At 62.0% G+C, this 56,724-nt stretch carries 58 protein-coding genes and 1 tRNA gene (2 of these 59 only partly in view); 24 read left to right on the top strand and 35 right to left on the bottom strand.

The features are described 5' to 3' along the window. The 3 genes from mshC to E3T38_RS10725 form a co-directional block, all read right to left on the bottom strand. Positions 1-904 carry the 5' portion of a cysteine--1-D-myo-inosityl 2-amino-2-deoxy-alpha-D-glucopyranoside ligase gene (gene mshC, locus E3T38_RS10735; RefSeq protein WP_134548194.1) on the bottom strand. The gene continues 389 nt to the left of window position 1, outside the view, so the window shows 904 of its 1,293 coding nt (coding positions 1-904); its start codon is at positions 902-904; the stop codon falls past the left edge of the window. 73 nt (positions 905-977) lie between these two features. After that, a complete protein-coding gene (locus E3T38_RS10730; protein WP_104198020.1) occupies positions 978-1,832 on the bottom strand; it encodes an undecaprenyl-diphosphate phosphatase in 855 nt (284 codons plus the stop codon). 75 nt (positions 1,833-1,907) lie between these two features. Then, positions 1,908-3,275 (bottom strand): M20/M25/M40 family metallo-hydrolase, encoded by a 1,368-nt coding sequence (locus E3T38_RS10725; RefSeq protein WP_134548193.1) that lies wholly within the window; start codon positions 3,273-3,275, stop codon positions 1,908-1,910. A gap of 107 nt (positions 3,276-3,382) precedes the next feature. Between E3T38_RS10725 and E3T38_RS10720 the strand changes: the two genes are divergently transcribed. Then, a tRNA-Leu gene (locus E3T38_RS10720) sits at positions 3,383-3,467 on the top strand. 112 nt (positions 3,468-3,579) lie between these two features. Here the strand turns inward: E3T38_RS10720 and E3T38_RS10715 are convergent. From E3T38_RS10715 to E3T38_RS10700, 4 genes are all read right to left on the bottom strand, one after another. Continuing rightward, on the bottom strand, positions 3,580-4,455 hold the full coding sequence (locus E3T38_RS10715) for an ABC transporter permease (protein WP_134548192.1): 876 nt from the start codon (positions 4,453-4,455) through the stop codon (positions 3,580-3,582). After that, on the bottom strand, positions 4,442-5,410 hold the full coding sequence (locus E3T38_RS10710) for an ABC transporter ATP-binding protein (RefSeq protein ID WP_134548191.1): 969 nt from the start codon (positions 5,408-5,410) through the stop codon (positions 4,442-4,444). Before E3T38_RS10710 ends, E3T38_RS10715 begins: the two co-directional genes overlap by 14 nt. A gap of 58 nt (positions 5,411-5,468) precedes the next feature. Next, positions 5,469-6,635 (bottom strand): DUF2092 domain-containing protein, encoded by a 1,167-nt coding sequence (locus E3T38_RS10705; RefSeq protein WP_134548190.1) that lies wholly within the window; start codon positions 6,633-6,635, stop codon positions 5,469-5,471. 99 nt (positions 6,636-6,734) lie between these two features. Then, the gene (locus tag E3T38_RS10700; protein WP_134548275.1) at positions 6,735-7,115 is read right to left on the bottom strand and encodes a hypothetical protein; all 381 of its coding nucleotides are present in this window, start codon (positions 7,113-7,115) and stop codon (positions 6,735-6,737) included. A 94-nt stretch (positions 7,116-7,209) separates the two neighbouring features. On the opposite strand from E3T38_RS10700, the gene E3T38_RS10695 reads away from it, so the two are divergent. Next, a complete protein-coding gene (locus E3T38_RS10695) occupies positions 7,210-8,088 on the top strand; it encodes a hypothetical protein (RefSeq protein ID WP_174775231.1) in 879 nt (292 codons plus the stop codon). Positions 8,089-8,099: 11 nt separating this feature from the next. Here the strand turns inward: E3T38_RS10695 and E3T38_RS10690 are convergent, their stop codons facing one another. Then, positions 8,100-9,035, bottom strand: a complete 936-nt coding sequence (locus E3T38_RS10690) for a nuclease-related domain-containing protein (RefSeq protein ID WP_134548189.1) — start codon at positions 9,033-9,035, stop codon at positions 8,100-8,102. Between the two features lie 134 nt (positions 9,036-9,169). On the opposite strand from E3T38_RS10690, the gene E3T38_RS10685 reads away from it, so the two are divergent. After that, complete coding sequence (locus E3T38_RS10685; protein ID WP_241984413.1) at positions 9,170-9,817, top strand: DUF1345 domain-containing protein; 648 nt, start codon at positions 9,170-9,172, stop codon at positions 9,815-9,817. Positions 9,818-9,855: 38 nt separating this feature from the next. Here the strand turns inward: E3T38_RS10685 and E3T38_RS16755 are convergent, their stop codons facing one another. Together E3T38_RS16755 and E3T38_RS10680 are read right to left on the bottom strand one after the other, a co-directional pair. Further along, positions 9,856-10,020 carry a hypothetical protein gene (locus E3T38_RS16755; RefSeq protein ID WP_166805496.1) on the bottom strand — a complete coding sequence of 55 codons (165 nt, stop codon included), beginning with the start codon at positions 10,018-10,020 and terminating at the stop codon, positions 9,856-9,858. Between the two features lie 104 nt (positions 10,021-10,124). Continuing rightward, on the bottom strand, positions 10,125-10,835 hold the full coding sequence (locus E3T38_RS10680) for an SOS response-associated peptidase (protein ID WP_134548187.1): 711 nt from the start codon (positions 10,833-10,835) through the stop codon (positions 10,125-10,127). Positions 10,836-10,894: 59 nt separating this feature from the next. Here E3T38_RS10680 and E3T38_RS10675 point away from each other — a divergent pair, with 59 nt between their 5' ends. Further along, positions 10,895-11,731 carry a DUF3097 domain-containing protein gene (locus tag E3T38_RS10675; RefSeq protein ID WP_134548186.1) on the top strand — a complete coding sequence of 279 codons (837 nt, stop codon included), beginning with the start codon at positions 10,895-10,897 and terminating at the stop codon, positions 11,729-11,731. A gap of 311 nt (positions 11,732-12,042) precedes the next feature. Beyond that, positions 12,043-12,246 (top strand): cold-shock protein, encoded by a 204-nt coding sequence (locus tag E3T38_RS10670; RefSeq protein ID WP_035840308.1) that lies wholly within the window; start codon positions 12,043-12,045, stop codon positions 12,244-12,246. A 95-nt stretch (positions 12,247-12,341) separates the two neighbouring features. On the opposite strand, the gene E3T38_RS10665 is transcribed toward E3T38_RS10670, so the two are convergent. Next, positions 12,342-12,821, bottom strand: a complete 480-nt coding sequence (locus tag E3T38_RS10665; RefSeq protein ID WP_092107921.1) for an Lrp/AsnC family transcriptional regulator — start codon at positions 12,819-12,821, stop codon at positions 12,342-12,344. A 173-nt stretch (positions 12,822-12,994) separates the two neighbouring features. After that, positions 12,995-14,812 carry a DEAD/DEAH box helicase gene (locus E3T38_RS10660; protein ID WP_241984412.1) on the bottom strand — a complete coding sequence of 606 codons (1,818 nt, stop codon included), beginning with the start codon at positions 14,810-14,812 and terminating at the stop codon, positions 12,995-12,997. Positions 14,813-14,899: 87 nt separating this feature from the next. Between E3T38_RS10660 and E3T38_RS10655 the strand changes: the two genes are divergently transcribed. Continuing rightward, complete coding sequence (locus E3T38_RS10655; RefSeq protein WP_134548184.1) at positions 14,900-15,688, top strand: SGNH/GDSL hydrolase family protein; 789 nt, start codon at positions 14,900-14,902, stop codon at positions 15,686-15,688. Positions 15,689-15,790: 102 nt separating this feature from the next. On the opposite strand, the gene E3T38_RS10650 is transcribed toward E3T38_RS10655, so the two are convergent. Together E3T38_RS10650 and E3T38_RS10645 are read right to left on the bottom strand one after the other, a co-directional pair. Continuing rightward, positions 15,791-17,032: a D-alanyl-D-alanine carboxypeptidase family protein gene (locus E3T38_RS10650; protein WP_134548183.1), complete on the bottom strand. Its 1,242-nt coding sequence runs from the start codon at positions 17,030-17,032 to the stop codon at positions 15,791-15,793. Positions 17,033-17,077: 45 nt separating this feature from the next. Next, a complete protein-coding gene (locus E3T38_RS10645; RefSeq protein WP_104198009.1) occupies positions 17,078-17,887 on the bottom strand; it encodes an RNA methyltransferase in 810 nt (269 codons plus the stop codon). A gap of 220 nt (positions 17,888-18,107) precedes the next feature. Here E3T38_RS10645 and E3T38_RS10640 point away from each other — a divergent pair, with 220 nt between their 5' ends. Then, positions 18,108-18,950: a Sir2 family NAD-dependent protein deacetylase gene (locus E3T38_RS10640; protein WP_370449024.1), complete on the top strand. Its 843-nt coding sequence runs from the start codon at positions 18,108-18,110 to the stop codon at positions 18,948-18,950. 6 nt (positions 18,951-18,956) lie between these two features. Next, positions 18,957-19,610 (top strand): histidine phosphatase family protein, encoded by a 654-nt coding sequence (locus E3T38_RS10635; RefSeq protein WP_134548181.1) that lies wholly within the window; start codon positions 18,957-18,959, stop codon positions 19,608-19,610. A 92-nt stretch (positions 19,611-19,702) separates the two neighbouring features. On the opposite strand, the gene E3T38_RS10630 is transcribed toward E3T38_RS10635, so the two are convergent. Next, entirely contained in the window at positions 19,703-20,773 is a 1,071-nt protein-coding gene (locus E3T38_RS10630; RefSeq protein WP_134548180.1) for a glycosyltransferase family 1 protein, read from the bottom strand. Beyond that, complete coding sequence (locus E3T38_RS10625) at positions 20,770-21,705, bottom strand: alpha/beta fold hydrolase (RefSeq protein WP_134548179.1); 936 nt, start codon at positions 21,703-21,705, stop codon at positions 20,770-20,772. The genes E3T38_RS10630 and E3T38_RS10625 overlap by 4 nt, the downstream gene beginning before the upstream one ends. A gap of 117 nt (positions 21,706-21,822) precedes the next feature. Here E3T38_RS10625 and treS point away from each other — a divergent pair, with 117 nt between their 5' ends. The 4 genes from treS to E3T38_RS10605 all read left to right on the top strand — a co-directional run bounded on the left by treS (position 21,823) and on the right by E3T38_RS10605 (position 25,927). Then, positions 21,823-23,520 carry a maltose alpha-D-glucosyltransferase gene (gene treS / locus E3T38_RS10620; protein WP_134548178.1) on the top strand — a complete coding sequence of 566 codons (1,698 nt, stop codon included), beginning with the start codon at positions 21,823-21,825 and terminating at the stop codon, positions 23,518-23,520. Between the two features lie 118 nt (positions 23,521-23,638). Next, on the top strand, positions 23,639-24,340 hold the full coding sequence (locus tag E3T38_RS10615) for a GAF and ANTAR domain-containing protein (RefSeq protein ID WP_134548177.1): 702 nt from the start codon (positions 23,639-23,641) through the stop codon (positions 24,338-24,340). 95 nt (positions 24,341-24,435) lie between these two features. Further along, entirely contained in the window at positions 24,436-25,149 is a 714-nt protein-coding gene (locus E3T38_RS10610; RefSeq protein ID WP_134548176.1) for a GAF and ANTAR domain-containing protein, read from the top strand. A gap of 91 nt (positions 25,150-25,240) precedes the next feature. Then, positions 25,241-25,927, top strand: coding sequence for an exonuclease domain-containing protein (locus E3T38_RS10605; RefSeq protein ID WP_134548175.1), 687 nt, complete (start codon positions 25,241-25,243; stop codon positions 25,925-25,927). Positions 25,928-26,104: 177 nt separating this feature from the next. Here the strand turns inward: E3T38_RS10605 and E3T38_RS10600 are convergent, their stop codons facing one another. The 3 genes from E3T38_RS10600 to glgA all read right to left on the bottom strand — a co-directional run bounded on the left by E3T38_RS10600 (position 26,105) and on the right by glgA (position 28,599). Beyond that, positions 26,105-26,356, bottom strand: coding sequence for a type B 50S ribosomal protein L31 (locus tag E3T38_RS10600; protein WP_092107894.1), 252 nt, complete (start codon positions 26,354-26,356; stop codon positions 26,105-26,107). A gap of 195 nt (positions 26,357-26,551) precedes the next feature. Next, a complete protein-coding gene (locus E3T38_RS10595) occupies positions 26,552-27,334 on the bottom strand; it encodes an ABC transporter ATP-binding protein (RefSeq protein ID WP_134548174.1) in 783 nt (260 codons plus the stop codon). Positions 27,335-27,417: 83 nt separating this feature from the next. After that, positions 27,418-28,599, bottom strand: coding sequence for a glycogen synthase (gene glgA / locus E3T38_RS10590; RefSeq protein WP_134548173.1), 1,182 nt, complete (start codon positions 28,597-28,599; stop codon positions 27,418-27,420). Between the two features lie 80 nt (positions 28,600-28,679). On the opposite strand from glgA, the gene E3T38_RS10585 reads away from it, so the two are divergent. Then, positions 28,680-29,924: a glucose-1-phosphate adenylyltransferase gene (locus E3T38_RS10585; protein WP_134548172.1), complete on the top strand. Its 1,245-nt coding sequence runs from the start codon at positions 28,680-28,682 to the stop codon at positions 29,922-29,924. Beyond that, entirely contained in the window at positions 29,921-30,574 is a 654-nt protein-coding gene (gene serB / locus E3T38_RS10580; RefSeq protein ID WP_241984411.1) for a phosphoserine phosphatase SerB, read from the top strand. The genes E3T38_RS10585 and serB overlap by 4 nt, the downstream gene beginning before the upstream one ends. A 27-nt stretch (positions 30,575-30,601) precedes the next feature. On the opposite strand, the gene E3T38_RS10575 is transcribed toward serB, so the two are convergent. Continuing rightward, positions 30,602-31,312 carry a beta-ketoacyl-ACP reductase gene (locus E3T38_RS10575; protein ID WP_134548171.1) on the bottom strand — a complete coding sequence of 237 codons (711 nt, stop codon included), beginning with the start codon at positions 31,310-31,312 and terminating at the stop codon, positions 30,602-30,604. Between the two features lie 168 nt (positions 31,313-31,480). Between E3T38_RS10575 and E3T38_RS10570 the strand changes: the two genes are divergently transcribed. Further along, positions 31,481-31,759: a DUF3099 domain-containing protein gene (locus E3T38_RS10570; RefSeq protein ID WP_134548170.1), complete on the top strand. Its 279-nt coding sequence runs from the start codon at positions 31,481-31,483 to the stop codon at positions 31,757-31,759. Positions 31,760-32,027: 268 nt separating this feature from the next. Next, positions 32,028-32,876, top strand: coding sequence for an SURF1 family protein (locus tag E3T38_RS10560; protein WP_134548168.1), 849 nt, complete (start codon positions 32,028-32,030; stop codon positions 32,874-32,876). A 13-nt stretch (positions 32,877-32,889) separates the two neighbouring features. Here the strand turns inward: E3T38_RS10560 and E3T38_RS10555 are convergent, their stop codons facing one another. The 8 genes from E3T38_RS10555 to sufB all read right to left on the bottom strand — a co-directional run bounded on the left by E3T38_RS10555 (position 32,890) and on the right by sufB (position 40,880). Then, entirely contained in the window at positions 32,890-34,164 is a 1,275-nt protein-coding gene (locus tag E3T38_RS10555; RefSeq protein ID WP_134548167.1) for a glycosyltransferase, read from the bottom strand. Between the two features lie 53 nt (positions 34,165-34,217). Next, on the bottom strand, positions 34,218-35,816 hold the full coding sequence (locus tag E3T38_RS10550) for an ABC-F family ATP-binding cassette domain-containing protein (protein ID WP_134548166.1): 1,599 nt from the start codon (positions 35,814-35,816) through the stop codon (positions 34,218-34,220). 107 nt (positions 35,817-35,923) lie between these two features. Continuing rightward, a complete protein-coding gene (locus E3T38_RS10545) occupies positions 35,924-36,571 on the bottom strand; it encodes a TetR/AcrR family transcriptional regulator (protein WP_134548165.1) in 648 nt (215 codons plus the stop codon). A 148-nt stretch (positions 36,572-36,719) separates the two neighbouring features. Next, positions 36,720-37,049, bottom strand: coding sequence for a metal-sulfur cluster assembly factor (locus tag E3T38_RS10540; RefSeq protein WP_104129099.1), 330 nt, complete (start codon positions 37,047-37,049; stop codon positions 36,720-36,722). Positions 37,050-37,053: 4 nt separating this feature from the next. Continuing rightward, entirely contained in the window at positions 37,054-37,818 is a 765-nt protein-coding gene (sufC, locus tag E3T38_RS10535; protein ID WP_104129098.1) for a Fe-S cluster assembly ATPase SufC, read from the bottom strand. Between the two features lie 66 nt (positions 37,819-37,884). Continuing rightward, positions 37,885-38,211 carry a non-heme iron oxygenase ferredoxin subunit gene (locus tag E3T38_RS10530; protein WP_104129097.1) on the bottom strand — a complete coding sequence of 109 codons (327 nt, stop codon included), beginning with the start codon at positions 38,209-38,211 and terminating at the stop codon, positions 37,885-37,887. A gap of 2 nt (positions 38,212-38,213) precedes the next feature. Continuing rightward, a complete protein-coding gene (gene sufD / locus E3T38_RS10525) occupies positions 38,214-39,461 on the bottom strand; it encodes a Fe-S cluster assembly protein SufD (RefSeq protein ID WP_134548164.1) in 1,248 nt (415 codons plus the stop codon). Further along, positions 39,462-40,880 carry a Fe-S cluster assembly protein SufB gene (gene sufB, locus E3T38_RS10520; protein WP_104197989.1) on the bottom strand — a complete coding sequence of 473 codons (1,419 nt, stop codon included), beginning with the start codon at positions 40,878-40,880 and terminating at the stop codon, positions 39,462-39,464. It abuts the gene before it with no gap. 310 nt (positions 40,881-41,190) lie between these two features. Here sufB and E3T38_RS10515 point away from each other — a divergent pair, with 310 nt between their 5' ends. Together E3T38_RS10515 and E3T38_RS10510 are read left to right on the top strand one after the other, a co-directional pair. Next, a complete protein-coding gene (locus E3T38_RS10515; RefSeq protein ID WP_134548163.1) occupies positions 41,191-42,168 on the top strand; it encodes a heme A synthase in 978 nt (325 codons plus the stop codon). Positions 42,169-42,295: 127 nt separating this feature from the next. Next, positions 42,296-42,883, top strand: coding sequence for a hypothetical protein (locus E3T38_RS10510; RefSeq protein ID WP_134548162.1), 588 nt, complete (start codon positions 42,296-42,298; stop codon positions 42,881-42,883). Between the two features lie 26 nt (positions 42,884-42,909). On the opposite strand, the gene E3T38_RS10505 is transcribed toward E3T38_RS10510, so the two are convergent. Beyond that, on the bottom strand, positions 42,910-43,827 hold the full coding sequence (locus E3T38_RS10505) for a heme o synthase (RefSeq protein WP_134548161.1): 918 nt from the start codon (positions 43,825-43,827) through the stop codon (positions 42,910-42,912). A 324-nt stretch (positions 43,828-44,151) separates the two neighbouring features. On the opposite strand from E3T38_RS10505, the gene tkt reads away from it, so the two are divergent. The 6 genes from tkt to pgl all read left to right on the top strand — a co-directional run bounded on the left by tkt (position 44,152) and on the right by pgl (position 52,503). After that, entirely contained in the window at positions 44,152-46,245 is a 2,094-nt protein-coding gene (gene tkt, locus E3T38_RS10500; RefSeq protein WP_134548160.1) for a transketolase, read from the top strand. Between the two features lie 101 nt (positions 46,246-46,346). Then, a complete protein-coding gene (tal, locus tag E3T38_RS10495) occupies positions 46,347-47,474 on the top strand; it encodes a transaldolase (protein WP_134548159.1) in 1,128 nt (375 codons plus the stop codon). Continuing rightward, entirely contained in the window at positions 47,474-49,075 is a 1,602-nt protein-coding gene (locus E3T38_RS10490) for a glucose-6-phosphate isomerase (RefSeq protein WP_134548158.1), read from the top strand. Before tal ends, E3T38_RS10490 begins: the two co-directional genes overlap by 1 nt. A 145-nt stretch (positions 49,076-49,220) precedes the next feature. Continuing rightward, positions 49,221-50,762: a glucose-6-phosphate dehydrogenase gene (gene zwf / locus E3T38_RS10485; protein ID WP_104197982.1), complete on the top strand. Its 1,542-nt coding sequence runs from the start codon at positions 49,221-49,223 to the stop codon at positions 50,760-50,762. Continuing rightward, complete coding sequence (locus tag E3T38_RS10480; RefSeq protein WP_134548157.1) at positions 50,759-51,703, top strand: glucose-6-phosphate dehydrogenase assembly protein OpcA; 945 nt, start codon at positions 50,759-50,761, stop codon at positions 51,701-51,703. Before zwf ends, E3T38_RS10480 begins: the two co-directional genes overlap by 4 nt. Before the next feature lie 14 nt (positions 51,704-51,717). Beyond that, positions 51,718-52,503, top strand: coding sequence for a 6-phosphogluconolactonase (gene pgl / locus E3T38_RS10475; RefSeq protein WP_104197980.1), 786 nt, complete (start codon positions 51,718-51,720; stop codon positions 52,501-52,503). Positions 52,504-52,603: 100 nt separating this feature from the next. Here pgl and E3T38_RS10470 read toward each other — a convergent pair whose 3' ends face one another. The 6 genes from E3T38_RS10470 to E3T38_RS10445 form a co-directional block, all read right to left on the bottom strand. Continuing rightward, the gene (locus E3T38_RS10470) at positions 52,604-52,972 is read right to left on the bottom strand and encodes an RNA polymerase-binding protein RbpA (protein ID WP_104197979.1); all 369 of its coding nucleotides are present in this window, start codon (positions 52,970-52,972) and stop codon (positions 52,604-52,606) included. Between the two features lie 129 nt (positions 52,973-53,101). Beyond that, a complete protein-coding gene (secG, locus tag E3T38_RS10465) occupies positions 53,102-53,353 on the bottom strand; it encodes a preprotein translocase subunit SecG (protein ID WP_092340102.1) in 252 nt (83 codons plus the stop codon). Positions 53,354-53,482: 129 nt separating this feature from the next. Further along, complete coding sequence (tpiA, locus tag E3T38_RS10460; RefSeq protein ID WP_134548156.1) at positions 53,483-54,277, bottom strand: triose-phosphate isomerase; 795 nt, start codon at positions 54,275-54,277, stop codon at positions 53,483-53,485. After that, positions 54,274-55,488, bottom strand: a complete 1,215-nt coding sequence (gene pgk / locus E3T38_RS10455; protein ID WP_134548155.1) for a phosphoglycerate kinase — start codon at positions 55,486-55,488, stop codon at positions 54,274-54,276. The genes tpiA and pgk overlap by 4 nt, the downstream gene beginning before the upstream one ends. A gap of 10 nt (positions 55,489-55,498) precedes the next feature. After that, positions 55,499-56,506, bottom strand: a complete 1,008-nt coding sequence (gene gap / locus E3T38_RS10450) for a type I glyceraldehyde-3-phosphate dehydrogenase (RefSeq protein ID WP_134548154.1) — start codon at positions 56,504-56,506, stop codon at positions 55,499-55,501. Positions 56,507-56,598: 92 nt separating this feature from the next. Further along, positions 56,599-56,724 carry the 3' end of a superoxide dismutase gene (locus tag E3T38_RS10445; RefSeq protein ID WP_104197976.1) on the bottom strand. 501 nt of this gene lie beyond the right edge of the window, so 126 of the gene's 627 nt are visible here — the last part of the coding sequence; the start codon falls outside the window, past its right edge — the gene reads right to left on this strand; the stop codon is at positions 56,599-56,601.

Here is a 56,724-nt window from a genome sequence, read left to right as displayed (position 1 = left end):
TTTCGCCCTGATAGGCGACCATGCCGGTGTGGCTGTAGACCCCGGCAAGCGGATGTCCGGACAACGCCTGCGCATGCCCAGCGCTCATGTCGTGGTGCGGAAAGATCAGGTCAGATCCGCCCCCCTGTACGGTGAAATCTATGCCCAGTTCTTTGAGGGCGATCACCGAACACTCAATGTGCCAGCCTGGTCGCCCGGCTCCGACCGGAGACTCCCACGCCGGTTCCCCCGAACGGGCAGCCTTCCAGAGTAGCGGATCGAGTGGGTCGCGTTTGCCCGCCCGGTCGGGGTCTCCCCCGCGCTCGGCGAATAGGCGCAGCATGCTGTCGAGGTCGAGGTTGCTCTCGTCACCGAGCGCCCAGCCGGTACTGGCTTCGGCGGCACGAATGTCGAAGTATAGATCGACGGCGTTCGTTCCGTCTGCTTCGGCGATGGCGTCGGCGGTCGGTACCGGATAGGCGAGTCCCGCCTCCTGCAAGAGGGCCACGGCGGCGGCTATCTCGTCGATGACCTCGGTCACGGCAACGAAATCATTCGGCGGAATGATGCCCAGAGCCTTCATGTCGGTGCGGAAGAGTTCAACCTGTGATTCGGCCAGGTCACGCCAGTGGACGCCGGTGGCGGTCGCCCGCTCTAGGAGCGGGTCATCGACATCCGTCACATTTTGGGCGTAGTGCACGCGAAAACCGGCGTCGATCCAGACCCGCTGGAGGGTGTCGAAAGCGAGGTACGTGTTGGCATGGCCAATGTGGGTCGCATCGTAGGGCGTGATGCCGCAAACGTAGAGTCGGGCTGAATCGAGCGGCTCGGCCAGCACCAGACTGTCGGTTTTTGTGTCGTGGAGCCAGGGTGCATTCGACTCGCCGGGGACAGAGACAATTTCGGGTCGTTCCCATGCACGCATGCTTCAAGCCTAGCTTCCATGCGGTGGTGGGTTTGCGAACCGTCGTCGATGCGGTGACAGCTTCGCGAACCGATTAGGCGGAGATAACGTTCGTTCCGAGGAGCACGAACAGCACGATACCCAGCAGGATGCGATAGATCACGAACGGCAGAAAACTCCGTCGCGAAATGTAGTTCATAAAGAACGCGATCACGGCTAGGCCCACAACGAAGGCGACGATAGTGGCCACCAGAATTTCGAGCGGTCCAAAAATTTCAGGAGTGCACGTGGTTGCGCCCGCCAAACAGGGATCGGCGACGGACTTGTACACCTGGTAGAAGCCGCTGCCGAGCACGGCGGGAATGGCCAGCAGGAAAGCATAGCGGGCCGCTGCTGCGCGTTCGTAGCCGAGGAACAGGCCGGCAGTGATGGTACCGCCCGATCGTGATACGCCGGGGATGAGTGCGAGCGCCTGCGCGAATCCGTAGATTACGCCGTGACCGACGGTGATGTCCTGCAGTCGGCGCCTTTTGGCGCCGACATGGTCGGCGATACCGAGCAGAATACCGAAGGTGATGAGCATGGTCGCGGTGAGCCAGAGGGAGCGCAGCACGGTTTCAATCTGGTTTTGGAACAGCAGACCGAGGATGATGATCGGAAGCGATCCCAGAATGATCAGCCAGCCCATACGGGCATCCGGATCTTTGCGGGACACTCGGCCGGTGAGCGATTTTGCCCACTGGCCGATGATGCGCACGATATCGCGCCAAAAGAAGATGACGACAGCAGCTTCAGTGCCAATCTGGGTGATGGCCGTGAATCGGGCACCCGGGTCATCACCGGTGCCGAGAAACTGGCCGGCGATCGTGATGTGCGCACTCGACGACACGGGAAGGAACTCGGTCAACCCCTGAACGAGGCCCAGAATGATCGCATTCAGAAAGTCCACGCGCCGCGCTTTCTTGGATTACTTAAAATACTCAGGGAACCCGTGCCCGACGGGCTCGGGCGGCACTTCACAGCTTCAATATTGTGACAGCAGGTCCGTCAAAACCTGCCTGCCAAACACTAGTGCGTCGAGCGGTACCCGCTCATCCACTCCGTGGAACATCGCAGGAAAGTCCAAGTCCCCCGGGAGGCGAAGGGGCGCAAAACCGTAGCCTTTGATACCCAGGGTGCTGAGCGCTTTATTGTCCGTTCCCGCCGATAGCAGGTACGGGAGCACCGGCGCGCCGGGGTCATGGCGCTCCAGGGTGCTCACGACCGCTTCGATCAGCGGCCCACTGAATTCAGTCTCCAGACCGATATCGCGGTGCATGGTGATGATTTCGATGTCAGCGCCGACAATCTCCTGAATCTGGGAGAGTACGAGATCTTCCTCGCCTGGCAGCGCGCGGATATCAATGAGGGCCTCTGCCGTGTCGGGGATGACGTTGTGCTTGTAGCCAGCCGTGAGGCCGGTCGGGTTGGTCGTCGTGCGCAGGCTGGCCTGGATGAAGCCGGAGGCCGTGCCGGTCGCCAGAGCGAGCTCGTCCGGGCCGACCCGTTGCGGGTCAACCTCGAGAATGCGGGCGATTTCGCCGAGAAGTTGTTCGGTCGTGTCGGTCAGGCGAATGGGCCATTCGTAACGCCCGAGTTTCGCCACGGCCTCGGCGAGCCGAGTGACGGCGTTGTTGGGGTGCATTCGGGAGCCGTGGCCGGCCTCGCCACGGGCAACCAGCTTGACCCAGATCAGCGCTTTCTCCCCGGTTTGCAGGAGGTAGGCACGTTGACCGCCGAGCGTTATGGAGTATCCGCCCACCTCACTGATCGCCTCAGTGGCTCCGTCAAACAAGTGTGGATGTTCGCGAACGAGAAAGTGCGAGCCGAGCACGCCGCCGGCCTCCTCGTCGGCGAAAAAGGCGATGACGAGGTCGCGCTCTGGCGCACCATTGGCACTGATCACGTCCTGCAGAGAGGCCAAAATCATAGCGTCCATATTTTTCATATCCACAGCGCCGCGCCCCCACAGCAGGCCATCCGAGATGACGCCGCCGAACGGGTCGACACTCCAGTTCGCCGCATCGGCCGGAACAACATCAAGATGACCGTGCACGACCAGAGCCGGCCGGGCGGCGTCGCGACCCTTGACCCGGGCGATAACGCTGGTTCGGCCGGGTTCGGAATCGAAGAGTTCGGGCACGAGGCCGAGGCCTCGCAGCTTCTCGGCGACGTATTCTGCGGCCTCCGTTTCGCCGTTTGAACGGCCTGCACCATAGTTCGTGGTGTCGAAGCGGATGAGATCACGCGCGATTTCGGCGGTCAGGTCAAGTTTTTGAGGATGACCTGCGGGTGAGATTCCGGCTGAATCAGCGGATTTTGCGGCCGGGTGCACGTTCGAAATGGAAGGCATGTTCAAACGCTACCCGTCGTCGCCGGGGGGAGGCGACACAACGCCGGTTCTAATCCGTGCTAAGTTATTACCTCGGCAGCCGGTTCATCCGGAGGCCGTTTCACCCAGTCCGGGTGGCGGAATTGGTAGACGCGCTGGCTTGAGGTGCCAGTGCCCGTTAAGGGCGTGTGGGTTCAATTCCCATCTCGGACACGGAGATTTCTTTCGGGAGATCAACGAGGACTGGTTGAGACAGTTCATAAGGCCGGATCCCCTGGATCCGGCCTTATCTCGTTCAGCCATCGCCCAATTGTCGGGTGGATCGTCACGACAAGATGTCCTTGGTCACGAACCTGCTGTATGCCAACGCCCCGAAAACTGCCAGGTAACAGACCTGCACGATTGCATTCTGGCCGAACGAGCTGAGGTCGAGTGGCTGCCGGAGCAGATCGGCGAAACCGAGCCAGTAGTGGCTGAACAGCCACGGATGCAGCCAAGACAGTTGCGGAATGACATCGAGGATCTGTGCGACGACGGAGACCACGATCGTCGCCGCCATCGCCCCCACGGGAACATCGGTGAGCGTGGAGATGAACAGCCCGATCATCGACAAGCCGAGCAAGGATACGGTGACATAGGCGGCCACCAGCAACGACCGCCATAGCGACTCGGTCACGCTGATGGTGTCGCCCGACAAGAGCGTGACCGGTCCGACCGGGAACAGGGCTGCCCCGATGAGCGTGCCCGACACGGTGAGGGTCAGCGTCGCCACGAGGCTGAACAGGGCCGCGCCCGCGTATTTGACCAATAACAGCCGTACCCGGCCTGCTGGCGCCACCAGCAGGTAGCGCAGGGTACCGAGGCCGGCTTCCCCGGCAATCGTGTCTCCGGCCACCACACCGATGGTAAGCGGCAGAAACAGCGGGATGGCGACGACCATCGCAGTGAAGCCGACGAACAGGCCGTTTTGGGTCACCCGATCAAGAAACGGTGGTCCCTCCCCCGGGGCCAGCGTGGACGACGACAGACGAACGGCGACGGCGAGCAGTACCGGGATCAGCGCCACGGCGACCAACATGGCCCAGGTCCGTCGACGGCGAAACAGCACGGAAATTTCGGAACCGAGCAGGTCCCAGCCAGCCCCGCGGCGTATCGGGTTATCGCTGCGGCCCGTTGCTGGCAGAACATCACTGGACGACATCGAAACCCTCCCCGGTCAGTGCGACAAAGCGTTCTTCGAGGCTCGGTTCCTCGATGGCGAAGCCGCGAATACGCACCCCATCGGCGACGAGGGCCGTCACGATGGCCTCGGGCTGCCAGTGGGTACCGACGAGCGGCGCGAGCACGACCGGGTCAGCATCATCGAGCACGCGGATCGCGGGCTCTAGCCCCAGGTTGCTGAGCACGCGGATCGCTCCCGGGGCATCCGGTGTGCGCACCCGCACCCGGGTTTCACCGACCTGCCGCAGCGCGGCCAGCGTGCCCTGGGCAACGAGGCGGCCAGCACTCATCACGGCGGCATGCGTGCACATCTGCTCGACCTCGGCGAGCAAATGGCTTGAGACGAAGACTGTCGTACCCTCTGCGGCCAGTGAGCGAACGAGGCTGCGCACCTCCCGTGTGCCCTGGGGGTCGAGGCCGTTCGTGGGTTCATCGAGCACGAGCAGCTGCCGCGGGAGCATCAGGGCGTTGGCGATGCCGAGCCGCTGCTTCATGCCGAGCGAATACGCGTGTACCTTCTTGTCGGCGGCATGGGAGAGCCCGACCCGTTCGAGGGCCCGCTGCACCCGAGCACGGCGCGTGCCACTCGGCGCGCGCCGGTCGGCGGTGTCGAGGCGGCGTAGGTTCGCCGCTCCGGAAAGGAAGGGGTAGAACGCCGGTCCTTCGACCAGGGCGCCTACTTGGGGCAACACCTCGTGCAGTCGGGCGGGCATGCTGTGGCCGAGCACGGTGATTGTGCCGCTGGTTGCCTGGGTGAGTGCCAGCAGCATGCGAATGCTGGTGGTTTTGCCCGAACCGTTCGGACCCAGGAAGCCGAAGACCGAGCCGCGGGGAACCGCAAGGTCGATGCCATTCACGGCGGTTTGCGTGCCGAACCGCTTGGTGAGGCCCCGGCTTTCGATCGCGAGGTCGAGAGCCGGGGTGTCGCCGGTCACAGTGTGATGCGCCTCACTGAGGTGACGGTCACTGAGGTGACGGTCACTGTGGTGACGGTCACTCTGCGGCGGCCTGGAGCTGGGCGAGCGGAACCGCGCCGGCGAATACCCGCCCGTCCGTGGCCAGGAACACCGTCATGAGGGACGTTGTCAGGGCGCGACCTCCGGCGACACCAGTGGTCAGCTGGTCGATCAGGGGGTTGTTGCCGAGCTCGGCCGGTACAGCGGCGGCGGGAACCTCGACGATACTGGACCAGCCGCTTCCCGTGACACGGGGCAGTTCAGCTACTGTCGGGCTCTGCGCCCCCGAGTGGTCACCGGCAGCGTGATCGGGCAGGGCCGGTAGGGCCTGCTCCGTCACCGTGGCGTTGGCCGGCGGCACGAAATCGAACCGGTCAGCGTCGGGAGCGGCAAAATCAAGCGCGGTGAAGCCGACCTGCAGTGCCGGTGCGCTCTGGCCCTCGGCCATCACGACCACCTGGACTGGCAGACCTGTCTCAGAGTCGACCGCGATCGAGACGGATGCGACGAGGCTGTCCGCTGCTTTCGGCGTGAGCACCAACTGGTACACACTGCGTCCAGCGACCCGGGCGTCCGTGCCGACCGACACCGTCGTACTCGGGTCCAGCTCGCTGAGAAATCGATCGGCAACCTGCGCCGGGGTCGAGAGGTCGGTGGGAAGTTCCGACTTGAGCTCGGCAAACTTCAACTCGGCAGTAGCAGCGAGATCGGCCGGCACGCTCATGTGGGTCGCTGCGTTGCTGCTCGAGTCGTACAGCCAGACATCGTTCCCGTTGTGCACGACGTCACGCTCAGCCATGCGGTCCTTGATCTGCACGCGAGACTTGTTTTCGCCACCGACGTAGACCCGGAACTCGTGGGAGCCGCTGAGCAATTCGAGTGCCGTGCTCAGTGCCCCGGTGGTTGACGTTGCCGGGACGAGGTCGGTCGCGCCTTCCGGCATGGACTCGGTCATGGATTTCTGCATGGATTTAGTCATGCCCGCACTCAAATCCAGCGTGGGAAGACCGAGATCAGACGATTGGGAGACCGTTCCGGAGAAGGTCGACACCGTGCTGTCGTTCACCAGGAGGAGAACCTGCTCGGGTGTCTTATCGGGAAGATCGACGGCGGCACCGGCCTGGAACGGTACGGCTATCACCGCGGCGACAACGACCGCCGGTACGACGACGGCGGGGAGCCATTTGAGAGAATTGCGAGACACGATCAACGCCTTGGTGCATTCGGATTCATACGGAGATCGTACGCCTTGGGCGTGCGCATCGGCGGTGAGATCAGCGTATTTTCAGGTGCCGGTAGGAGATCAGACGGCTGTGCTCTGGCCAGGAGCCTCATCGGTGATTCCAATGAATTGACTGCCGATCCCGTCGCACTCGGTGCGGCCGAATCCGGCGGCTGGCTCAGGCAGCTCGTCGAAGCCGTGGTTCGAGCAACTGATATACGTGAACGTCGGCCACCATTTTTTCGGGCGTACGGCTTCGGTGTACCCACAAATCGTGCAAGTGAGCTGCACCCACACCGGCTTCTTGCCGGTGCGATTGGTGCGCGACTGCAGCAGCCAGACCGGCGGCTCGGCCTCGAGTTTAGCCAGCTGGCCCTCGCTTACACGCGAGGGAATACCGTGACGTGCCGCCATTTCCAGCGGGATATCCAGGCGCAGTGCTACTTCTCGTCGCGTAATCATCATAGATAACGATAAGTGCTGGCATGGGCGGGTGCAGCATCCGCTTTTCGCACGATGCCGAAATCTCTTCCGCCTCTCGTGGGAGAATGGCGAAATGTCAATTCCCGTGTCCCCACTCGGACTTCTCCTCGACGTCGACGGCCCGATTGCGAGCCCGCTCACGCGCACCATTTCAACGCCGAGCATCCCGGCCGATCTGATCACACTGGCGGCCGGACACGTGCCGATCGCGTTCATCACCGGGAGGTCAGCCGACTTTATTCGCGAGCAGGTGATCGCCCCGCTCGTGCACGCCGGACTGCCGGAGACCTTTCGGATGTACGGCGTCTGCGAGAAGGGCGCGGTGTGGTTTCCGATCGGACCGAACGGCATGGGGGACGTCGTCGTCGATCAGAGCGTTGCCTTGCCGGTGGCGGTCATTGACGCGGTGCGCCAGCTGGTCTCTGACTCGTTCGCAGCCGAGATGTTCTTTGACGAGACCAAGCAGGCGATGATCTCGGTCGAACAGCGCACCGATGTGAGCCATGCCGACTTTCTCGCCCGCCAATCCGAATTCAACGAGGCAGCCTTCGCCATCTTGGTGGAACACGGCCTCGGTGTGCAATTCGACGATCGCCGGTCGCCCGACGAATTCGGTCGGATTCCATTTCGAATCGACGCCACGATCATCTCAACCGATATCGAGTCGGTCACGCTCGACAAGGACCATGCCGCGAAACGTGCCCTTGCCTACTTCGCGGCGAGCGGTCCATTGCCCCGGTTGTGGCGATCAATGGGCGATTCCCGCAGTGACTATCGCATGGCTGATCACCTGTACGAAGCCGGCTACGACGTCACCCACGTTGACGTGCGCCCGTCCGATGGCATTCTTGATCGGCCATATCCGGTGATCGTGATCGGTGACCAGATCCACGATGAGGCCGGGGCCACATTTCTGCGCTACTGGGTCGACAAGCTGGCCCTGCGCTCGTAATCTCGAAATGCCTAGGTATTTACGAAACGGATGCCGTTGAGCAGGGTGCTGCGCAGCTCGAAGACCTTTTCGAAGCTTCCGCGCTCCATGCCGGCTAATCCCTCGCGCAGCACGCCGACGAGCCGCGATCGCGGAATCACAATGATCATCGGCCGTCGGCCACGCTTGGGCAGCGATACCGGTTCGTCAAGGGCTCCGTCAGGCAGCACGACGATAAGCGCGGTGAAGCGGACTTTCAATGCGCGGCTGAGTGAGCGGGCGGCATCCTCGAACTGGTGGATCGGGCGATCCTCCGCCGGCAGTTCGTCGCCGACCAATTCGCCGCGGCGCAGCTGCACGGGTGCGCCCCAGTCTTCGGACAAGATGCCGAACAATCCAGCCGGGCCGAGGACGATGTGGTCAAGTTTGTCGGTCTGACTACCGGTGTCGATGTCGTGCCACGCGGTGAAACCGATACCGAGATTGGCCACGAGCTGGGCTGTAGCTTCCTCTGCCAGCGCTTTGGCGAGGCAGTGCCGTACAAGTTTCGGGGCGCTCCGGATGAGCGCGGGGGCGTACGGGTCGTCGATGACCGTGCCGCGGCCAGCCCATTCGCGCACGAGATCGAGATATCTCAGGCGCGCCTGACCACCAGGATGACCGTGCATGCGGGTTTTCAGGCTGGATTTCGTGGCGGAGCCGCGGGCGGCGGAAGCGGCGTAGGCATCCGTGGGAGCGACCTGCTCGGGGTCGCCGAAGCGCCGACGATCGTAGTCGGCCCGGTTCTGTGGACTTCCCACACGTTCCCAGGCGAGCTGCACGGCATGAAATCTGCTCGCGCTGCCGCCGACATCGGGATGGGTCTGGCGCAACAACAGTCGATAGGCGCGACGTAACTCATTCTCGGTCGCGGTCGGACTCACTCCGAGGACCTCGTAGGGGGTGGATGCGGCCGGGCTGTCTAGCATCCTGGGCGGGACCTTTCCATGTTTGAAGACAATCAATGCGAAATCGATCGAAAATCAACAATACCGTGCGATTCTGATACCGCGCCGAGGGAGAGCTGAGTGGGTGACGGGCCATTATGTGCCACGATCAGCCTGTGTCCATTCCACTCGCGCACCTGCACCGGTATAGTACCCGTTTGGTCGTCATGCTCGTGGCCGGACTTATCGTCGGGGTTACGGCTGGTCTCTCGGGCGATTGGGTTCTCGCTGTAATACTCGGCTGGGGTGCTGCCTGCGTCACCTACATTGGTTGGGTCTGGATTGTCATCAGCCGCCAGGATGCCGACGCGACGGCCCAGCACGCTACTCGCGAAGATCCGTCACGGGTCGTTTCAGAATTTCTCATTCTGCTGGCCGGACTCGCGAGTCTCGGCGCGATCGTCGTTTTACTACTCGGGACGACGGCGACCTTGAGTGCCCAGCGCGGCTTTCTCGCCGCAGTGGCCATTGCCAGCGTCGCCCTGTCCTGGGTGCTGGTGCACACACTGTTTACCCTGCGCTACGCCTCGCTGTATTACAGTCGCTCTCCCGGCGGCATCGACTTCAATCAGCCCGAACCGCCGCGGTATACCGACTTCGCCTACCTGGCCTTCACGATTGGCATGACCTACCAGGTCTCGGACACAAGCATCCGGAATCACTCGCTGCGGATGGCGACGCTCCAGCATGCGCTGCTGTCATTTCCGTACGGATCGGTGATTTTGGCTACGCTGATCAATCTCGTAGCGGGATTCCTACACTGAATGCTGCAGCCGGCGCGCTCAGGCGAGCCGATCGGGGCTTAGTTGCGCAGCAGGTGGAACGGGATTGCCATGGCGATGGCCACGCACAGGATTCCCGCAATGAAAATCGGTGCCATCAGGGCCGTGACCGAGAAAGCCAGGCCAAACAGCCAAAAACCGAAAACGAAAATCGCAAACGCGACGACGAAGGCGACGATGTTCATGGGTGTTCCTTTCACGGCAGCGCCTACGTAATTTCGCCAGGCACTGAGTTGAGCGTTCTGCTTATTCGTACTGCTTCGAGCGTACCGGTTGGGGCCCGATGCAATTACATCGAAGCGTTGGTGATCGGCTCGATCAGTTCAGGGCCGTTCCCGGTCACCCGGCCGACCTCATGAAAATTGAGCGATTCTACGACTATCCGGGAGGCTGCGGCGGCGGCATCCACGAGACCTTGGTCACCCTCGGTGGCCGGATCCAACCACTGGTCCCACCACTCCTCCGGCAGGGCAACCGGTGTGCGGTCGTGGATCTGCGCGAGCGGACCTTGGGCACTGGTCGTCAGGATGGTTGCGGACAACACCCAGCGCGCCGGATCGCTGTCAACGGCAGCCGGGTTCTTCCACCAGGAATACAGACCAGCGAGAGCGAGCGGAAGACCATCATCGGATTGAATGAAGTACGGGGTCTTTACGGTCCCCTCGGTGTGCCACTCGAAGTAACCCGTCGCCGGGACCAGAGCGCGCCGCGACCGCACGGACATCGTGAAGGTCGGCTTCTCGGCGGCCGTTTCTGCCCGTGCATTGAAGGTCGGAAATTTCGACGTCGACTCCGTCGCGAAAGATGGAATCAATGACCAGCGTGCTGATTCCAATCGACGCACAGGGGGGTCGGTTTTGGCCGATTCAAGCACGATCGGAATCTGTTCAGTCGGCCGGATATTCCAGGACGGTTCCGGCAGATTCTCACCCTCATGTTCGATATCGAACATCGCAGCCAGATCGGGCGCAGAATCGGTAATAACGAGTCGACCACACATACAGTCAGAATACCGCGTCATGCCGGGCGACCTCACGGACTTCCGCTAGCGTCGATGCAATGGACGAACGTTACAGTGCAGACGTGCTCTCTCCCGGGTGGCGCGACGCGGGACGCATCATTATTCCAACCCAGGAAGCTGTCCGGGACTTGGTTGTCGAAGAAACAGGCACAGGATTTTGTGGTGCCGTCATTCGCGTGGAAAGAAAGATCGTCACACTCGAAGACAGGCATGGCAAGCTGCGACTGTTTCCGCTCGGCTCCGGTTTTCTGATCGACGGACGCCCCGTCACACTGGTCGCACCGACCATGGCGGCCGCCCTGGGCCGGGTACGCACGGCTTCAGGTTCGACGGCCGTGCCCGATGCGCCTGCTCGCGTCGCGCGCGCCAGTCGCATCTTTGTCGAGGGGCGCCACGACGCCGAGCTGGTGGAAAAGGTCTGGGGCGCCGATCTGCGCATCGAAGGTGTCGTCGTGGAATATATCGAGGGGGTCGACAACCTCGACGAGATCCTCCGCGAATTCCGTCCGACCTCTGCACGTCGCGTCGGCGTATTGGTAGACCACCTCGTGCCTGGATCCAAGGAGAGTCGCGTCGCGGAAGCCGTGGCGCGCGGCCCGTTCGCGGCAAATGTTCTCGTAGTGGGGCATCCGTTCGTCGACGTGTGGCAATCGGTAAAACCCGCACGGATCGGCCTCAAAGCCTGGCCCGACGTACCGCGGAGCATCGAATGGAAACACGGCATCTGCGACGCGCTTGGCTGGCCGCACGAGGAACAGGCCGATATCGCCCGGGCCTGGCAGCGAATTCTCGGCCGCGTGCGCACCTTTGCCGATCTGGAACCGCAACTATTAGGGCGCGTGGAGCATTTGATCGACTTCGTGACAGCCGAATGACACGCCGTAACCAGTTTCGGTCAACGGGTGCCCGGGGCCTCGCCGAGCAGTGGTCGCCCCGGAGTTCACGTGAATTCTTCCGTAGAATTAACACTTTCGTGTCAAAAAGGCTGGGAACTTTGAAACCGTCCAGACTTGTGGGCTAGTGTTGGACTCGAAGTTGTAGTGCTTGCACGTCTTAAACGCACCGATTGCGATTCACTTGAATCGCGGTTGATGCGCCACATTCCTTTCGGAAGCGGACGACGAATACCGCGACGAACGGTCCCGACAGTCGGGGCCGGTCTAACACTCCTGGAGGAGTTTTACAAATGGCAACAGGTACCGTGAAATGGTTCAACGCTGAAAAGGGCTTCGGCTTTATCGCACCCGACGACGGAAGCGCCGATGTTTTCGCGCACTACTCCGCGATCGCGTCGAATGGCTACAAGTCCCTCGATGAGAACCAGAAGGTCGAGTTCGAGGTAACCCAGGGCCCCAAGGGTCCTCAGGCCGAGAACATCCGCGCCCTCTAAATAGAGCTTGCGAAGAACGCCTCCCGCTTACGCGGGGGGCGTTCTTGTTTTAAGCGGTTGGTACACCAGCATGCTGTCGTTGTGGCTTGGTCGCCCTACTTCACCAGGTCTTGCCAGCCGTCGCCGTCGACGTACTCGAAGATCAGGTTTGTCTCGGTGTGAGCGACGGCCGGATGCTCCGCAAGGTGTTCCAGCACGAAGTCACGCAGATGAGAGGCATCCGCTGCGGCAACGTGCAGCAGATAGTCATCGGCACCTGCGGTGTGGAACAGCCCGATCACGCCCGGCCAGTGCGGGGCCGCGTTACGAAAGTCATCGATCTGCACCCTGGCGTGTTTGGCCAACCGCACCGAGATAAGGGCCTGCAGGCTGGCACCGAGCGCAGCCAGGTCGATATTGGCCCGATAGCCACGAATATGGCCGAGCTGTTGTAAACGTCGCAGGCGCAGGGACACAGTGGACTCGGCGACACCGATTTCGCTTGCCAGAGCAGCTCCCGACGCTCGCGCATTGACCGATAGTGCTCGCAGCAGTGCGCGGTCAACCCGGTCGAGTTCCGGCTTCTTCGATTCCATCAACAGACTCCCTTGTTACTAAGGAGTTTATGCGATTCGAGCAAATGAATTGCAAGGGTCTGCATCGACACAAGCAGAAGAGCACAGCATCTGCTCCTGCATGGCTGTGTCGTCACCGTCGTCTCCGTCGTCACATCGTGAAACTCATGCTGTGCATGCCGGGATGGCCGCCGCTAGCTGCGCCCGAGGCGGCGGCGCAGCAGGTCGATGCGCATCTGCAGCTGGGTGACGCTGGCCTGAGCGACGGCCGGGCCGCCGCACAACCGACGAAGTTCGGCATGAATCATTCCGTGGGGTTCATTGGCGAGTTTGGACCACATGCCGACCAGGCTCGACAGCAGTGTGCGCTGTTCCTTGAGCGTGCGATACAAGGGCGGCGGTTCAAGCGGGGCGATCTCGCCCGTCACCGGGTCTTTACGTTTGTCAGATGACCGTTTGGACTGGCGTGACTGGCGTTGCCGCAGCAACTCCGACACTTGTTCCGGTTCGAGCAGGCCAGGGATGCCGATGAAATCGAATTCTTCATCGGTGCCGGGTTCGGCGAGTTCTCCGAACTCGTCACCGTCGAACATGACCATGTCGAAGGTCGCCTGCGAGTCCAGTGCCTGCCAGGTGAAGTCGTCCAGGCCAAGATCATCTGAGGCCTTGTCCTCCTTGTTCGCCGCTGCGACCATGGCATCTTCGGGGTTATACATGCCGTCATCGCCGTCTTCACGGTTGCTGCGGTCGAGGGCGTGATCGCGTTCTAATTCGAGCGCGTTGGCGAGGCTGAGCAGCCCGGGAACGTTGGGCAGAAAAATGGATGCCGTCTCACCACGTCGCCGGGCTCGCACGAATCGGCCGATCGCCTGGGCAAAGTACAGCGGGGTTGCCGCACTGGTTGCGTACACGCCGACGGCCAGGCGTGGCACATCCACGCCCTCCGACACCATGCGCACGGCGACCATCCACCGACGGGTGTTCTTGGAGAACTCGTCGATGCGGTCGCTCGCCTCCTTCTCGTCGGAGAGCACGATGGTGACCGGCTCGCCGCAAATGTCCTCGAGAATGACAGCGTAGGCACGTGCGGCAGTCTGGTCGGTGGCAATGACGAGACCACCGGCATCCGGAATGCCGTGCCGCACCTCGGTCAGGCGAGAGTTCGCGGCGCGCAATACCGACGGAATCCATTGCCCGGTGGGCTCGAGCGCGGTGCGCCAGGCCTGGCTGGTGATGTCCTTGGTATTGCCCTCGCCGAGCTTGGCTTCCATTTCATCACCGGCCCTGGTGCGCCACTTCATGTGCCCGGCGTAAACCATGAACATCACCGGGCGAACCACGCCATCGGCGAGGGCGCGCCCATAGCCGTAGGCATAATCGCTCTGCGACATGCGGATGCCGTGCTTGTCCGGCAGGTAACTGACGAAGGGGATCGGTGAAGTGTCCGAGCGAAACGGCGTCCCGGTCAGCGAGAGGCGCCTGGTGGCCGGGCCGAAGGCCTCCCGGATCGCGTCGCCCCAGCTCAGGGCATCTCCCCCGTGGTGAATCTCGTCGAGGATGACAAGGGTGCGACTCGACTCGGTGAGCTGTTTGTGCAAGGCGGCGCGAGCGGCTACCTGCGCGTAAGTCACGACGACCCCGTGATAGTGGCTGCCGTAGCTGCGATCGGCGTTCTTGAACATTGGATCGAGACGAATCCCTGCTCGCGCTGCGGCGTCCGCCCACTGATTCTTGAGATGCTCGGTCGGCGCCACTACCGTGATGCGATCAATCGTGCGTCGGGAGCGCAGTTCCGCAGCCAGTCGCAGGGCGAAGGTGGTCTTGCCGGCACCCGGTGTGGCTGCGGCCAGAAAGTCCCGAGGTTCGTGCACGAAATAGGCTTCCAGAGCTTCAGCCTGCCAGGCACGCAGCTTGCCGGCTGTACCCCAGGCCGCGCGTTCTGGGAATGACGGCGATAGGTGTTCGGCTGCACTTGTTCCCTGCGCGGGACCGAAAACCGATGGAGTATTCACTTCTTGCAAACCTACCAAAGCCCACCGACGTTCGCGTTCGCATCGGTCGGTTCGACCCAAGACTGGGAGTTCCGACAGAATGGATCGATGACGAAGCAACAGCATCCATGGTCGCGCTACGTCGCTCTTGGCGATTCGTTCACCGAGGGCATTGGCGATCCCGAACAGCAGAGCCCCGGCGGGCATCGTGGCTGGGCAGATCGGGTTGCCGAGATTCTCAGTGACGGCACCGACGATTTCGCCTATGCCAACCTCGCGGTCCGTGGCAAACTCCTTCGGCAGATTGCCGATGAACAGATCGAACCTGCCCTCGCGCTACGACCCGACCTGATCACCATCTCGGCTGGCGGTAACGACGTGATTCGACCAGGGACCGACCCTGATTCCATTGCAGCGCGCTTGGACGCGGCGATTTCCCGGCTGACGCACTATGGCGCGACAGTCGTGCTGTTCACCGGCGCGGATGTGGGCTTCTCCCCTGTTTTTCGCAGCATTCGCGGTAAGGTCGCCATCTACAACGAAAACATTCGGGCGATCGCCACCAAGTACGACTGCATCGTGGCCGACATGTGGCAGTTGACCGAGATTCAGGACCCTCGCATGTGGGCTCCGGACCGGCTGCATCTCAACGCACTCGGACATCACACAGTCGCGCGCATGGTGCTGCAGACCCTCAACGTGACGAGTTCCCTCGCACCCAGCGAACCGGAGCCCATGCCGGGCACCACGTGGCGTCAGGCGCGCACGGAAGACCTTGTCTGGGCGCGGGAATACCTTGTGCCCTGGGTCCTGCGCCGGGTGCGCCACCAATCCTCCGGCGACCACGTGCTGCCCAAACGACCAGACGCCGGCCCTTTCACCCTGCCGCCGGTTTGACCGCTTGTGCCGGCGCCGTACGTTCCTGATTAGGTGAGTCCGGATTAGGTGAGTCCGGATTAGGTGAGTCCGGATGGGGTGAGTCGGGATGGCGCGGCGAGGTCAGCCGGCGGCGAGCTCGCCGGGGTTTCCCATGCGCCAGGCCGGGCCGGGATCCGTGAGGGTGTGCTGCAATTCAAGCGGCACGGTCACCGTAGTCGGCGATGTGGTACCGATCGTGAAGGACACCTCGCCCACCTCGTCGCCGGCCCGGCCGAGTTGCACGTCCTTGGCCGTAGCGGTGCCCGCGATCGGCGAGTCCGACCAGACCAAAACGGATGCCGCCCGCTCGGCGACGATGTCGCTCACGTCACCCCACGGTGTCGTGTAGCTGCCGAACACGGCGCCGTCTTCGGCCAGGACGACCTCGTGAAAGCCAGGCTGGACGCTCTCGATCAGCGCGGCAATCGCAGAATTGAGCTCGGCGTGCGTGTCCCCCCCGAGAACAACACCGACAAGGGTGACCGCGTGGGTGCCGATAGTGAAATCGGTCGAGAACAACAGGCAGGCACCGGCAACATCCGTTGTGCCCGTCTTGATGCCGTCGACGCCATCTCGGCCGAGCATCTTGTTCGTGTTGATAATGGTTCCGATGACCGGCAGGACCGCCGACGGGAGAGCGACGATTTCGGCGAGGGCCGGGTGGCCGACGACGAGCTTGCCGATCTCCACCAGGTCGGCCAGGCTGCTCACGCTCGACGCGGAGAGACCGCTCGTATCCGCGATCCTGGTCTGGGTCAGGGTCTTGTCGGCCAGCCAGGTTTTCGCCGCCGCCAGGTAGTTGTCCACGGATCCGTACGCCCACACCGCGAGGGAAGACGCATAGTTGTTGGCCGACGGCAGCAGCATTGCCTCAAAAGCCTCACGTTGCGTGAGCACCATCCCCGAGACGACGGGTGCCACCGAACCGTTCTCGGCGAGCGCGTCGTAGTACCTGTCCACGTCGGCGTCGGTGAAGGTGATGTCGGGTCCGTCATCGCCTGCACCGAGTGGCTTGGCATCAAGGACGACCAGAGCTGTCACCATTTTTGCAATGCTCGCGATCGGCACCGTGTCTTCCTGGCCGGTCGAGGCCAGAACACCGGGAAAACCGACCGCGCCGATAGCGCTCGCGCCGAAGGCCGGCCAGGCCGGTGCAGCCGCCGGTTGGGAGAGCGCGTCCGGCTGCACGATCGACGCGGCGCTACCCGGTACGGGAGCCAGGTTGGTGGCGCCAACGTAGCCGATTCCCCCCAGTACAACGAGGAGAATGCTGAAGACGGCCAGTCTTCGGCGCCGGAGGAGGACACGCCGGGAGGGAGACATTCGTTCAGCCTAACTTCTTCGCGGCGTGCAGCCGGCCCGCCGAGTTCACGAGCGAATTCGCAGGGCGTAGAGCGCAACCGCGCTCGCCGAGGCGACATTGAGTGAGTCGACGCCGTGCAACATGGGAATCGTCACGACCGTGTCGGCGGCAGCCAAAGCGTGTTGACTGAGTCCATCGCCCTCCGCGCCGAGGATGATGGCAAGCCGTTCGGGCGCCGCCTCGGCGAATACGTCGAGAGAGACCGCGTTGTCGGCCAGCGCCAGGGCGGCCAGGTGAAACCCCGCGGCATGCAACAGCGGGGTGGCCACGCTCCACTCCGGCAGGCGAGTCCACGGTACCTGCAGCACCGTGCCCATGCTCACGCGCACGCTTCGCCGGTAGAGCGGGTCCGCGCAGCGTGGGGTGATCAGCACGGCATCGGCACCGAGCCCGGCAACCGAACGAAAAATGGCGCCGACGTTCGTGTGGTCGACGATGTCTTCAAGGATCACAATGCGGCGGGCACTCGTCAGCAGCGCTTCGACCGGTTCCAGCGCCGGACGGTGCATGGCGGCGAGCGCTCCGCGGTGCAGGTTGTAGCCGGTGAGCTGCTCCAGCACGCCAGGCTCACCCACATAAACCGGCACGTCGGGCCAGTCGACCAGCAAACGCGCGGCGTCTGGCATCCACTGTTCCTGAATCAGCAAGGACCGGGGCCGATGCCCGGCGTTCAGGGCCCGCGCGATCACCTTGGGTGACTCAGCGATATATAGCCCGCCGGCCGGTTCGAGAACCCGCCGGAGGGCGACATCGGTCAACCGCGAATAGTCGGCGAGACCCGCACTGGACAGGTCGGTAATGCGGGTGATCTGCACGAAGTAGTGCCTTCCGAGACGAGTTACTGACCTCAAGCCTGACAGGTAGGTAGTCAAACAGGAAAACAGACGAGTTTAGAATCAGGTAACGGGTATCTTGATCAGCTCGTCCGCCCATCTCTGCGCGAAGGGAGCACCGATGACAGCCGACTCGGCCCGGCCCACCGAAACGGCGCCTGGCGACGCGCTCGAGCCCACCGGCGTTCCCGATGCCGCCGCTGTGCTCGCCTTGGCGGTCGCCGTCGACTCCGAGCGGGCAGTGGATGCTGTAGCCACCCTGCTCCGCGGCAAACGTGCCGCCGTACTCACCGGCGCTGGCCTCAGCACCGATTCCGGTATTCCGGACTATCGCGGCGCGGGGGCGCCGATCCGCACTCCGATGACCTTTCAGACCTTCGTCGCCGATGACCGATCGCGCAAACGCTATTGGGCTGGCAGCCATTTGGGCTGGCGAGTGTTCCGCCAGGCTGAACCCAACCTCGGGCATCGCTCGCTGGTGCAGTTGGAAAACGCCGGGGCCATCGCCGGCATCATCACCCAGAACGTGGATGGCCTGCATACCCGCGCCGGCTCACGCCATGTCGTCGAACTGCACGGCTCCCTCGACCAGGTGATTTGTCTGGCCTGTGGCCAGGCGTTCGGCCGGGACAGCATCGCTGCCAGGCTCGAAACCGACAATCCCGTGCTCCGCCACCCGGAAAGCATCCGCATAGCTCCCGACGGCGATGCCGACGTGGGAAATATCGATGACTTCGTCGTGCCGAACTGCACGGTTTGCGGGGGCATGCTCAAGCCAAACGTTGTCTTCTTCGGTGAGCTCGTTCCCACGGAAACATTTCTCGAGGCATCCGCTGTGATCCAGGGTGCCGACGCCCTCGTCGTGGCAGGATCTTCGCTGGCCGTGAATTCCGGCATCCGCCTGGTGGAACAGGCTCGCCGGCGCAGGCTGCCCATCATTGTCATCAACCGCGGTGTCACCAAGGGTGATGGGCGTGCGCTGCACAAACTCGAAGCCGGTACCTCCGAAACCCTCGCCGCCTTGACCGAACGACTGCTGGGCTGACCGTTCGTGTCCGCCCGGCGAAGCACCGATCCGACTGGTGAATCACGCACGACCGTTTTCTCCATCGTGCGCCACGGCCAGACCGATTGGAATCTGCACCACCGTATTCAAGGTCGCACGGATATCCCGCTCAACGCTGCTGGGCGGGCCGAGGCTGTTGCAGCGGCGGCGGGCCTGCGGAACCGACACTGGAATGCGATAGCGACCAGCCCGCTGCTGCGCGCCGCTGAATCGGCCACAATCATTGCCACGGAACTCGGACTGGACGAACCCGTCGTGATTCCCTCCCTGACCGAACGCCACCATGGCGCCATCGAGGGGCTCACCTTCACTGAGCGCCAGCACCGGTTTCCCGACGGTGTGGCCGTTCCTGGCCTCGAAACCCGCCGCGACGTCGTCGACCGAGTGCTCGCAGCGCTGGCGGGATTGGCCGTCGGGCGCGCCGGGCAGTCCGTTCTGATACTGAGCCATGGCGGGATTATTGGTACGTTGCTGCGTCACCTCACCGACGGCGACCGACCGCGTCACGGCGAGTTCATTGCCAATGGCTCGGTGCACGATTTTCGGTGGGCAAACGATCAGCTATCACTGACCCACTTCGATGCGACGATCCGATCGCCCGGCGATCGTGGCGAGGCTGTCGCGCCGCCGTTGCCCTGACCCTACGACGCCTGGCCGTACGGAGTTGCCATGTCGGCGACAATGGCAGAGTCTCCCGTTCCGGGACGTGAAATGACGAGTCGCGATACCCGCTACGCGATGGGTTTTGTCCCTTCCAACACCCCGAGCAGCGTGCGGGCCGACGCCGCCCAGGTGAACCGAACGGCCTGCTCGATCGAGAGAGCGGATCGCGCCTCCCACTCCCCCGGAAGCGCCAGGCGACGCACGGCTGCCGCGATTGCATCAGCACTGCGCGGATCGAAGTACAGCGCGGCAGCTCCGCCGATCTCACGAAAGATCGCAATATCACTGACCACGACGGGAATACCAAGGCTCATCGCCTCAACCAGGGGAATTCCGAAACCCTCATCGAGCGAGGCGGTCACGAGCGCCGTCGCCGAGCGCACCAGGCGGCGATACTGCTCATCGGTCACCCCATCATGAAAGACCAGCCGAGCTTGCGTTGCCAAACGGGTCAGCCGTGTTCGTTCCGTCGGCGAAACCCGGCTGAGCAGGTGCAGTTCGTGGTCTGGCAGGTCAGCCAAAGCCTTGACCAGCGTGTCGAGGTTCTTGTACGGCATGAACGACCCCATGTAAATCAGGCGAGTCGTTTCCGGGATACTCCGGTGGGTAGGGGCGCCGGGAACGGGGTCGGCGGCGTTCGGCACCACGGTGACCGGCCGCCGGGTGAGGTGATGCTCGTTGATCAGTGAACGGGTGGTTTCGGAAACGGTCACAATGCCGTCGGCGCCGTTCAGCAGCATCCGTTGTGGCCAAAAGGAGAGGTGGTAGGCGCGCCAGAGCAGCCGGATCAACGGTGCGAGGTCATGTGGGGGTGTGCGATTGCGGTAATAGATGAGGTCGTGCACGGTCAGAAACAACCGGTATTTGCGGCCCCAGGAACCCATGGTCTGCATGGGGCTGAAGACGACGTCGGGCTGCAGCCGGTTGACCGCGAGGGCGATGAACGGTTCAAGCAGACTGGTCGGGGCACGCACGAGCTGCCAGGGCAGGGCGGGTAGCATCTTCAGCTGGCGGTGGTCACTGATCAGCATGGTGAGCGGATGCAGTCGGCCCAGTTCGGTGACCAGGCCAGCGGTGTATCGGCTGATGCCGTCGTGGTGATCCAGACGCACGTAGCGGCAGTCGACGACAATTCTCATGCTGGTCGGTCCTTCGCGAGAAATTCACGAATGAACTCGGCGGCCGGTTTCGGCTTCTCGTAGTGGATGAGGTGGCCGACCCCGTTGATGACCCGCAGGGTGGCGTTCGGAAACAGCGACTGCAGTCGGTACTGCGCGGTCAGCGGCGTGATGTCGTCTTTGTCGGCCGCGATCAACAGCGTGGGCTGCCGGATGCTCGCAGCGAACTCGCTCACGTCATGACTGACCGAAGCGGCGAACGCCTCCATCACGACTCGACGGTTGGCGAAGACGCTGAAGTACCGGTCGTGCTGATTGTGAATCCAGCGCCGCAGTCCCGGATCACGCGTCTTAGCCATGCTCACGCTCATGATGCGCACGATGGCTCGGTTCTGCAGCAACGCATAGCCCCAGCGATCCGGCAGGCTCGCAGCAGTCCAGTAGTAGAACACGGCCAGTCGGGTCAGCACGCCGCGCGGCCCGGACAGTGCCGGCGCGGCGATTGGATTGACCAGGATGACGTCGTGCGTCACCAGCCCGTCGGCCACGGACGCAGCGACCACGATCGAGCCGAAAGAGTGGCCCAGCACGACCAACCGCCCCACCGGGGCCAACACCTGGACAAATTCCTGAAGCCAGTCGACGTATGCTGCCAACGAGTGCACGCCTCCGGGCAGCGGCGCTGATCCACCGAAACCGGGCAGGTCGGGTGCCACGATACGCAGGTCAGCCGGGTTTGGGCCGTCGCCCAGCAGTTCGGCCACGACCAGTTGCAGACCGTGGTGATCGCCCCGAAACCCGTGAACGAGTACAAGGGTTGTCGGTGCGTTGGGGTTGCCGTAATCCCAATACCGCGTGTCTGTGCGCTGGCGGTCCCTGCCGGGAACGGATGCGGTGGCCTCACGCACGGGGAGGCGCCGTAAAAGCTTGTCGTAGGCAGAAGAAACGATCACCGGCCCTAGTTTAGACGCGACACTTATTCAAGGCTGGACGTGCACCGGGCTGGCCGATCTAGACTCAAGCCATCGAACGCATCGAGAGAGCCCTTTTGCGGGGAAGGAAGGAAAGCCGTGAGCTTTACCGCACCCATTCAGCTGCCCGGTTTGGCCCTCGATCCGCGGTGGTATCGCCGCGCCGTCTTCTATGAGGTAATGGTTCGGTCGTTCGTCGACAGTAATGCCGACGGCTCCGGCGACCTGGCCGGCCTCGTATCGAAGCTCGACTACCTGCAGTGGCTCGGCATCGACGCACTGTGGATTCCTCCGTTCTTCAACTCACCGTTGAAAGACGGCGGCTACGACGTGGCCGACTACCGCACGATTTTGCCGGAATTCGGTACCCTCGAGGAATTCAAAGACCTCGTGACCAAAGCGCACGAACGTAATATGCGCATCGTGATCGATTTTCCACTGAACCACACGTCCGACCAGCACGAATGGTTTCAGCAATCCCGTGAGGACCCTGAGGGGCCCTATGGAGATTTCTACGTTTGGAGCGACACTGACGAGCGGTACCCCAACATTCGCATCATCTTCACTGACACCGAGGAATCGAACTGGGCCTTCGACCCAGTGCGTCGACAGTTCTTCTTCCACCGGTTCTTCTCACACCAGCCCGACCTCAATTTTGAGAACCCGGCCGTACAAGAAGCAATTTTTGATGTCATACGGTTCTGGCTCGATCTTGGTGTCGATGGCTTTCGCCTGGATGCGATTCCGTACCTGTTCGAGTCCGAAGAGGGGAACGGTGAGGGCGAGCCGCCCACCCACGAGTTCGTCAAACGGCTGCGTGCCCTAGTCGATCGGGAATATCCCGGCCGAGTCATGATCGCCGAAGCCAACCAATGGCCGCGCGAGGTTGCCGCGTTCTTCGGCACCGACGATGAACCGGAATGCCACATGGCCTTCGATTTTCCGGTGATGCCGCGAATCTTTTACTCCCTACGCTCCCAGCAGGCCAACGAACTGGTGCGCGTACTCTCCGAAACGACCGACATTCCTCATGGTGCCGGCTGGGGCGTGTTTCTGCGCAACCACGACGAGCTCACCCTCGAAATGGTCAGCGAGGAATACCGCCAGGCCATGTACGGCTGGTATGCCTACGACCCCCGAATGCGCGCCAACATCGGCATTCGCAGACGATTGGCACCCCTACTCGATAACTCCCGAGCGGAACTCGAGCTAGCCCATGCCCTGCTTTTTGCCCTCCCGGGTAGCCCGTTTCTGTACTATGGCGACGAGATCGGCATGGGCGACAATATCTGGTTGCCCGACCGGGATAGCTCCCGTACCCCGATGCAATGGACCCCTGATCGCAATGCCGGTTTCTCCGATGCCGACCCCGGCAAGCTGTTCCTACCAATCGTGCAGTCTCTCGTCTACAACTTCACACAGACCAATGTGGAGTCACAACTTGCCCAATCCGGTTCGCTTTTGCACTGGATTCGCAATGTGATCCACGTACGCAAGGCGCATCCAACCTTCGGGCTCGGCGCGATCCGCGTGCTCAAGACCAACCACGAATCCGTACTCGTATTCATCCGCAACTATGCGGGGTCCGGTTCTATGTTCGGCGACCAGCCGGAAACCGTGATGTGCGTGTTCAGTTTCTCGCACAACCCGGTCGCGTTCACGATCGATGATGTCGACATGGCCGGGACGCGGCTGTACGACTTATTCGGCGGCGCAGTCTTTCCCAGTTTCAATGAAGAAGGCTCACTCACCCTTACGCTCGGGGCGCAGAGTTTTTATTGGTTACACTGCGGCTGACCACGTTGGCCGTTCGCCGGCCCGATCGTGACGAACTCCGGGTGAATGTTCATTGTCGCGATCGTGTGCACCACGTATCCTTGGCGTAAGCAAGCCATCCAAAGCCTGGAGGCCGGTCGTGGCTAAATGGACTAGTACCGAAGACGGTGTCGAGAACGCTGCCCTGTGCGCCCATTTTCTTGAAGCCTTACCCGTGAACGGCGCCGCCGTTTCGGTTTTCGTCGGTGCGGTACCCGAGGCGGTCGTCTGTGCCACCGATCGCCTCGCCGCTCGGCTCGACGAACTGCAGTTCGATCTCGGCGAGGGACCGCGTTGGGAAGCGGCCCGTACGCGACTTCCCGTTTTGGAACCTCGGGTACAAGAGGTAGAGCATCCGTTGTGGCCGGTCTTCCACATGGCCCTGATGGACACGACGGTCAAAGCGCTCTACGTCTTCCCGCTTACTCTCGGCGCGCTCAATGTCGGTATCGTCGAGCTGTACAGCACAACCACGGGAGCACTTGATCGCACGGACCGCGCAAAAGCGTTGGTACTGGCCAACGAGGCCGCCTGGAACCTGCTCGACCATCTGCTTCAAGTGCAGGAGGCCGCTACCGGCGAAACGTCGTTGACGTCTCAAGCGTCCGCGGAGTCCCCACTGTCACGCCGGGAAATTCATCAGGCCACCGGGATGGTATTGGTGCAGATGAACGTCACACCGACGGATGCCCTGCTGCTACTGCGCGCGCACGCCTTCGCCCACGGCAAAACAGTGCGCGCCATTGCAGGCGACGTGGTTGCACGGCGCCTGCAATTCAGCCCGGAAGCCGAAGGCCTGTGAAATAGGCCGCTGCAAATTGATTCGACGTAAATCGAACCGGACACATTCACTCGGCATAGCTGACATATTGTCAGTAAAAGTTCTAGACTCCTTCCATGATCACCATGGCTCGCGCCTCACTGGTGAGCGCCGCCTTCATGAAGTTGACGGACACTCTCGTGGGCGAATATGACGTTCTCGACGTACTCCATACTCTGGTTGAGTCGTGCGTCGAAGTGCTCGACGCCACCGCGGCTGGTCTGCTGTTGGCCGACCCGAGTGGGGAATTACAGGTCGTGGCTTCGACGAGCGAAGAGAGCTACCTCGTGGAGGTTCTGCAGCAGCAGGCTGGCGCGGGTCCGTGTGTGGACTGCTATCTCACCGGCACAGTCGTCACGCTGGGCGATATCGCAGCATGTCAGGACACTTACCCAGATTTTGCAGCCGCCGCGTTGTCTCAGGGATTTCACTCAGTGCACGCCATTCCCATGCGAGTGCACCATCGGGCAATCGGTGCGCTCAACCTCTTTCGCTCTGACACCGGTGACGTCACCCCCGAAGACGCCGCGATCGGCCAGGCCCTGGCCGATGTCGCGACTATCAGTATTTTGCAGGAACGTACCGTGCATGAAGACGCCGTCGTCAATGAACAGTTGCAGCGCGCACTGAACAGTCGCATTCTGATCGAACAGGCCAAGGGAGTCATCGCCCAGGTCAGCATGGTCAACATGGACGAAGCCTTCAAACGACTGCGAGCGGATGCTCGAGCGAACAATCACACCATGCGCGAAAGTGCTGAAAACGTCATCAACCGAAGTGTGCACCTCTAATTCCACTCTGGACCCACGTTCCCCGGCATGCCAAAGCCGAGCACCAGCTGGTGCAGCGGAACGTGTCGGCGGTCGCCCCTAGGGTGGAAGTATGAGCACTTGGAGCGATCATCTCGCCGTATTCGACCTTGAAACTACCGGCATCGATGTAGAAACGTGTCGCATCGTGTCGGCCACTGTCGCCGTTATCGACGCCAGCGGTACGGCCGTGGAGCGCATCGATTGGCTGGTCGATCCGGGCATCGAGATTCCGGTCGGCGCCACCAACGTGCACGGAATCACAACAGAGCATGCCGTGGAGCACGGCCGCATGGCAGCCGAGGCTGTGGCCGAGATCGTCGGTGCGCTCCGTGGTCACCTGAGCGACGGCCTACCGATCGTGGCCTACAACGCCCCCTACGACCTCACCCTGCTCGACCGCGAAGCCCTGCGCTATGGCATCGCTCCCCTGACCTCTCCCAGCCCGGTCGTCGATCCTCTGGTCATCGACAAAGCCGTCGACAAGTATCGAAAGGGTAAGCGCACCCTCGAAGTCACGAGCGCGTTCTACGGAGTCAGCCTGGAAGATGCGCACGATGCCGGAGCCGATGCGATCGCCGCCGGTCGTGTCGCTCAGGCGATCCACCGGGCACACGAAGGTGCTCTACCAACCACTCTCGACGAGATGCACGCCCTGCAGGTCACCTGGTATCGCCAACAGGCCGAAAGCTTTCAGGAGTACATGCGGCGCGGCCGCGATCCCGAGTTTCTAGCCGACACCGCCTGGCCCCAGCGTTGATTCGGTCAGCGTTGATTCGGTAGTTGCTGACCAAGTAGTCGGTGACCAGAAAAGTTATTCGAGCCGAAAACGCTGAACTGGCCCCAATATTCAACTCGGATACCCAACAAAAAAGCGACCAGCCGAAGCTGGTCGCTTTTTTTGTTTGGAGCTAGAGGTATCGCAAAAAACCTGGTGTTATTTGCCGAAGCCCTTGTAGCGTGAGTTGAACTTCTCGACGCGCCCGGCGGAGTCCATGATGCGCTGTTTGCCCGTGTAGAACGGGTGTGATTCGGAGGAGATTTCCACGTCGATGACCGGGTACGTGGTTCCGTCTTCCCACTCGATGGTCTTCTTGCTCGAGACCGTCGACCGGGTCAGGAAGGTCGCACCGGAGGCGAGGTCGCGGAACACGACGGCAGCGTACTCGGGATGAATGTCAGACTTCATGAAGATTTCCTTTTGCACTTCTGGTGAACAGACTTGTAACTGGTCACAGTGCTGTTCGATTGTTGGGCACCGCTCGACGCATACTCAGAGGACGACGACGAGCTGGTTGGCCTGATGGCCAGCCCTTTACCCTAGCAGACCTTGCTTTCAGTAAAAGAGCCTGGGAGTTGAAGTCGTCGTGTCGCGGCGTTCTGTTTAGACAGCGCGCGCCGCGAAGCGGCCGTCGGTCTCGATGAGTTCGATATTCAGGCCGAACGTTTCGCTCAGAGCCGTCTCGGTGAGTGCGGTGCCGATCGGCCCGGCCGAGACGACCTTGCCGCCGGACAGTAGCAGCACGTGAGTGAATCCAAGTGGAATCTCTTCAACGTGGTGGGTGACCATGATGATGGCCGGCGAGTTGGGTTCCTGAGCGAAGCCGCTTAGAAGCTGCAAAAGTGCTTCCCGTGCGCCGAGGTCGAGGCTCGCAGCAGGCTCGTCGAGTAAGAGAATTTCCGGGTCGGTCATGACTGAGCGGGCGATCTGAACCCGCTTCTGTTCTCCATCGCTCAGGGTGCCGAATTCGCGCTCGGCAAGATGATCGAGATTCCATTCCTGCAATACGCGCTGGGCGCGTCGTTCATCGATGGTCTCGTATTCTTCATTCCACCGGCCGGTTACCGAATAGGCCGCAGTCATGACTACGTCGAGGACCTTCTCTTTGGCGGGAACTTTCCGTGCCATGGCCGTCGAGGCAAACCCGATTCTGGGCCGCAGCTCAAAGACATCCGTTCCGCCCAGCGTCTCGTCGAGCACCTCGGCCTGGCCGGCCGACGGATGCATGAAAGCTGCAGCAATCTGTAACAGCGTGGTCTTGCCAGCCCCGTTCGGGCCGAGGATGACCCACCGCTGGTCGTCGTCGACACTCCAATTCACTGAGTCGAGGATGGTAGTGCCACCCCGGACGACCGAGACGTCGGTGAAATGCAAAACGTTGACCATATAGCCATGTTATCGGGCGGCGCCGACGCACAAATACGCCGGGCTCGCCCTAAGACTGAGACCGGCACCACCGACGGGGTGGGTCACAGTACCGACGCATAGATCTCCTGGGTGCGGGTGGCGATTTGGCTCCAGCCGAACTCCTGCTCGGCGCGCAGACGACCAGCGCGTCCCATTTCAGCCGCTCGAGTCGGATCGCTCACCACCTCGGTCAGGATGCGGGCGAGGTCAGCGACGAATTGATCGGGATTCAACGGGGTGCCCGTGCCGTCGGTGAGCTGCTCAATCGGCACCAGACGTCCGGTTTGACCGTCGGCGACAACTTCGGGAATACCACCGGTAGCGGTACCGACGACTGCCAACCCACAGGCCATTGCCTCGAGGTTGACAATTCCGAGCGGTTCGTAAATGGACGGGCACACAAAGACGGTGCCGTGCGTGAGAACCGCGGCGAGCTCTGGTTGGGCGAGAAGTCGGTTGATCCAGACGACCCCCGACCGTTCGCGCTGCAACGCCTCGACGCCAGCGGTCACTTCCGCCAGGATTTGCGGAGTGTCCGGCGCACCGGCACACAGTACGAGCTGCACCTCTGACGGCAGCAACGCGGCGGCGCGTAACAGGTACGGCAGGCCTTTTTGCCGGGTGATGCGACCAACAAAGACGACAGACGGCCGCTCAGGGGCGATTCCCAGCTCCCGTACGACGTCGGCGTCGAGTCTGGGCTTCCAGCGGTCGAGGTCAATACCGTTGTACACGGTGTGCACTCGGCTCTCATCGAGCGCCGGGTAGCTGCGCAGAATGTCGCGCCGCATGCCGTCGCTGACGGCGATCACGGCATCTGCTGCCTCAAAGGCCGTTTTCTCGATCCAGCTGGAGACGCGGTAGCCGCCACCGAGCTGCTCGGCCTTCCACGGTCGCAGGGGTTCGAGGCTGTGGGCCGTGACGACGTGCGGGATTCCGTGCAGCATCTTCGCGAGGTGGCCGGCCGCATTGGCATACCAAGTGTGCGAGTGCACCAGATCGGCGTCAGCGGCGTCTTGAGCCATCTGCAGGTCAACGCCGAGGGTGCCCAGGGTGGCGTTGGCGTTGGCCAGCTGTGCCGGAACGTCGTAGGCAAAGGTGTCGGTGTCCGTGCGGGGTGCACCGAAGCAGCGCACCGACACGTCAATATCTTCGCGAAGTGCTCGCACGAGCTCCATCACGTGAACGCCCGCTCCCCCATAAATCTCCGGAGGGTATTCCTTGGTCATCAGATCCACTCGCATGGAGCAAAGGTAGCGCAGCAGAACCCGACCCACATCCCGCCGTGCAACTCGAGCCGCACGGTTGGCCCTACTCTGTACACATGAAAGCCACGAAAATCTTTGGAATCGTGCTCGCCGGCGGTGAGGGAAAACGGCTGATGCCGCTAACCGAGGACCGGGCCAAGCCAGCGGTCCCCTTTGGGGGGCATTACCGCTTGGTGGATTTCGCCCTGTCCAACCTGATCAATTCGGGCCTCACCCAAGTCGTTGTGCTGACCCAATACAAATCACACAGTCTCGACCGCCACGTCTCCCAGACTTGGCATATGTCCGGTGGATTGTCTAACTCGTACATCGCCTCCGTGCCCGCTCAACAGCGTCTTGGCAAGCGTTGGTTCAGCGGCTCGGCCGATGCGATTTTGCAGAGCCTGAATCTTATTCACGACGAGAAACCCGACATCGTTGTCGTCGTGGGTGCCGACCACGTCTATCGCATGGATTTCAGCCAGATGATCGACGCACACATCGCTTCTGGCCTGTCGGCCACGGTCGCTGCGATTCGCCAGCCTATCGGCTTGGCCGATCAGTTCGGCGTCATTGAAGTGGATCCTGCCACCCCTGATCGGATCTCCGATTTTCGTGAGAAGCCCAAGGATGCCGTCGGGCTTGCCGACGCCCCCCACGAGGTGTTCGCCTCGATGGGTAACTACGTCTTCAACACCGACGCCCTGATCGAGGCGGTACTGCGCGATGGTGAGCGTACCGATTCGAGCCACGACATGGGCGGTGACATCATTCCCGATTTCGTCTCCCGCGGCGAAGCCGGTGTATACGATCTACAACGCAATGTGGTGCCGGGGTCAACCGATCGCGATCGGTACTACTGGCGCGATGTGGGAACGATCGACTCGTTCTTCGAGGCCCACCAGGATCTTATTTCGGCGCTGCCCGTGTTCAACCTGTACAACCACGAATGGCCGATATTCAGCATGCAGTTGAACTCGCCACCGGCTAAATTCGTGCGCGACGGCAAGGGCGCTCTCGGCACCATGATCGACTCGATTGTGTCGCTGGGTTGCGTCATTTCCGGCGCACACATCGAGCGCAGCGTTCTTGGGCCTTGGACCTCGATCGGGTCGGCCTGCGAAGTCATCGACTCGATCGTGTTTGACCGGGTGCAGATTCGACCCGATGCGATCGTGCGACGTGCCATTCTCGACAAGGAAGTCATCGTTGAAGCTGGCGCCACGGTCGGTGTCGATCGTGATCGCGACCTCGCGCGCGGTTTCAGTGTGACCGAATCGGGTATCACCGTGGTCGGTAAGGGAGTGTTCGTTACTCCGTGATCTGCGCTACTGCACCACGCTTTCTGGTCGTGCTCGATGCAGACTCGACCCTGATTCAGGATGAGGTGATCGAACTGTTGGCGGATGCCGCCGGCTCGCGAGATCTCGTTGCCAACGTGACCGAGCGCGCCATGCGCGGCGAAATTGATTTCGCCGACAGCCTGCGCGAGCGAGTTTTGACCCTGGCGGGACTGCCCGACACTGTTTTCACCGAGGTGGGGCAGCGCATCCGCCCAACCGAGGGGGTGCAGGAGCTGATCTCCGGCATTCATGCCGCCGGGGGCCTCGTCGGCGTCGTGTCTGGCGGCTTTCATGAGTTGCTCGACCCCCTCGCGGCCGACCTCAAAGTCGACCATTGGCGGGCGAACCGACTTGAAGTCGAAGCCGGCCGCCTGACCGGGCGGGTCCTCGGACCGATCATCGACGCCGAGGCCAAAGCGGTCGCCCTGCGCGAATGGGCGGCACATGAACGCATCGCCCTGCCGCAGACGGTCGCGGTCGGGGATGGCGCCAACGACCTGCGCATGATGGATGCCGCCGGCCTCGCCGTCGCGTTCAACGCCAAGCCACAGGTCAAGCGTGAGGCCGACCTCGTGATCGACCGGTGCGACCTCAGTCAGGTGCTGCCGTTGCTTGGCCTGCGCGGCTGACGAGGTCCGCGCCCCTCGATTGTTTGCTCAGTGCCCCATTCCCAGGCCGCCATCGACGGGAATAACGGCACCGGAAATGTACCCGGCGTCATCGCTGGCGAGCCAAGTGACGACGCGAGCAACTTCCAATGGAGTGGCAAAACGGCCGGCCGGAATGTTGCGCTTGTAGTCCGCCTGTTGCGCTTCGGGGAGAGCAGCTGTCATGTCGGTTTCGATAAAACCTGGAGCGATGACGTTTGCAGTAATGCCGCGAGCACCGAGCTCGCGTGTGATCGAGCGTGCCAGGCCGATCAGCCCGCTCTTCGATGCCGAATAATTCACCTGTCCCGGTGACCCATAGAGTCCGACCACGCTGGAAATCAACACGATGCGACCGAAACGGGCCTTGAGCATGCCTTTGCTCGCCCTTTTGACCACGCGGAACGCTCCGTTGAGGTTCGTGTCGATCACCGACGTGAAATCATCATCGGACATGCGCATAAGCAGGGTGTCGCGGGTGATTCCGGCGTTCGCAACGACGACCTCAACCGGACCGTATGTCGCCTCAACCTCGGTATACGCGGCGTCGATCGAAGCGGCATCGGTCACGTCGGCGCGCACGGTGAGGCTACCGGCCGGTCCGTGTCCAGACCGCGAAGTCACAGCGACGCGATGGCCCTGGGCGAGAAATTCCTCCGCGATGGCAAACCCGATGCCGCGGTTACCGCCGGTGACGAGCACTGTTCGAGCCGTTGTCATAAAGTTCCTCTTCTGTTGTTCACTCAGCTGCGGGCTGCCGGTGGAGAGTTTTACAAAATACCCGGCAGATTCAAGTTTAAGGCGTGCAAGAATCACGCCACACAGACGTAGGCTGGACGGAGCGGACTATTCCCCGCTGACTAACCCGATCACGAACCCGACGGACCCATGAAGCAGCAGTCGATCACTTCGCTCCCCGCCTCCCCGGAGAGCGAACGACGCAACCGGATGATCAAGTACTCCATTGCGATGGGTGTCCGTATCGTGTGCATTGTGCTGATGCTGTTCGTGCAGGGTTGGTGGCTGCTGCTCTGCGCCATCGGTGCGATCGTGCTCCCTTACTTCGCGGTCGTGGTCGCGAACGTGCACGTTGCGCCGCGCGGAGCCGAAGTATTACGGCCCGGCACCGTCGCAACGTACCGCAACACCGACGACGAGGTTCGGTAATTGTTCGCGCGGCCGCACGGGGCGGTCCGATGATCGGGCTGGGCGCGCCCATGCACACGTCAACCTGCTCGCGCGCAGACTGCCGAAATGAGGGCCATTGGCGCCTCGATTGGCGCAACCCGCGCATCCACTCAGCTGACCGCGTCAAAACTTGGTTGGCCTGCGACGACCATGTCGACTACCTGCGTGAATTTCTCGCCGCCCGTGATTTCCCTCTCACCGTAAGCCCGCTTGCGCTCGGCGGGCCAGAGCGCGCTGGAGATGCGCAATGACGGGCTGGCAATTCGCCTTCAGCCGACGCTGGGCCGGGTATCTGGCACTCGCCATTCTCTTCGCCGTGGTGTGTTCCGGGCTCGGCGTCTGGCAACTCGCCCGGCGTGATGAAGCCCTCACCGAGCTGTTCAAGATCGAATCCAACTTTGACGCGAACCCCGTTCCCGTTGTCGAAGCGCTCCCCGACCTGACGTCCTTCGACGACTCCCAGAAGTGGATGCCGGTGAAGCTCACCGGCACCTACCTCATCGACGAGGAACTGCTCGCGCGCAACCGCCCCCTCAACGTCAATCCCGGCTTTGAGGTGCTGACGCCGCTCTTGCTTTCCGATGGCACGATTTTCATCGTCGACCGCGGTTGGCTGCCGACCGGCCAGGAGCAGGATGCTCCCGACACCGTCCCGGCACCGCCGAGCGGAACTGTCACCGTAGTAGCTCGGCTCAAAGCCGCCGAACCAGACCTGCCCGGTCGCACGGCGAGCGGTAACCAAGTGGCAACGATCAACCTCATGTCTATTGCCGAGCGGCTCAACGCACCGACCTACACCGGTGCATATGGCCTCATGGACTCGGAAAGTCCCGCGCCGAACGAGAAACGCCCGATCGCTGTCGTTAAACCGATCCGCGACGAGGGCCCCCACCTGTCGTACGCCTTCCAGTGGTTTGTGTTCGGTCTGCTCGCCTTCATCGGCCTCGGCTGGGCGCTGCGCGAGGAATACCGCAGCGTGAATGCCGAAGATCCAGAAGAGCGCGCACGCGCCGATGAGCGTGCCCGCAAGCGGGCCGCAAAACCGCGCGACGATGCGGAAATTGAAGATGCGCTGCTCGACCGCCAACTGACCTAGGGCACAAGAAACCTTAGGCGACGTCGCGGCGGTGCTGCGGGCTTTCGGTCGTACCCTGACGTAGTCGTTCCCCGTGCGCGCCGCGCGCGAGCAGTCCACGGTAGACCTCGAGCAGTGACGCAGCCGACCGGGTCCATTTCAGGCCGAGTGCGTGCTCGCGCGCCGCCACCGAAAGCTGCCGCGCCCGCTGCGGATCGGTCAGTAGATGAGTGATCGCCTCGGCCCACACCAGTGGTTCACGCGACTCCAGCACCAGGCCGGTCACCCCGTCAGCAACGGCTTCACGTAGACCGCCGGATGCTGCGGCGATGACGGGCACACCACTCGCGGCAGCTTCAAGAGCAACGAGCCCGTAGGTTTCCGAGTGAGACGGCACGAGCACGAGCCGGGCGCCCCGAAACAGGGCGGTCATATCAACCCGGGACTGTGGACCGATCAGCCCCAGCTGATCAGCGAACCCGACCCGCTCGGCGATCGCACGCAATTCGTCAACGTAGCCGTCGTAGTCGGCCGAAGCCGCGCCTGCGACCAGGAGAGCCGGACGAATGGCCGCCGGCACGGCCGCGACCGCGGCAATGGCCAGGTCGATGCCTTTGAGTGGTTGCAGACGCGCTGCGACAAGAACGTAACCACGGTCATCGACTGGTGCCGCCAGATCAAGCGGCACGCTCGGTGAGAACAAGCTGCTGTCGACACCGGGCGAAACAACAACCGTGCGTTGCACGGCACCGCCCAGCCGACCAGTGATCGTCGCCGCCTCGGACGCACTGATCGCGACGAGTGAATCCGATTCACGGGCCAGCCACGCCTCGCCGAGCATCCGTCCTGGCGATTCGGCACGTTCCCCCGCTGAGAGCGGCGTTAAATCGTTGGCAGCGATGCTGTGGAAGCTTTGTACGTGCGGTACCCCCCACCCCCTGGCTACCGGCAAAGCGGCCATGCCGGAAAACCAGTGATGCGAGTGGACAATGTCCCAGGCCGGTCGCGCCGCCAGCTGGGTCGAAAACTCATCGATCCAATGTTCGTGGTCGCCCTTGTTCAGTGCAGCTGCCGGGCCGGCGTCAAGAAACTCCAGGGTCACACCGGGTAGGAGCTGCATCATCGTCGGCTGATTGGCCGCCGAACGGCGGGTCAGAATGGTCACGGAGTGACCGAGACCTGCAAGAGCTTCGGCTTGATGTCGTACGACGACGTTCATACCGCCAGCATCACCGGCACCGGGATCAGCACCCGGTGAAGTGTGCAGGCACACCAGCGCGATGCGCAGCGATTTGTCGAGGGACAACACACACCCTTCCTGTGAATCGGATCCGATGAGGCGACGCCTAATTAGAGAATCAGTTAGGACAGCTCGATGAGGTCGAGGTAATCCTTGTTCCAGTGGTCTTCCGTACCCTCGGGCATGATCAACACGCGCTCCGGATTGAGGGCCTGCACTGCGCCCTCATCATGGCTCACGAGTACAACAGCACCGGCGTAGTGCGCAAGAGCATCAAGAATTTCCTCGCGGCTGGCCGGGTCGAGGTTGTTAGTCGGCTCGTCCAGCAGCAGCACGTTGGCACCGGAGACGACGATCATGGCCAGGGCAAGACGGGTCTTCTCGCCGCCGGACAGCACACCGGCCGGCTTGTTGGAGTCGTCACCGGTGAACAGGAACGAGCCCAGTACCCGACGGGCTTCCATCTCGGTGATGCTGGGCGAGGAAGAAACCATGTTCTCGAGCACGCTGCGGTTGACGTCGATCGTTTCATGTTCCTGCGCGTAATAGCCGATCCGTAGCCCGTGCCCGGGTTCGATCGAGCCGGTGTCAGATTCGTCGACACCGGCGAGCATGCGCAAGAGGGTAGTCTTTCCGGCCCCGTTGAGGCCGAGGATGACAACCTTGGAGCCGCGGTCGATCGCAAGGTCGACGGCGGTGAAGATTTCCAGCGAACCGTAGCTCTTGGACAGGTCCTTGGCCATCAGCGGGGTTCGACCACACGGTGCCGGCTCGGGAAAGCGCAACTTGGCGACGCGTTCCACGGCGCGCACGGCGTCGAGCCCGGAGAGAAGCTTCTCGGCTCGAGCAACCATCTGGTGGGCAGCGGCGGCCTTGCTGGCCTTAGCGCCAAACCTGGCAGCCTGCAGCTGCAGGGTTGAGGCCTTTTTCTCGGCGTTGGAGCGCTCCTTCTTACGGCGGTCCGCATCCGCCGTGCGCTGTAGCAGGTAGTTCTTCCAGTTCATGTTGTAAATGTCGATCATCATGCGGTTCGCATCAAGGTAGAAGACGCGGTTGACCGTTTCTCCGACAAGCTCGATGTCGTGGCTGATGATGATGCAGCCGCCCTTGTAATTCTTCACAAACTCGCGCAGCCAGGCCACCGAGTCGGCGTCGAGGTGGTTGGTGGGTTCGTCGAGAATCATCATCTCGGCGGCCGAGAACAAGATGCGGGCCAGTTCGATGCGGCGACGCTGACCACCGGAGAGGGTACTGAGGGCCTGGTCGAGGATATGGTCGGGCAGTTTCAAGTTGCTAGCGATCGATGCGGCTTCAGCCTCAGCGGAATAACCGCCCAAACCGTTGAACTCATCCGTCAGGCGACCATACTTTTTCATCGCGGCGGCGCTGATCTTGGGATCGGGGTCAGCCATGGCCAAGCTGGACTCGTGCATGCCGAGGGCAATGGTGCCGAGGCCGCGCGCGTCCAGAATGCGAGTGCGGGCGAGCATGGTCGGGTCACCCGCCCGGGGGTCCTGGGGCAGGTAGCCAATTTCACCGGAATGGCTGATCGAACCCTTGGTCGGGTTGGTCTCCCCCGCGAGCGTCTTCGTCAGTGTCGTCTTGCCCGCGCCGTTCCGACCGACGAGGCCGATCTTGTCGCCGCTCGCGACGCGGAAGTTGACGCCCTCCATGAGCACGCGGGCTCCAACGCGGATTTCGAGATCTTGCACGTTGAGCACAGCAATAGTCCATTCGAGGTGTGTGTAGGGATGTGAAGTGTGGGTGGGCCAAAGCGGTCCAACTCACTAGTATATTTGCCTTCAGGCTGTGCTCGGCACATGGAGGCCTAGAGCAAAGCCGCCAGAAGCGATTTTTCGAGCCAGTTCAGGTACGCTTCGGTCGACCATCCCAGGGACAGTACGAGGGTACGGAAGGTGTGCGGATGGGCCAGCGCCCACATCGTCGCCGCCGCCTCATGGTCACTCAGCCCCCCGCTGTAGATCAGGCCCGCGCGCAGGCCCCGCTTCTCTCGCAGTGCAGCTGCCACCTCGCCAAAGCCGTGCAGCCGGGCCGCGTCACGCTTCTGCTCGAATTCCCCCACATCGGGATCGACCACGGCCGCTTCGGTGACAATGCGCAAAATGCCCGAAGTGCGTTCATTCACCAGTGCGCTCGACCGAGCCACAATCCGAATAACCTCGGTTGCCGTGCGCGCCGCGGCAATGCGTTCCCGTGTGGCCCCCGACAGCAGTGCCGGCGCCCCCGGTTCTGCAGCGACTCGATCGAGCACCGCCGCCAACAGTTCGGCCTTCGACCCCACCGAGTTGTAAATGGTCTGCACGACCACGCCAGCCTCCCCCGCGATTGCCGACACCGATGTGCCAACATACCCGCGCTCGAGCATCAACTTTCCCGCCGCCATTACGATCTCAGCCCGCGTGCTCGCCGCCTGGGCAGCCCGCCGCCGGACCACGCCATTTTCCCCGATATCCATGTCGTTAGCATATCATTCTAGTCAGTAGAACTGATGTCTAATTTTGGACGAGTGACGAGCAGGCAACGCGACGAGCAGGCAACGCGACGAGCAGGCACGAAAAAACCCCGCCTGCTAAGACAGACGGGGCTTTCAATTCGGACAGGAGTTACATTGCGAAGCCGAGGGCACGCATCATGTCGCGACCGTCGTCGGTGATCTTTTCGGGACCCCACGGCGGCATCCAGACCCAGTTGATGCGGAACTGGTCAACGACACCATCCAAAGCCTCAGCCGTCTGCTCCTCGAGCACATCGGTCAGCGGGCAGCCGGCCGAGGTGAGGGTCATGTGGATGATGAGCGCATTGTTCTCATCGTCCCAGCCGAGGTCGTAGATGAGCCCGAGGTCGACGACATTGATGCCGAGCTCCGGGTCCATGACGTCTTTGAGAGCCTCTTCGATTTCATCGAAGCGCGCCGGACTCAATGTTGAAACCATAAGTTCAGCCTACGTTCGACGGCACGAGAAAGCGATCGTAGCCTTCGTCTTCGAGGCGGTCAGCGAGCTCAGGGCCGCCCTGTTCGGCGATACGGCCATTGACGAAGACGTGCACGAAGTCCGGGTGGATGTACCGCAGGATACGCGTGTAGTGCGTGATGAGGAGCAGTCCGAGGCCGGTGTTGGCCTTGGCGCGGTTGACACCCTCCGATACGATCTTGAGTGCGTCAACGTCGAGACCGGAGTCGGTCTCATCGAGCACGGCGAACTTGGGCTTGAGCAGTTCGAGCTGGAGAATCTCGTTACGCTTTTTCTCACCGCCGGAAAAGCCCTCATTGACGTTGCGCTCGGCGAAAGCCTTGTCCATGCGCAGGTCAGTCATGGCCTGGCGCACGTCCTTGATCCACGTGCGGATTGGTGGGGCTTCACCCTCAATGGCAGTCTTGGCGGTGCGGAGGAAGTTGGTGACGGTCACACCGGGAATCTCGACCGGGTACTGCATGGCAAGGAACAGGCCGGCGCGAGCTCGGGCATCCACTGTCATTTTGAGTACCTCGGCGCCGTCGAGCAAAATGGAGCCGCTCTCGACGTGATACTTCGGGTGACCAGCGATCGTGTACGCCAGGGTGGACTTGCCCGAACCGTTCGGGCCCATGATGGCGTGAATTTCGCCTTCATTGATGGTGAGGTCGACGCCGCGCAGAATCTGCTTGGTGCCTTGGTCGGTCTCGACGCTGACGTGCAGGTCTTTGATCTCAAGAACAGACATGAATGTCTTATTCCCTTCTGAATTTGGCTTGAATGGCTGGTGGGACGGTCGGTGTGTGAGACAGACTCAGACCGCGACAGTGACGGACGGATCGACGAAGACAAAGCCGTCAATGAGCTCGACGTTGTAAACCGGGACCGGATCGTAGGCCGGCAGGGACAGCGGCTTTCCGGTGGTGAGGGAGAACATCGAACCGTGGGCCCAGCACTCGAGAGTCTGGCCCTCCACGAATCCCTCGGATAGCGAGATATCACCGTGCGTGCACGTGTCTCCGATGGCGAAAACATCGCCAGCGGCATCACGGACGAGGGCGATGGCGACCCCATCGATTTCGACCTTGATGGCCTGGTTCACTTCGAGCTCATCGAGAGCGCAGATCTTCGTTGCGGTCATGCTTACTTGTCGTCCGTTCCAATAAGTTCGGCTTCGATTGCGAGTTGCAACCGAGCCTCAAGTTCGGGGGAACCAATCTGCTGCACGACCTCGGTGAGGAATCCGCGCACGACCAGTCGCCGCGCTTCCTCCTCGGTGATGCCGCGAGCCTGAAGGTAGAACAGCTGCTCGTCATCGAACCGTCCGGTCGCGCTGGCGTGACCGGCCCCGACGATGTCGCCGGTCTCAATCTCCAGGTTGGGGATGGAATCGGCACGGGTACCCTCGGTGAGTACGAGGTTGCGGTTCTGTTCGTAGCTGTCGGTGCCGGCAGCCCTGTTGCCGATCAGCACATCGCCAATCCACACTGTGCGGGCATCCTGGCCCTGCAGTGCTCCCTTGTAGTTCACGCGGCTGCGGCTCTTCGGGGCATCGTGAAAGACGTACACCTGCTGTTCCAGGTGCTGGCCGGCATCCGCGAAGTACAGCCCGAGGAGCAGGGTGTCTGAACCGGTTCCGGCAAGGCGCACCGACGGGTTCACCCGCACGATACTGCCGCCGAGTGAGACAACAACGTGCTTGAGTCGGGCGTCACGTCCGACGGATGCGAAGTGGTTGGCGAGGTGCACCGCGGAGTCGTCCCATTCCTGCAGTGAAACGACGGTGAGGTTTGCGGATTCGCCGAGAATGATCTCGAGATTCTCGGTGAGCCGGGCGTTGCCCGTGTTCTCCAGGATGACCGTGGCCTGGCTGAACGGCTTGGCTTCGATGATCGTGTGGGCGCCGCGGGCGCTGTTGCCGAGACCCGACCGGGTGACCACGATTTCCTTGGCGTCTTCACCACTCACCGTGATGGCGAGGGCGTCGTCGAACACCGACCAGGCATTGGCGGCTGCACGTTCTTCGGGCAGACCGGCGGTCCCGATCCGGGCATCCGTTCTCGGTACCCATTCGACGGATATGTCCGCTGACGGGGTCGACTCAACCGGATAGCGGGAACCGTCGAGGTCACCGGCGGTGAGGTCGGTGAATTTCGCGACGGGCGAATGCTTCCAGACGCCTTCGCGGCCGGTGACGGCCTCGAAGTCGGCTACGTTGACGCTCTTGAAGCGGTCAGAGCGGGTTTGCACCGGCACGTAACCGAAACGGCCGTCTGAATGTTCTTTGATTCCATGCTGGCCGGGCGGAAGGGTAGACGAATCGGCAGCGGATGTGGGAGGTGCGGGCACAGTTTTTGAAGCGCTCTTCGAAAGCGCTGAAGCGGCGGACATTTAGCCGACGGATCCTTCCATGCCCATTTCAATGAGCTTGTTGAGTTCAAGGGCGTACTCCATCGGGAGCTCCCGAGCGATTGGTTCGATGAATCCGCGAACGATCATGGCCATGGCCTCGTCTTCGGGCATGCCTCGGCTCATCAGGTAGAACAACTGTTCTTCGCTGACGCGGGAGACGGTGGCTTCGTGGCCGAGCTGCACGTCGTCCACCCGAATGTCGATAGACGGGTAGGTGTCGGACCGTGACTGGGTGTCGACCAGCAGTGCATCACAGCGCACGGTGTTGGCGGAGTGATGTGCCGCGGCATCCACTCGGACCTCACCCCGGTACCCGCTGCGTCCGCCACCGCGAGCGATGGACTTGGAGACGATTGAGGACTGCGTGTACGGAGCCATGTGGATCATTTTGGCGCCGGCGTCCTGGTGTTGCCCGGGGCCAGCGAAGGCTACGGAGAGGGTTTCGCCCTTGGCGTGCTCGCCCATCAGGTAGATGGACGGGTACTTCATGGTGACCTTGGAGCCGATGTTTCCATCGATCCATTCCATCGTGGCGCCTTCGCCAGCCGTGGCCCGCTTGGTGACGAGGTTGTAGACGTTGTTTGACCAGTTCTGGATGGTCGTGTAACGAACGCGAGCGTTTTTCTTCACGACGATTTCGACGACGGCAGAGTGCAGCGAATCAGACTTGTAGATCGGGGCGGTGCAGCCCTCGATGTAGTGCACGTAGCTGCCCTCGTCGGCGATGATAAGCGTGCGCTCAAACTGGCCCATGTTCTCCGTGTTGATGCGGAAATAGGCCTGCAACGGAATCTCTACGTGCACGCCGGGCGGCACGTAGACAAAGGATCCGCCAGACCACACGGCCGTGTTGAGCGCGGCGAATTTATTGTCGCCGGAGGGGATGATGGTGCCGAAGTACTCTTCGAAGAATTCGGGGTGCTCCTTGAGCGCCGTGTCGGTGTCCATGAAGATGACGCCTTGGGCTGCAAGTTCCTCATTGATCTGGTGGTAGACCACTTCGGACTCGTACTGGGCTGCCACACCGGAGACGAGGCGTTGGCGCTCGGCTTCGGGGATCCCGAGCTTCTCGTAAGTGTTCTTAATGTCGTCGGGCAGGTCTTCCCAGGTTTGGGCCTGCTTCTCCGTAGACCGCACGAAGTACTTGATGTTGTCGAAATCGATCTCGGAAAGATCGGCGCCCCAGGTGGGCATGGGCTTGCGTTCAAACAGCTGCAGGGCTTTCAGTCGACGCTGCAGCATCCAATCCGGCTCGGATTTCAGGTTCGAGATGTCTGTGACGACCTCGGGAGAAATGCCACGGCGCGCGGATGCGCCGGCCTTGTCTGAATCGGCCCACCCGAATTCGTAGGTGCCAATCCCCTCAAGGTCGGGACGGTCGAGCAGGACATCCGACATATTTACCTCTTCTCTACCCAGCACAACCCGGATATTAGTCCGGTGATTCCCGGGCGACCTCAGTGGAGACCACGGGGAACGGGTTGTGTGGACAGCTACGTTGCGTACCTAGAATGTTCATAGAGCCAAACCGAACCCGAGTCGCCCGTGCCCCTTCGGCCACTGTTCGATTCCGGTCGACCTCGTGCAGTCACTGTGACCGTAAGAGAGTTCTCCATGGAAATTCCAATTCTACAGGTTGATCGGCAAGATACGCGTGCTTGCCGGTTGATTTACATTTGCACAGGGCACAATCAGAAAGCACGCGATCATGAGTGAGACAGTGGGAGCAGAAGCAGTGAATTCCATTTACCAACGATTACCCAGCGCTATCGACGCACGTATTCGGGTGGTTGCCTGGCTGTCCCTGGTCTCCGAGATAGTGATTGTCGGCACCGGCGGTGCCGTGCGCCTCACTGGCTCCGGACTCGGCTGCCCGACCTGGCCGTCCTGCGTCCCCGGGTCGCTCGTGCCGACGCAGGAGATGGGCCTGCATGGCGTCATTGAGTTTGGCAACCGTTTGATGACCGGGCTCATCGGAATCATCGCGATCGCCGCTGTCGTTTTGCTCTGGCGTTTGCGCAAGGAACGCAAAGACCTCTTCGTCCTCGCCGTGATTCTCGGCGGCGGTGTTCTCGCGCAGGCACTCGTTGGTGGCGTCACCGTGTGGACCGGTCTCAACCCATTTATCGTTGGCTTCCACTTCACGGCGTCACTCATCATGGTCTGCCTTGCGACCGTGCTCGTGCACCGGGTCTATCTCGCACCAGGGCCGCGTGCCCTGATCGTTCCGGTCGGCGTCGCCGGGCTGGCCCACGCCACCAGCTTTGTCGTGGCACTGACCGTGATGATGGGCGTGCTGACTACCGCCTCCGGACCGCATTCGGGTGATGCTGCCGCGGGACGCACGGGCTTCAACGCTGAATTGCTAGAGCACCTGCACGCCTGGCCGGGCTACGCGACGCTGGTCTTGACGATTCTGCTCCTAGTGGCATCCGTTCGAATTAAGCTGAGGGTTCGTTCATTCATTGTCACGCTGCTGATGATCGAGCTCCTGCAGATCGTTGTCGGCCTGTTGCAGGCAAACCTCGGCCTGCCACCCGTTCTCGTTGGCCTGCACATGGTGCTGGCCTGTGTCCTCGCCGCAGCGATGACCGCCGTCGTGCTCGACCTCAAGGCCCCGGTCGGCATAACGCCCGATGCAACCGAATTGGCCAACACGATCGCGGTCAGCAGCCGACACAGATAGTCTGCGGTTTCCCCCGAATGCCGAAGAAGCGTTGATGGTCGCAACCCGGTCTTGGAGCGATACACCACCTTTGGCAAACTGCCGCGTGACTCTCCCCCGGCGGTAGTCGCCGGTGTATTCTCAAAACATGCATCTCGTACCGGGAGCCAAATCGAAGCCGCCAGATGACGCGGCGCGTCTCGCCCTGTTCGGTCCTGCGGTATTCGGTTTTGTGAATCAACCGCGCCTCCAGGAACGCGGATGGAGCTGGTACGGCAACCATGGCCACACGCTGGAAGCCCAGGCACATTACTGGCTAGCCGACCCGTCTGGTAATTTCTGGTTCGAAGATTCTCCAGCCGGTCCGGTCGGCATCGCCGAACTGCGCGGATTCGTCTTCACGGACGTGCCCGGTTCCACCAATCGCGGGGGCGATCCGATCCGGGATGCCCTCGACCAACACCTGCAGTATGTCGTGATGAACTATGCCAAAAACCCCTACGATTTCGGGTCGCAATTGTGGGCCGACCGGCACACTCAACAGCAGTCCGAAATTGAACTCGCGCTTGCCCACCGGTCGAACCTGGTCGTTGACGATACTGCCTTACCCGCCATTACGGTGACAGCCTCGGACTTTACTGCCACGGGTATGGCCCTGGCCGGCCGAGTAGTGACCGTCGTCATCCATTCGGCCGACGTTGCCAAGATCGACAACCGACTGTCACGTCGGGTCTAACCTCGACCGAGGACGGCACGAAGAGCCTAGAACGGAAGCAGCGGATCCACTCCGACGGCTACAAACAACAGTGTCAGGTACGCGATCGAGCCATGGAAGACGCGCATCGGTGACACGTGCTCGTGCCGAATCGCGAGGCTGTACAGCCGGTGCGTTTCGTAGATGAACCAGCCGCCTGTAACGAGCGCGACACAGGTGTAAAGCACGCCCATGTCGGCGATCGGAATCAGCAGCAGCGAGCACGCGACAGTGGCCCACGCGTACAGAATGACCTGTAGGCCCACCTGAGCGCGACCACGCACAACAGCGAGCATTGGAACGCCGGCGGCCAGGTAGTCGTTGCGGTACTTCATTGACAGCGGCCAGTAATGCGGCGGTGTCCACAGGAAAATGATCATAAACAGAATAACCGGCGGCCAGGACAGGTCTCCGGTCACGGCCGCCCAACCGATGAGGACGGGCATACAACCAGCTACACCGCCCCAAACAATGTTCTGGGGCGTACGACGCTTGAGAATGATCGTGTAAAAAACGACGTAGAGCACAATCGCGCCGAAGGACAGCGCGGCCGCCAGCCAGTTGGTCAGCAGGCCTAACCACAAAATGGACGCCGTACCCAGGGCCCACGCGAAGATCAGGGCTTCCCGGTCGCTGAGTTCTCCGGTGACCAGGGGGCGATTTTTAGTTCTCTTCATGAGACGGTCGATGTCACGGTCGAGATAGCAGTTGAATGCACCCGCGGATCCGGCGCTGAGCGAACCTCCTACGAGCGTCGCCAGGATTAGCCAGAGGCTTGGCATTCCCCGCTCGGCGAGAAGCATCGTGGGCGCCGTGACAACCAAGAGCAACTCGACAACTCGCGGTTTCGTCAGCGAAACATAAGCCGTGAGGGTGCGCTTCAGCGTACGTGGAGTTCTCTCGATGGTCTGAAGTGCGACGTCCATAAATCCTCGAATGCTAGGCAGTTCTCTAATTCTAGGTCACCCGGTGGCCCGTCACTGCAAATGACAGGTCACGTCATATCGACCGCCCAGCGTCTTCGATGCGTATACTTAAACAGCTCCCCACAGTGAATCAGTAGATCGGCGAGCCCCCGGGTGGGAGATGGCAGCATCTAGCAGGCCAACTCGCCGGGGGTGATATTTTGCTTGCAGTCCCGCGTGACCAACGCGCGGGTCCGTCCTGCGAGAAGGCTGCCGACGCTTGCACAACTATCAAAGGATGGGTTGAGCCCAACCCGCCTTCGCTTCAATGAAGGGTTACGTGACGTGGCAGCTTTCCAATGGAATTCCGTTGACGATCAGGCGGTCGATACCGCACGCATTCTGGCGGCCGATGCCGTTGAGAAAGTTGGGAATGGGCATCCCGGCACGGCGATGAGCCTCGCTCCGGCCGCATATCTCCTGTTTCAGAAAGTCATGCGCCGCGATCCGTCCGACAACGACTGGATCGGTCGCGATCGATTCATTCTTTCGGTCGGCCACAGCTCGCTGACTCAATACGTGCAGCTCTACCTGGGCGGCTATGGCCTCGAGCTCGACGATCTCAAGGCCCTGCGCACGTGGGGTTCCAAGACTCCCGGCCACCCGGAATACGGGCACACCGACGGCGTCGAGATCACCACCGGCCCGCTCGGCCAGGGCTTGGCATCCGCTGTTGGCTTCGCTTACGCGTCCCGCTTCGAGCGCGGCCTGTTCGACCCGGATGCCGCCACCGGCGACAGCCCGTTCGATCACTTCGTGTATGTCATCGCCGGCGATGGCGACTTGCAGGAAGGAATCACGAGCGAGGCATCCTCTCTCGCCGGCCACCAGCAGCTCGGCAATCTCATTGCCATCTACGACAGCAACCAGATCTCGATTGAAGACGACACCAACATTGCCTTCACCGAAGACGTCGCTGCTCGATACGCCGCCTACGACTGGCACGTGCAAACGGTGGATTGGAAGAAAACCGGCTCCTACGTCGAAGACGTCGCCGAGCTGAACGCGGCCATTGAAGCTGCGCAGCAGGAAACCGGCAAGCCCAGCCTGATCATCCTGAAAACGATCATCGGCTGGCCGAGCCCGAAGAAGCAGAACACCGGCAAGATCCACGGGTCAGCCCTCGGTGCCGAAGAACTCGCCGGTGTCAAGACCGTTCTCGGCTTCGACCCGGAGAAGACCTTCGACGTGGCCCCTGAAGTCATCGCTCACACCCGGCTGGCCCTCGAACGCGGTGCGACCCAGCATGCTGAGTGGACCGTACAGTTCGATGCCTGGGCCGCTTTGAACCCCGAGCGCAAGGTTCTGCTCGACCGAGTGCTTTCCGGAGATCTGCCGGACGGCGTCGACGCGGCACTCCCGGTCTTCCCTGCCGGCACCGCGGTTTCCACCCGTGCAGCCTCCGGCAAGGTACTGACCGCCCTCGGCGGCGTCATCCCGGAACTCTGGGGTGGTTCGGCGGACCTCGCCGAATCGAACAACACCACCATCGGCGGTGCGGCTTCGTTCATTCCGAGCGAGCACTCGACTGGCGAATGGACCGGCAACCCGCACGGTCGCGTGCTGCACTTCGGTATCCGTGAGCATGCCATGGCCGCGATTCTCAACGGCATCGTGCTACACGGCAACACCCGCCCGTTCGGTGGAACTTTTTTGATCTTCAGCGATTACATGCGACCGGCCGTTCGATTGGCAGCGCTCATGCGGGCGCCGTCGATCTTCGTCTGGACCCACGACTCAGTCGCTCTCGGCGAGGACGGGCCCACACACCAGCCGATCGAACAGCTCGCGACCCTGCGCGCTATCCCGGGTCTCGATGTGGTTCGTCCCGGCGACGCCAACGAAACCGCATGGGCCTGGAAGACCATTCTGGAACGCCGGGGCGGCCCGGCTGGAATCGCCCTGACCCGCCAGAACATTCCCGTCTACGACCGCGGCGAAGGCGCAGCATCCGGCGAAATCTTCGCCTCGGCGAAAAATGTCGCTCGTGGCGCCTACGTACTGGCCGAAGCGGTCGGCGGGCTCCCCGACGTGATCCTCATCGCTACCGGCTCCGAAGTACAGCTCGCCGTGGACGCACGCGCCCAGCTCGCCGCCTCGGGCATTCATGCGCGCGTGGTCAGCGCTCCCTGCCTTGAATGGTTTGAAGAACAAAGCATCGAATACCGCGAGTCAGTGCTGCCTTCCGCCGTCACGGCACGGGTGTCGGTTGAAGCCGGCCTGGCGCTGACCTGGCGTGGCTACGTCGGCGATGCGGGCCGCAGCATCTCGATCGAACACTTCGGGGCATCCGCTGACTACCAGACGCTGTTCCGCGAATTCGGCATCACCACCGAAGCTGTAGTTGCCGCCGCTCAGGAATCAATTAGCGCAGCCTGACGTTGCCCTCCTAGTACGGGGCCAGCACCGCACTTCACCAACCTCTCCACACACCGCACGATCCAGCTGCCTGACGGCAGCACGACCAGGAGATTTCAACAATGACAAATCCGACCCCCCTCTCCCAGCTGTCCGCAGCGGGCGTCAGCATCTGGCTCGACGACCTCTCCCGCGAACGCATCAACTCCGGTGGACTCCAAGACCTGATCAAGAACAGCAATGTCGTCGGCGTCACGACCAACCCAACGATCTTCGCCGGTGCCCTGGCCAAGGGCGAGGCGTACACCGAGCAGGTCGCAACCCTCGCGGCCGCCGGTTCGAACGTGACCGACGCCGTCTTTGCCATCACCACGGACGACGTCGCTGCTGCCTGCGATATCTTTCGCCCGGTCTACGACTCGACGAACGGCCAGGATGGACGCGTCTCGATCGAGGTTGAGCCGAGCCTCGCACGCGATGCAGCTGGCACAGTCGCCGAAGCCCAGAAGCTTTGGGCTAAAGTCAACCGGCCCAACGCGATGATCAAGATTCCGGCGACGGTCGAGGGCCTGGAAGCCATCACGGCGACGATCGCCCTCGGCATCAGCGTCAACGTCACCCTGATCTTCAGCCTCGAGCGCCACCGCCAGGTCATCAACGCCTACCTGGCCGGCCTCGAGCAGGCCAAGGCTGCCGGTTTCGACCTCTCCACGATTCACTCCGTTGCCTCGTTCTTCGTCTCGCGCGTCGACTCTGAGATCAACGCCCGCCTCGAAGTTATCGGCACCCCCGAAGCCCTTGCTCTCAAGAGCAAGGCTGGCGTCGCCAATGCCCAGCTCGCTTACCAGGTTTACGAGCAGGCGTTCAGCAGTGAGCGCGCCCTCGGCCTGATCAAGGCCGGGGCGACCAAGCAACGTCCTCTCTGGGCTTCGACCGGCGTCAAGGATGCCAGCCTTCCGGACACCCTGTACGTCACCGAACTGGTCGCCCCCGAAGTCGTCAACACGATGCCGGAGAAGACCATGCAGGCGGCGGCCGACCACGGAGTCATCCCGGCCGACTCGGTGACCGGCTCGTATGCAGCCGCAAACGCGGTACTCGATGCGCTGTCTGCACAGGGTGTCTCATACGACGACGTCACTCGCTTGCTTGAAGAGGAAGGTCTGTCGAAGTTCGAGGTGTCGTGGAACGAACTGCTCGACACCGTACAGACGGCCCTCACCTCCGCCTCGACCCCTTCGGTCGCGTAATGAGCTTTCGAATCTCGGTGAGCGGTGCCGCAGCCGATGCGGTGCGCGCCACAGTACCTACCCTGATCACAGACCTAGTCGCGTCCGGAATCACCGCCCAGGACCCCTCGCTGTGGGGTCCGGCAGTCGAAGCCGAAGCCGCGGTGCGTCTCGGCTGGACGGAGTCTGTCACCGTATCCCGCCCGCTCGTGGCCGAAATTGTGGAACTGCGGGCCGCCCTCCAAGCCCACGGTGTCACCCAGATCGCACTCGCCGGAATGGGCGGATCGTCGCTCGCTCCCGAGGTCATCACCCGCACCGCGGGAGTGAACCTCACTGTGCTCGACGCGACCGACCCCGGTCAAGTCCTATCCGCGTTGAACGACAATCTGGCCGGAACGGCACTCGTCGTCTCGTCTAAGAGCGGCTCAACCGTTGAAACCGACAGCCAACGTCGCGTGTTCGAGCGCGCGTTCCGGGATATCGGAATCGACCCGGCCGACCGCATCATCGTCGTGACCGACCCGGGGTCGCCGCTCGAGGCATCCGCCCGAGAAGCTGGTTACCGCGTGTTCAACGCCGACCCCACAGTCGGCGGACGCTACTCGGCGCTGACCGCGTTCGGTCTCGTTCCGTCAGGCTTGGCCGGTGTTGACATTGGAGCGCTCCTCGACGAAGCCGAATCCATCTCGCTGGCATTGGCCGCTGATTCCCCCGAGAATCCGGGCCTCGTGCTCGGAGCGGCGATCGCCGCGACCAGCCCTCGTCGGGACAAGCTCGCCATCGTCTCGGACGGTACCCACATTGTGGGCTTCCCTGACTGGGTCGAACAACTCATCGCAGAATCCACCGGCAAGCTCGGCACCGGCATTCTGCCGGTTGTTCTCGAACTCAACGCTCCCGAGCTGACCGAGGTACTACCGGACCTGCAGCTCGTGCGGGTTGTGGCCGACGCCGGCACCGATCTTTTCGCTGAAACCGGCGACGAGGTTCGCGTCAGCGGAAGCCTCGGAGCACAGTTTTTGGTCTGGGAATACGCGACCGTCGTCGCCGGCCGTTTACTCGGCATCAACCCGTTCGACCAGCCAGACGTGGAGTCCGCCAAGATTGCCACGCGCGGGCTGCTTGACGCCCGTCCAGCGCCGGAACCGGCCGCCTTCATCGCGGACGGTATCGAAGTGCGTGGCACGCCGCACGTTATCGGTGCGGCGAGCGATCTCGCCTCGGCAATCGACGCGCTGCTTGAAGAACTCGGCCCCGACGGTTATGTTGCTGTCCAGGCCTACGTAGACCGGCTGGCCCTGCCGGAACTGGCCGAGATTCGCAACAAGCTCACCATGCTCTCGAAGCGTCCGGTCACGTTCGGCTGGGGACCACGCTTTCTGCACTCCACCGGACAGTTCCACAAGGGCGGGCCGGCAACGGCCGTGTACCTGCAGATTCTGGCCACGCCGGCGAAAGACCTCGACGTCCCCGAGCGCCCCTTCACGTTTGGCGAACTGATTCAGGCGCAGGCCAGTGGCGACGCGAGTGTGCTCGCCGAACACGGGCGGCCGGTGTTGACGTTGACCCTGACGCAACCCAAGCAGAATATCTCCACATTGTTCAAGGCTTTGGCCTAAAAAAAAACGTACAAACCGAACACTTGGTTGGTTCTTCGCAGGCGGAGCCCAGTGAGGAACCAACCAAGCTAACGGATAAGTTTCTGCGCAGCACCCCGTTGCCTGCGTTCTCGACTTTCCCGCACTGAACCGTTAAAGGAGTTGCATGTCCCCGGTGGAAATTACCCCGGAGTTTAATCCGCTCAGGTCGCCATCCGACTATCGACTGAATCGTATCGCCGGGCCGTCCAGCCTCGTGATTTTCGGCGTAACCGGTGACCTTGCGCGCAAGAAACTCATGCCTGCGGTCTATGACCTCGCAAATCGAGGCTTACTGCCACCCGGATTCGCCCTCGTCGGGTTTGCCCGCCGAGACTGGGACAACGAAGACTTCATGGAAGTCGTGCATGATGCCGTGAAGGAACATGCCCGTACAGAGTTCCACGAGGATGTTTGGGCGCAGCTGGCCGAAGGCATCCGTTTCGTTTCTGGCACCTTTGACGATGACGAAGCATTCACGCGCCTCAGCCAGACCATTGACGAGTTGGACCGTGAGCGTGGCACGATGGGCAACCACGCGTTCTACCTGGCCATTCCGCCCAAGGCTTTTCCACAAGTGACAGAGCAGCTGCGCCGCTCCGGCTTGGCCGAGCAGAAAAATGGGCAGTGGCGACGCGTCGTCATCGAGAAGCCGTTCGGCAGTGACCTGACCACTGCACGGCAGCTCAACGACGTCGTCGAGTCGGTCTTTCCTCCGGACTCGGTCTTTCGGATCGACCACTACCTCGGTAAGGAGACGGTGCAAAATATTCTTGCGCTGCGCTTCGCCAACGAGATGTTCGAACCGCTCTGGAATGCCAACCACGTCGAACACGTGCAGATCACCATGGCTGAAGACATCGGCGTGGGAGGTCGGGCCGGCTACTATGACGGTATTGGTGCTGCCCGCGACGTGATCCAGAACCACCTGCTGCAGCTTCTCGCGCTCACGGCCATGGAAGAACCGATCTCCTTCGACGCTGCCGACCTGCGCGCCGAGAAGGAAAAGGTACTCGCCTCGGTTCGACTCCCCGCTGACCTCGGTGAGGGCACCGCCCGCGGGCAGTATGCCGGTGGCTGGCAGGGCGGAGAAAAGGTCGTCGGGTTCCTGGAGGAAGACGGCATGAACCCCGATTCCGTCACCGAAACCTACGCCGCCATGCGGCTGACAATCGACACCCGACGCTGGGCTGGTGTTCCGTTCTATCTGCGCGCCGGTAAACGCCTCGGACGTCGTGTGACGGAAATTGCCGTGGTCTTCAAACGAGCACCGCAATACCTGTTCGCACCGGGCCAGACCGCCGAACTCGGCCACAACGCCCTGGTTATTCGGGTGCAGCCCGACGAAGGCGTCACCATCCGTTTTGGATCGAAAGTTCCGGGTGTCGTCATGCAGGTTCGCGACGTGACCATGGACTTCGGTTACGGACATGCTTTCACCGAGGCGAGCCCCGAAGCGTACGAGAGACTCATCCTCGACGTACTTCTTGGCGACCCGCCCTTGTTCCCGCGCCACGAGGAGGTCGAATTGTCTTGGAAGATTCTCGACCCGATCGAAGAGTATTGGGCTACGCAAGGACAGCCAGAACCCTATCGTCCCGGAACCTGGGGACCCACATCCGCTGACGACCTGCTGGCCCGCGACGGCCGAACCTGGAGGCGACCATGATCGTTGATCTGCCCAACACCACGACCGCGAAAATATCGAAGACGCTCGTGCGTATTCGCGAGGAGGGCGGTGCCGTTGCCCTCGGGCGGGTGCTGACCCTGATCATCGCGTCACAGCTCGGAAACGAGGAAGAGGCCATCGAAGCGGCCAACGACGCGTCGAGGGAACACCCGATGCGCGTCATCGTCGTGTCAACGCAGGAACACGATGCGGCTAATGCCGTTGCGCGGGTTGATGCAGAGATTCGCGTCGGAGGCGACGCTGGTGCGAGCGAAGTCATCGTCTTGCGTGTTTACGGGGATGCCGCCGCCGACCCGGAGAGCCTGGTTACCGGTCTGCTGCTGTCGGATGCGCCGGTTGTCGCCTGGTGGCCCGGCACGGCCCCCGCCGTTCCCAGTGACTCCCCTATCGGCCGGATCGCCTATCGACGCATTACGGATGCCTCAGCCCAGCCAGACCCACAGGCAGCACTGCGCGAGCTCTCCGGCAGCTACCGGCCAGGAGACAACGACTTTGCCTGGACTCGGCTGACGCTCTGGCGCGCCCAACTCGCCGCGGTTCTGGATCAGCCCCCCTACGAGCCGATCATCGGTATTCAAGTCATTGGCGCAGCGGCGTCCCCCTCGACGACGCTACTCGCCGCGTGGCTCCAGATGCAGCTGCAGGTACCCGTGGAGTGCAAGCTGACAACCGGCCCCCTGGCTAATGGTGTGCACGGCGTGCATCTGCAGCGAGCGTCGGGAACGATATCACTCGAACGCGAGATTCCTGATATCGCCACACTCAGCCAGCCTGGGCAGCCGTTGCAGGACCTGACACTCAAGCGTCGCAGCCTGCGGGACTGTCTGGCCGACGAGCTGCGCCGCCTCGACCCCGATGAGCTGTATGGTGAGGTCATCACCCGCGGGTTATCGCAACTCAAAAAAGTGGTGAGCCAGTAGACCGGAGCCTAACCGTGACAAATGACCGACGCGTGCTACTGCACCAGAACAAGCACGCCCTAGCCGCGTCGGTCGCTGCACGGTTCCTGACGAATATGGTGGACGTTCTGCACCAGCAGGAGGAGGCGAATGTCGTACTCACCGGTGGTTCCGTTGGTATCGCTGTTCTGGCTGCCGTCAACGAATCGCCCGCCCGCGACACGATCGACTGGTCGCGGGTTAATTTCTGGTGGGGCGACGAACGTTGGTTGCCACGCACCGATCCGGAGCGCAATGAATTGCAAGCGCGCGAAGCGCTCCTGGACCACATTTCGGTACCGCCAGAGAATATTCACGCCTTCGGAGCATCGGATGATGCGGTCGAAGCCGGTACGGACGCGCTCGATGCTGCGGCCGCACGGTATACGGCGGAGTTACTGGGTCGTGCCCCTAATGGGGCCCAGTACCCCCGAATCGATGTGATGTTACTCGGAGTCGGACCGGACGGACACATTGCGTCGTTGTTCCCACACCGATCGGGTATTCGCGAGCGTGAAGCCAGTGTCGTCGCCGTCCGCGACTCCCCCAAGCCGCCGGCCGCCCGACTATCGTTGACCCGCCCCGTGATCAACTCCTCGGATCGCGTCTGGCTGGTGCTGGCTGGCTCGGACAAGGCATCGGCGCTCGGGCTAGCCCTCGCCGGAGCCAGCCGCGACGAGGTACCCGCCGCAGGAATCAAAGGCCGTTACCGCACGGTGTTCTTCGTTGACAACGACGCAGCAGCACAAGTGCCCGAAAGCCTCATCGCTCCCGGCTACTAGATTCGCGCCATCCGTTTACCCCTCGCCCACCATCGGCGTGATCGGATACAAAAAACACCGGTTCTCGAAAAATCGAGAACCGGTGTTGTGCGCACTCGCGTCAGTTCGTCGGTGATAACTTGCCACGACGAACGCGCAGCTGGTTGAGGGCCTCTTCGAGCAGCGAATCGGCCTCTTCTTCGGTCCGGCGCTCCTTGACGTAGGCGAGGTGCGTTTTGTACGGCTCGAGCTTCACGACCGACGGAGGATTCTCCTTGTCGCGCCCGGCCGGCAGCCCCGAGGATGGGCAATCGATGGTGACGGGAATTTCTTCGTCCGGCAAGCTTGCCGCAAAGTACCGCACGGTTTCATTTCCATGCGCATCCCAGTACGAGATTTTGATGCGGTCCGCGTGAAAACCACGGTCCTGCTCGCCCATGGGGCCCGCGCCTACACGCGAGCCACGAATTGCGCTTCCGCCTGATGCCATCTTGTTCCTCCGTTGACTCGTGCAGTTGTGGGCTGCAAATTCGAGCTGTTATTGGTGTGACTGCTGTTGTGATGTACCGTCAAAATCTGTGCCCGGAAAACTCAGGGTAACCCCGCGCGGGGCGAAAAGTTAAGCCCCTGTGTCGAACTTGGTGATCAATCCGAGTACTACGATGCAGGAGATCCACAGCAGACCCAGAATGACCGTGATGCGATTGAGGTTGCGTTCGGCAACGCCCGACGCCCCCAGGTTGGAAGTTACGCCGCCGCCGAACATGTCCGACAATCCACCGCCCCGTCCCTTATGCAACAGAATGAGCATGGTGAGCAGGAGGCTCGTGATACCAACGAGCACCTGCATGACGACCTGGAGAATCTCCACACGAAACCTTTCAAAACACGGTGGGCGCAACTCGCGCGCCAAGACCATCGTAATTATACTCTGCAGGCAGAGCGAGATGGTTGCTGGACGGGCAACCATCTCGCTGCTCACTGTCGGGTGCGCTGCGGCCTAGAGGCCGACGTGCTTCTGGTACCGAATAATGCTGGAAAATTCCGCAATATCCAAGCTCGCACCACCAACGAGGGCACCATCGACATTGGGCTCCCGCATGAACGCGGCGATGTTGGTGCTCTTGACCGAACCGCCGTAGAGGATGCGGGTCTTGTCGGCGACGTCCTGCCCGAGGGTGTCGGAGAGAACCCCACGCAATGCGGCCGCTACCTGCTCGGCCTGCTCCGGAGTGGCGGCCTGGCCGGACCCAATGGCCCAGACGGGCTCATAGGCCACGACAATGTCCACCGCGTTCGTGACGCCCGCCAGAGCGGCACGCAGCTGGGCGACCGGAACCGCACTGGGACCGTGAACGGCGAGGTCCTCGGCGCTCTCACCGACGCAAATCAGCGGCACGAGGTTGTGCTTGAGGGCGGCGGTCACCTTGGCGGCGACCTGCTCATCAGACTCGTTGTGCAGGGTGCGGCGTTCGGAGTGACCGATGATGACGTATTGGCACTCCAGCTGAGCGAGGAAGGCACCCGAAATCTCACCGGTGTACGCTCCCGAATCGTGCGCTGAGACGTCTTGCGCACCGAAGGCGAGCGGAAGCTTGTCCGCCGAGATGAGGGTCTGCACGCTGCGCAGATCCGTGAACGGAGGGAACACGGCTACCTCAACCGCGGCGGTGTCGTGGCCGGCATCCTTGAGATTCCAAGCGAGCTTCTGCACGAAAGCAATCGCCTGGAGGTGGTCCAGGTTCATTTTCCAGTTGCCCGCGATCAGCGGTGTTCGCCGAGGGTTGATGTTCATTGCCATCCGAGGACCTCCAGTCCTGGGAGACGCTTGCCTTCGAGAAATTCGAGGCTTGCGCCGCCGCCGGTAGAAATATGACCGAATTGGTCGTCGTTGAAGCCGAGAATGCGCACAGCAGCGGCGGAGTCGCCACCACCGACCACGCTGAGGCCGGTGACCTCGGTGAGCGCGGCGGCCACGGTTCGGGTGCCCTCCGCGAACGGTGCCAGTTCGAAAACACCCATGGGGCCGTTCCAGAATACCGTCTTCGATGCTCGAATAATCTCGGCGAATGCTTGAGCGGTATCCGGCCCGATGTCCAGGCCGAGACCATTCGCACCGAAGGGGGTGTCCTCGATTCCCTCTGCCGGGGTGGTCACGTGCTCAGCGTCGGCGCCGAACTTTGAGGCGACCACTACATCTGTCGGGAGCACAATTCTCACTCCAAGACGTTCGGCTTCGGTCAGATATCCACGAACCGTCTCAATTTGGTCACTTTCCAAGAGACTGGCACCAACCTTGTGCCCCTGGGCGGCCAAAAAGGTAAACAGCATGCCACCGCCAATCAGCAGCGAGTTCACCCGCGGCAGCAGGTGTCCGATGACGCCGAGCTTGTCGCTCACTTTCGAACCCCCAAGGATGACCGTGTACGGCGCGTGCGGCTTTTCGGTGAGCTGATCGAGCACGCCGAGTTCGGCGGCGATGAGCAGGCCGGCAGCGCTTGGAAGCAGCGTGGCCAGATCGAACACGCTAGCCTGCTTGCGGTGTACGACGCCAAAGCCATCGGAGACGAGTGCGTCGCCAAGCAGTGCGAGTTTGTGCGCGAAGGCGAGGCGCTCGGCATCCACTGTGCTGGTTTCACCGGCATTGAAGCGCAGGTTCTCCAGAACGACGATGTTCCCGTTCTGCAAGGCCGCGACGGCCTGCGTGGCCGAGTCGCCGACGGTGTCGGCGGCGAAGGCCACGGGGTGCTTCACCAGTTCGCTCAGGCGGGCGGCGACGGGCCTCAGGCTGTATTGGGGGTCAACGGCCCCGCCGGGGCGCCCGAGGTGAGAAACAATCACCACGCGGGCGCCCTGGGCGACGAGGGCGTTGAGAGTGGGCAGTGACGCCCGCACTCGTCCGTCGTCGGTGATCTGCCCGTCTTTCAACGGAACATTCAGGTCGAAGCGGACTATAACCCGCTTGCCGGTCAACGAACCGAGCGAGTCAATCGTGCGTAACGTCACCGCGAGGCCGTTAGAGTCGCTCGGCGACGAACTCGGTGAGGTCAACGAGACGGTTGGAGTAACCCCACTCGTTGTCGTACCACGAGGCGACCTTGACCTGATCGCCGATCACCTTGGTCAGGCCGGCATCGAAGACCGAGGAGTGCGGGTCGCCGACGATGTCACTGGACACAATCGGGTCCTCGGTATAGCTGAGAATGCCTTTGAGCGGGCCATCGGCCGCAGCCTTGTATGCGGCGTTCACTTCTGCGACCGTTACCGCACGGGAGGCGGTGAGGGTGAGGTCCGTGATCGAGCCGGTCGGAACCGGAACGCGCAGCGCATAACCGTCGAGCTTGCCAATGCTCTCCGGGATGACCAGGCCAAGAGCCTTAGCGGCACCGGTGGAGGTCGGGATGATGTTCAGCGCAGCGGCACGGGCACGACGCAGGTCACTGTGCGGCCCGTCCTGGAGGTTCTGGTCTGCCGTGTAGGCGTGGATGGTGGTCATGAGGCCACGCTCAATGCCGAAGTTGTCGAGGAAAACCTTGACAAGCGGCGCGAGGCAGTTCGTCGTGCAGGACGCGTTCGAGATAATGTCGTGGATCGCAGAATCATACGTGTCTTCGTTCACACCGAGCACGAGCGTTGCCACGTCAGCACCCGTCGCCGGGGCCGAGACAATGACCTTTTTGGCACCGGCAGCGATGTGCTTCTGCGCATCGACGGCCTTCGTGAAACGGCCGGTGGATTCGATGACAATTTCAACACCCAGGGTGCCCCACGGCAGGTTGGCCGGGTCGCGCTCGGCGAGCACCTTGATGGTCTTGCCGTTGACGATGATGTTGTCACTGTCGACCTCGACGGTGGCGTTCAGGCGACCACCGACAGAGTCGTACTTGAGCAAGTGGGCGAGCGACGCGGGGTCGCTGAGGTCGTTGACGGCGACAATTTCGATGTCACTACCCTTGGCAAGGGCGGCTCGGAAGTAGTTTCGACCAATTCGGCCAAAACCGTTGATGCCGATCTTTACGGACACAAATAGCTCCTGTTGTTGAAAAAGGCGCCGAAGGCGCGATGAAAAAATGCAAACGAACGTTGGTGCCCCGTGTCGCCCGGGGCACCAACAGCCTACGAGAGTAGTAGCAGGCCGTTCGTCTTCTCGCGTGCGACGGTGAAGCGCTCCTGCACGTTTGCCCAGTTGGCAATGTTCCAGAAGGCCTTGATGTAGTCAGCGCGCACGTTGCGGTAGTCGAG

The sequence above is a fragment of the Cryobacterium sp. Hb1 genome (assembly GCF_004403585.1).
Classification (GTDB): Bacteria; Actinomycetota; Actinomycetes; order Actinomycetales; family Microbacteriaceae; genus Cryobacterium; species Cryobacterium lyxosi.
This window is presented reverse-complemented; position numbering and strand designations above follow the sequence as displayed.

What these genes read in the sequence shown, in the direction of transcription:
- E3T38_RS10575 (WP_134548171.1), bottom strand. Translation starts at nt 31,312, where the DNA reads ATGACAACGGCTCGAACAGTGCTCGTCACCGGCGGTAACCGCGGCATC.
- sufD (WP_134548164.1), bottom strand. Translation starts at nt 39,461, where the DNA reads ATGTCCGCCGCTTCAGCGCTTTCGAAGAGCGCTTCAAAAACTGTGCCC.
- E3T38_RS10540 (WP_104129099.1), bottom strand. Translation starts at nt 37,049, where the DNA reads ATGGTTTCAACATTGAGTCCGGCGCGCTTCGATGAAATCGAAGAGGCT.
- E3T38_RS10490 (WP_134548158.1), top strand. Translation starts at nt 47,474, where the DNA reads ATGAGCTTTCGAATCTCGGTGAGCGGTGCCGCAGCCGATGCGGTGCGC.
- E3T38_RS10595 (WP_134548174.1), bottom strand. Translation starts at nt 27,334, where the DNA reads ATGGTCAACGTTTTGCATTTCACCGACGTCTCGGTCGTCCGGGGTGGC.
- E3T38_RS10655 (WP_134548184.1), top strand. Translation starts at nt 14,900, where the DNA reads ATGACGAAGCAACAGCATCCATGGTCGCGCTACGTCGCTCTTGGCGAT.
- E3T38_RS10510 (WP_134548162.1), top strand. Translation starts at nt 42,296, where the DNA reads ATGCATCTCGTACCGGGAGCCAAATCGAAGCCGCCAGATGACGCGGCG.
- E3T38_RS10700 (WP_134548275.1), bottom strand. Translation starts at nt 7,115, where the DNA reads ATGATTACGCGACGAGAAGTAGCACTGCGCCTGGATATCCCGCTGGAA.
- E3T38_RS10480 (WP_134548157.1), top strand. Translation starts at nt 50,759, where the DNA reads ATGATCGTTGATCTGCCCAACACCACGACCGCGAAAATATCGAAGACG.
- E3T38_RS10505 (WP_134548161.1), bottom strand. Translation starts at nt 43,827, where the DNA reads ATGGACGTCGCACTTCAGACCATCGAGAGAACTCCACGTACGCTGAAG.
- E3T38_RS16755 (WP_166805496.1), bottom strand. Translation starts at nt 10,020, where the DNA reads ATGAACATCGTCGCCTTCGTCGTCGCGTTTGCGATTTTCGTTTTCGGT.
- zwf (WP_104197982.1), top strand. Translation starts at nt 49,221, where the DNA reads ATGTCCCCGGTGGAAATTACCCCGGAGTTTAATCCGCTCAGGTCGCCA.
- E3T38_RS10470 (WP_104197979.1), bottom strand. Translation starts at nt 52,972, where the DNA reads ATGGCATCAGGCGGAAGCGCAATTCGTGGCTCGCGTGTAGGCGCGGGC.
- tal (WP_134548159.1), top strand. Translation starts at nt 46,347, where the DNA reads ATGACAAATCCGACCCCCCTCTCCCAGCTGTCCGCAGCGGGCGTCAGC.
- E3T38_RS10630 (WP_134548180.1), bottom strand. Translation starts at nt 20,773, where the DNA reads ATGAGAATTGTCGTCGACTGCCGCTACGTGCGTCTGGATCACCACGAC.
- E3T38_RS10600 (WP_092107894.1), bottom strand. Translation starts at nt 26,356, where the DNA reads ATGAAGTCTGACATTCATCCCGAGTACGCTGCCGTCGTGTTCCGCGAC.
- E3T38_RS10610 (WP_134548176.1), top strand. Translation starts at nt 24,436, where the DNA reads ATGATCACCATGGCTCGCGCCTCACTGGTGAGCGCCGCCTTCATGAAG.
- E3T38_RS10560 (WP_134548168.1), top strand. Translation starts at nt 32,028, where the DNA reads ATGACGGGCTGGCAATTCGCCTTCAGCCGACGCTGGGCCGGGTATCTG.
- glgA (WP_134548173.1), bottom strand. Translation starts at nt 28,599, where the DNA reads ATGCGAGTGGATCTGATGACCAAGGAATACCCTCCGGAGATTTATGGG.
- E3T38_RS10665 (WP_092107921.1), bottom strand. Translation starts at nt 12,821, where the DNA reads ATGGAATCGAAGAAGCCGGAACTCGACCGGGTTGACCGCGCACTGCTG.
- E3T38_RS10725 (WP_134548193.1), bottom strand. Translation starts at nt 3,275, where the DNA reads ATGCCTTCCATTTCGAACGTGCACCCGGCCGCAAAATCCGCTGATTCA.
- E3T38_RS10680 (WP_134548187.1), bottom strand. Translation starts at nt 10,835, where the DNA reads ATGTGTGGTCGACTCGTTATTACCGATTCTGCGCCCGATCTGGCTGCG.
- E3T38_RS10675 (WP_134548186.1), top strand. Translation starts at nt 10,895, where the DNA reads ATGGACGAACGTTACAGTGCAGACGTGCTCTCTCCCGGGTGGCGCGAC.
- E3T38_RS10715 (WP_134548192.1), bottom strand. Translation starts at nt 4,455, where the DNA reads ATGTCGTCCAGTGATGTTCTGCCAGCAACGGGCCGCAGCGATAACCCG.
- E3T38_RS10515 (WP_134548163.1), top strand. Translation starts at nt 41,191, where the DNA reads ATGAGTGAGACAGTGGGAGCAGAAGCAGTGAATTCCATTTACCAACGA.
- E3T38_RS10570 (WP_134548170.1), top strand. Translation starts at nt 31,481, where the DNA reads ATGAAGCAGCAGTCGATCACTTCGCTCCCCGCCTCCCCGGAGAGCGAA.
- E3T38_RS10605 (WP_134548175.1), top strand. Translation starts at nt 25,241, where the DNA reads ATGAGCACTTGGAGCGATCATCTCGCCGTATTCGACCTTGAAACTACC.
- E3T38_RS10650 (WP_134548183.1), bottom strand. Translation starts at nt 17,032, where the DNA reads ATGTCTCCCTCCCGGCGTGTCCTCCTCCGGCGCCGAAGACTGGCCGTC.
- E3T38_RS10690 (WP_134548189.1), bottom strand. Translation starts at nt 9,035, where the DNA reads ATGCTAGACAGCCCGGCCGCATCCACCCCCTACGAGGTCCTCGGAGTG.
- E3T38_RS10530 (WP_104129097.1), bottom strand. Translation starts at nt 38,211, where the DNA reads ATGACCGCAACGAAGATCTGCGCTCTCGATGAGCTCGAAGTGAACCAG.
- tpiA (WP_134548156.1), bottom strand. Translation starts at nt 54,277, where the DNA reads ATGAACATCAACCCTCGGCGAACACCGCTGATCGCGGGCAACTGGAAA.
- E3T38_RS10670 (WP_035840308.1), top strand. Translation starts at nt 12,043, where the DNA reads ATGGCAACAGGTACCGTGAAATGGTTCAACGCTGAAAAGGGCTTCGGC.
- sufC (WP_104129098.1), bottom strand. Translation starts at nt 37,818, where the DNA reads ATGTCTGTTCTTGAGATCAAAGACCTGCACGTCAGCGTCGAGACCGAC.
- E3T38_RS10695 (WP_174775231.1), top strand. Translation starts at nt 7,210, where the DNA reads ATGTCAATTCCCGTGTCCCCACTCGGACTTCTCCTCGACGTCGACGGC.
- sufB (WP_104197989.1), bottom strand. Translation starts at nt 40,880, where the DNA reads ATGTCGGATGTCCTGCTCGACCGTCCCGACCTTGAGGGGATTGGCACC.
- E3T38_RS10585 (WP_134548172.1), top strand. Translation starts at nt 28,680, where the DNA reads ATGAAAGCCACGAAAATCTTTGGAATCGTGCTCGCCGGCGGTGAGGGA.
- E3T38_RS10545 (WP_134548165.1), bottom strand. Translation starts at nt 36,571, where the DNA reads ATGGATATCGGGGAAAATGGCGTGGTCCGGCGGCGGGCTGCCCAGGCG.